Raw genomic sequence first — 57671 nt, 5'->3', positions numbered from 1 at the left:
GACCGCCGGCGCCGGTGGGGTAGGCTACGCCTCTTCTTACATCGCCTGCTTCAAATTTGCCGTAGAAATCCGACAGGGTGGTCCACCCGTTCCATCCCGGAGGGGATTGGTTGTAATGCATTACGGTGTGCCAGATGGCGTTTAAACCACCGGCATCCACGCCACCCTGGTTTTCTGCGGTGAAGATATTTTCTTTGGATAAGCTGCCGTTATTGGGCGAAAAATTATCAAAGTAATTAGCGCTGAAGGTGTAACGGCCGCTGGTAATGATCTCATCGGCCAGGGTTACCACCTTTGCCAGATCGGCATTATCAAAAGTTGGGGCGGCCCTGTTGGCGAATACGCCTTTGTTCAGGTAGCATTTCATCAGCAATACCCTGGCGGCATCTTTATTGGCCCGGGTAATGTTTGCTTTTGCAGTGGCTACATCTGGCAGGTTGGGCATCACTTCATTCACTTCGCTGATAATATAATCCAGCGCTTCAGGACCTGTTCTTACCCTTGCAGCCTGCGTTACTTTTTCCCCGGGATCGCGGTAAGGCACCTGGTCAAAAAGATCCAGCACGCTGAACATGGCAAAGGCCCGCAGGAACCTGGCTTCAGCCGCCTGCTGGGCGGTAGGGTTAAACTGCAGGATGTTGGTAGCCGTGTACACCACGCCGCCCAGGTTATTGAAAGCATCGCGTATGTGAATGTTATCGCCATCCCATTGGTGTGAATGTATCACGCGCCATACGCCGTTATCGTCCCAGTCGCCGCCGCGGGTAGGCGCTATCAGCTCATCGGTGCTCATTTCAGAAAGGGCAAATACCTGGTCGTTGCTTTGGTAAGGTGAGCGCATGGAATTATATACGCCTTTCAAAAGGGCTTCTGCTGAGCCGCCGCTGCTGCCTACCTGCGCATCTGTTGCCTCGCCCTTTAGCTTTTCATCCAGCTTGGTGCATCCCGTGAATAACAGGACACCGGAAGCCAGCAATAATGTTTTCATATAGTTCATATCAACAAGTTTTTTTGATTAAAGGGAAAAGTTAACACCTAGCGTAAACGTACGGGCAGAAGGATAGGGCTGGTACTCGATGCCTGCAGAGGGCACGCCGCCGGAAGTTGACATACCGGTTTTGGAGTCCGCGCCCGGGGCGCCGCTGCTCTTATCTACATTCACTTCAGGATCAAATCCTTTGAACTTGGTGATTACAAACAGGTTTTGTCCTGTTACGTAAATATTCAGCCCTTTTACCACACGGCCAATATCGCCCAGTGTGTATGACAGGGTTACGTTGGCCAGCTTCATATAATTCCCGTTTTCAATAAAGCGGGAGGAAGAGGTAACGCGGTTTGACAGCGATTCCTGCTGCGGTGCATTAAAGAACTCTTCCGCAATGTTACGCGCGCCGCGCAGGTTACTTATATTCACTACGTTGTTAAAGGTGTTGTTATAGATCTTATGCCCGAAAGCGCCGTTAAGGTTAGCAGTGAGCGTTAACTTCTTATATGCAAGCGTAGTGCTGATGCCCAGCAGCTTGGTGGGGTTGGGATTGCCCTGGTAGCTCAGGCTGTCGCCGTTGGGGTAGATGGATTGTCCGTCTTTATCCATACCGCCGTACGTCCGGGTGTAAAATGCGTTAATGGGAAGATCGTTGTAGATGATCTCCACCAGCGTACCGGAAACGCCCTGGCCGTTCAGCTGGCCGGTGTAAATAGGCGCCGCCATGCCGCTGACATTATTCTTCAGGAAGGTGGCGTTCACACCCAGGTCCCAGGTGAAAGCCTTGCCCTGAACAATGGTGGCGTTCACCATGGCTTCCACACCTTTGTTCATGATCTTGCCATCCAGGTTTTTCCAGGTTACTACCGACTGGGAAGCAGCCGGCTGTATGGCGGTAGTGGGGTACAGCAGGTCGGAGGTGGTTTTATGGAAATAGTCCACTGAGCCCGTGATCCGGTCGTGCACCAGGGCAAAGTCGAGCCCTATGTTATATTGTTTGTCTGACTGCCATTTAAGATCCGGGTTTGCGTTGGATTGCTGCGATACCGCGCCGTTGTTCTGGAAGGCCCACCTGGACTGTGAAGCGCCGGAGGGGAATTCCTGGTTGCCGGTTTTACCCCAGCCGCCGCGGAGCTTCAGGTTGGTAACAACGCCTTTGGTAAAAAAGCTTTCGTTGCTGATGTTCCAGGCAGCTGCAAAGGAGGGGAATACGCCATAGCGGTTATTTGAGCCGAATTTGGTAGAACCGTCGGCCCTTACAGTACCGGTTATCATGTAGCGGTCTTTAAGGTTCAGCGTTACCCTGCCGAAATATGACTGCAATTCTGAAACCGGGTCGGCAAAGGAAGTAATGTTACGGCCTGCGGCATTGGAGAACTGGATATAATCCGTGAGGTCAAGCCCGTAGTTGCCGAAGCCGCCTGCCTGTGCAGGCCCCAGGCCGTTCATATAAGCGCCTTTGTTGGTAAACTTCAGGTATTCATAACCTGCCAGCGCATTCAGGTGGAAATCCTGGTTGATGTCTTTATTATAGGTGAGCGTGTTGGTGAACTGCTGCATAGCCAGCTCGCCGTTGGCAATGTTGGCCCAGCCCAGCCCCGAAGGAGGGTTGGCATTAATGCCAAAGGTGTTCAGGTTAATGTTGCCGTCTACGGCCGTTCTCCTGATACCGCTGCTGTAGTTGACGCTGTACTGCATGCGGTATTCCAGGTCGTCGGTTATTTTAAAATAAGGGGAGATGCTTCCGAGAATGGTGGTTACCCTGGACCTGTCGTGGTACACCTGCGACATGGCTACGGGGTTCACGGCAGCGCTTCCCTGTTTGATGTTCAGGGTGCCGTCATCATTATACAACGGTTCTGTGGGGTTCCATTGCAGCGCCTGCCCCAAAAGGCTGTTGCCAAAGCCGGCGTCGTTGGTGATGGGCGGAATGTTTTCCTGGTATTGGTTGGCAATTACGTTCAGGTCAACGCCCAGCCGTTTGCTGTTCAGGAATTTAAAGCCTGCGTTAAAGCTGGCGGTGTATTTCTTGAAGTCGGACTTTTTCACGATGCCCTGCTGATCCAGCATGCCTGCTGAAAAACGGTATTTGGCATTTTCACTGCCGCCGCTAACGCCTACATTATAGTTCTGCGTTACGGCGGTGCGGAGTATGGCGTCGAGCGCATTCACATTGCCGCCTTTATCGTTAGCGTTGCCCAGGCCGTATTTCTGCAGTGCCTGGCGGTACTGGTTGCCGTCGAGCACATTAATGCGCCGCATGATGTTGCTGATACCAACGGAAGCGCCTATATCCAGCTTGGGTTCGCCGGCCTGTCCTCTTTTGGTGGTAATGAGCACCACGCCGTAGGCCGCCCTGGAGCCGTAAATAGCGGTAGCGGATGCGTCTTTCAACACATCTACAGAAGCGATGTCAAAGGGGTTGATAAAGTTAAGCGCATTACCTCCGGGAACGTTCCCAAGCTCAGGCACGTATAAGCCGGGCCTGGCGGAACGTCCATCCAGGGGTACCCCATCCACTACATACAGCGGCTGGCCGGTGCCGGTTAACGCGGCATTTCCCCTGATGCGTACAGTAGTGGCAGCGCCGGGCTGACCGCTGTTGGAGAGGATTTGCACGCCGGCCACCTTGCCTTGTATAAGCTGGTCAGGAGCGGTGAAAGTACCTTTATTAAAGTCCTTGGCCTGGATGGAGGCAACGGAGCCGGTGAGATCTTTTTTACGAACGGTTCCATAACCCACTACCACCACATCGGTAAGCTGGGTGCTGCTGGTTTGTAAAGTAATGTTTACGTTTGTTTTGCCGCTGATGCTCACTTCCTGGTTGGCAAAACCTACGTAGGAGATCACTAATGTAGTGGCATCCTGGGGAACATTTACTCTGAATGTACCATCAGGGCCGGTGGCTGTACCGCTGGAGGTGCCCTTAATTTGAATAGTGGCGCCTGGTATTGGATCACCTTTTTCATCTGTTACCTTGCCGGTGACAGCTCTTGTTTGTGCATTGGCCATACCTGTTATTAGCAATAATAACAAGCACAACGTACGCGCCCTGCGAAATAGAACTTTGTTCATAAGACGGATTTTATTTGTTTGTGGAATATTGACGTACAAAGCAACAACCCCGGAAAGCTGCATGAGATGAGGAGCTGTTTCCAAACGTGAAATACTATACTTACCGGATGTTATTTTTTCAGTTTAAAAATGAATAAAGCGGCACCAATAAACATACGTGTATCTTCATAACGGAACTATTTAGATTTCAGTAAACAGATTTTGGCCAAACAATTTTTTACTAAAGGGTCAAATTAAAACAGGTTTAAGCACGGTTGCAATTTATATCGTTAATATATAGAAAATATTGACACAATTGTTTATTCGTTTAAAAATTAATTCCTGACAATCAATATACAAATAATATATTGATGACTTTTATATATAATGAAGCCCTTTGGTGGTGGGGTGGGTGAGGGGTATGGGATGGAATTAATTGAATAATGTTGCGGGCAGGATAGGGCATTTACCATCGCAGCGTGCTTTGGTATTTAGGGAATATTCTACTATCAGACAATCCCTAAATGCCCCAGCACATGGTTGGTGATCCGGTCGCACTTGGTAAGGTGAAAATTATAAACATGATCTTTCATATAGCTGTTCAGGTTTTCCCTGAGCATTGCCTTTGCCCTGTTCAGGCGTACTTTAACATTGGTTTCTTCAATATCTAAGGAGAGGGAGGTGTCCCTTACAGACAGGTCTTCTATCTCACGCAGCACGAAAACCAGGCGGTATTTCTCCGGCAGCTGGGCAATGGCCAGCTGCAGCATATTATTCAGTTCTCTGCCAGCCAGTTCGTTCTCCGGCGTCTTCATATTTATAAAGTTATCAGGTTGCTCAATATTGGTAAAAACATGCCTGTTTTTCCGTTTCTGTTCGTAACACTGGTTCAGCATGATCCTTGTAAGCCAGGTGGCGAACGAAGAACGTTGCTCAAAGCCGGATAAATGTTCGTAAGCCTTGATATAGGCTGTTTGCATGGCGTCTTCCGCCTCCGCCTCATTATCCAGGATAGACATACCAATGCGGTATAACCGCTGGTTATACTTGCGGATAATCAGCTCAAACAGCCGCTTTTCACCCTTTAGTATTCTTGCAATAAGCTCCTCATCAGGTGACGGCTTTAATGTGGTATTGGGTTGGCCGGTCATATTATTATAGATGCAGTAATTGTTAAAAGGTTACAGATTCCGGAAAACTCACAGTTACAAAGCTTCCGGAGCAGCTTTGTAACCTTTTAATGTATAATTCATCTAAGGGATATATCAAATTTAACTGATTATGGCAACTATTCAGCAATTGCAGAACACTTTAAAGCTCACCTTTGGCATTGTACCTATTGTGGCCGGGCTGGACAAATTTACCAATCTGCTTACCAATTGGGTCGACTATCTGAATAAAGGCATGGTACCGATTGATGCCCTGCTGTTTATGAAAATAGTAGGTGTTATTGAGATCATAGCAGGCATTATTGTGCTGGTGCGGCCGCTCATCGGCGCTTACATTGTAATGGCCTGGCTGATCTGTATTGCCCTGCAGCTACTGGCCGGCGGACATTATCTTGATGTAGCTGTCCGCGACCTGGTAATGGCAATAGGCGCTTATACACTGGCACAGTTAACTAAAATGAGCTTGAAAACAACAGATCATTATGCGGGCAAATCCTGAAGAAGAAATTTTATTAAACGGCGAAAAAACAAATCTCACTACCAGTGAGCAGATTGAAACAATCCGGTATCATTTCAGAAAGATCATGACCGCCCTGGGCCTTGATCTTGAAGACGACAGCCTCAAAGATACGCCGATGAGGGTAGCCAAGATGTTCGTGAATGAGGCTTTTATGGGTTTAAACCCGCTCAATGAGCCGGCAGTTACCTTGTTTGAAAACAAGTTTAAGTATGGCGAAATTGTGCTGGAAAGGGATATTCCCCTGTATTCGTATTGTGAACATCATTTTGTTCCTATTATTGGTAAGGCGCACGTGGCTTATATTTCAAAAGGGGAAGTGATCGGGCTGTCAAAGCTGAACCGGATTGTTCACTATTTTTCCAAACGTCCGCAGGTGCAGGAACGGCTCACTATCCAGATTGCGGAACATTTGAAGAAAGTGATGAATATTGAAGATGTAGCGGTTATTATTAAGGCCGAGCATTTGTGCGTAGCCTCCAGGGGCGTTCACGATACAGGTTGCGCTACGGTTACCACCAGCCTGCATGGCCAGTTCCTTACAGAAAAAAGCAGCAGCCGGCTGTATGCGATGCTGGCGGTTTAACGGGTATTCTACTTTAAATATGCAACACTTATAAAGTCGCGTAATTTCAGTTACGCGGCTTTGTGTTTTTATGTATCTTCGTTATATTATATAAATTATTAATTCAATTCCCTTTACCAATGAAAAAAATCATTTTGTTAGCCTCCCTGTGCCTGGCGGGCGTACAAGCATCTCAAGCCCAGCATTTTAGTCATGGCGTGGGTGTCGGTATTTTCGTAGAGGACGCGGAAATGGCCGATGCCAAAGGTAGCTTTACTTTTACCTACTCACCCCGCTTTAGTTTTGCAGAAACAGACAAAACTTCGTTTTCTATAGGCATCCCGTTAAACGTGGGTTTTTCCGGTTCGTACAATGCTAACTATGACAGTTACTATGGTTACAGCGAAGAGAATACACTGGGCTACATGATAAATGTTCCGCTGATGTTGAATTTTAACATTGGAGCCGGTTCTGCACGCGGCTGCCAGAACAGGATGGGCTACTTTATCGGCGCCGGTTACGCCTATCACGTAGGATCAGTAAATGAAGTGCTGCTGGACGAAAACGGGTATGAGTACCAGGATTCCAATACTGAATACTCAACCGGCTTTGCCGCCAATATCGGTCTTCGTATTGGAGTAGGCTATAAGAAGAAACATAATATAGAAATCAGAACCTCCTACATGAAGGGCGTTACCTCTTATAAACCGAATGTTTTCGGCGTTAACTGCTTGTTTAATTTCTGATTACACATAGCTGCATTAAAAAGGACCGCCTTAGTCATGAGAAGGCGGTCCTTTTTTTATATAAAAGAGGCACGCAGTATTACCGGGCCTTCCTTTTTTACAGGCTGTTACTATTTGGTTTTCTTGGCAATCAGCTTTCCAAGCTCTTTACCTGCTTTCGCATAAGCTTCACCAATACGGGTGGCAGTGTCAAACTGGCCTTTACCGCCTTTTACATCTTCCATGGTGATCTTGCACAGCACTTTCTTCATATCAGCTGAATCATAGATCGTGATCTCAAGGTTCAGCACAGCTGCGCCGGAAGAAATACCAACGTTGTAGCCGGGTTCAATAAATTGGGTGTTTACCACCATCGTATATTTTTCCTTGGTATCTTCTGATAAAGGCCAGCCGGTGTACTTACACAGCAGCTTTATAAATCTTGGCTTGTAGCTTTTCTCTTTGTCGGCCTGCCAGTTCTGTTCCCAGGTTTCGCCGGATCCGGCCTCCTTGGCTTCCTTTTCGGCTTTCTTCCTTTTGATGTAGTTGGCTTCTTTGCCTTCCTTACCAACAGTAAGGTCGTCATAAACAAAGGTTACATTTACGCCGGTGGCGCCTTTCAGAAAATTAAGATTTCCTTTAACAATTTCCTGGGCTTGTAATTTGCCGGTTAAGGCAAGAACTCCTGTGAAGGCAAAAAGTGCGATTAACTTTTTCATAGTGTAAGGGGATAAAATTTATGCTGCAAATATATATAATATATAATATAATATGTTGTTGCGGGAGAAATACTCCCGGATTTCGTTATTTTCAAATTAAAATAAGGCAGCGTTATGGAAAATCAGACTACTGTTTTAGCACCCATGTTATATCTTAAAAACCTGGCCGCTGCTATCGGCTTTTATAAAAACGCATTTGATGCCGTTGAGCAGTGGCATATCAGTAACCCGGATGGCAGCATACATGTTGCTGAAATAACCATTGGCGCCGCCGTACTCCGCATGCATGAAGAAACGGGCAAAGACAATCACCTTAGCCCGGAAACAGCCGGCGGCACCACTGTTGTTATGGGGCTATTGGTGCCCGATCCGGATGCAGTTGCGGCAAAAGCAGCAGCTGCGGGAGCCACTATCGTAAGCCCGGTAAAAGACTATGAATACGGTTACCGGCAGGGCACCATCAAAGACCCCTTCGGGCACCACTGGCAAATTGAAAGAACACCTGCCGAACCGCCGTTAGGCGCGCAATAACGCCACACCCGCCTCAAACCACGCTATTGTTATGGCAGGCGCATCCGGCGCCCGTTATCCCTCATTAAATCTACTAACACATTGCAATCAGCAGTATATTTATTTTAAATAGCGTGAATTTATTCTTTTATCATATATTTATGTGAATGTTGAGAGTAGCAGACCGGTAAACTTGTAATTCCCCATTCTCAAAATAACTTCTATATCTATTTAATTAATGTTAAACCAAAATTTCATGTTCTATGAAAAACAAATCCAGTGCTACAGGCGCTTTGTTTATCCTATTTGTTATAGTTGTACTTGCATACAACTGCGCCAGCAACAACAAAACCAAAAACAACGGCCAGGAGGACGTTGTTCAGAACGAAGCATTTTTAAATCACCGCGATTCAGTACCTTCTAAGCAACAGTATTCCGATTCGTTATTCGTACTTAGCCATGATTATCCAACAGCAGTTACGCCGCTAACCAATACCCCCTGGCAACAGGCATTAAACGGGCAGCCGATCTCCGGGTCAAATGTATTCGCGTACATGGATTCATTGAAAAGCTACATCGCCCCGGATGTGTTGCCCTTTTTCACAAATAATAAAGAATGGAGCGCGGCAAAATATGGCTGGTTCCATGAGCCCTGGCTTGGACTGCAAAGAGAGGCTATCCTGGGAACCTACCTGGGCAACGGCAACCCGGCCAATATGTTTAAGACCTTAAAGGAAGATGAGGCCGGGTATGTGCTTGTTTTGTATGATTCAACAGCAGCATATACGGTTGGGCAGATCTGGGGTAAAACAGGCCAGAAAGTTAACCTGATGGACAATGCCGCACAATTCACAGAAGGCAGTGTTATTGTAAAGCTGGCCTTTTCAAACATCAACTATCCTGAATGGCCCGTGATGGATGGCGCGCAAACCTTCAGCGTTTATGATACTATTCCCACAACGGCCGATCCCCGGCACGGCTACCAGATGCGCAAAGTCAGCTTTTTCCAGATGGATGTAATTGTGAAGGACAGCAAAACGGCGCCTAAAACCGGGTGGGTTTATTCCACTTTTGTATATGATAAAGATGCAAAAGGATCAGCATGGGATAAAATGGTGCCCCTGGGCGCCATGTGGGGCAATGATCCTGATGTAAACAGTCCGCTTACCCCGCCTTATCCCAAATTATATGAAACCGTTATTAACCCTGCCGCACCGGAATACAGTAAAGAAACACTGGGCTGGGGAGGCCGGTTGAGCGGCCCGAATGACGGTGCGGTGGCACAGCAGGCTGTTGATATTAACACGGGTAAAGTGTATAAAAACCTGGCGCTATCTTCCTGTATGAGCTGCCACAGTCCCGCGCAGGACACGCTTAAATCTTTCCTGTTGCCCGGCCCGTTCCCATCAGACACTTTATTTGTTTACACTCCCGGAAGCCCGCAATGGAATTTATGGTTCAGGGATGATTACGGTAATGTGCCTTTTGATTCCGGACAGGTAGCAATGGATTATGATATGGTAATGGCATTTAAATCAGTGCTCGCTTATGAGGCAGCACAGCCATCAGAAAAAAACAAGCTGCTCAGAAGCAAGCTGGAGGCAGTAAGGAAATTCAGGCTGCACAGAACCAGGAGTCAATTCTGGCATTAAAGAACGCCGCGAAAGTAGTGTACCGGGGCTGACCAATGCAGTATTTAAAGCTTTACATTTTACATGCTTTGGGTCAGCCCCTTATTTTATCTTGTTCATAAAATACCTATATTGCGTTAGTACTATCTATCCCCGTTCCACAACGTCCTTTTATTCCAACCCTGTTGAACCCATTGTAACCTCTTTAAAGCAATCGTCATGCTGGTAAGCAACAAGCACTTTACGCCGGTTATTGGCCTGGATATTCACATTGTACTCATATTAGGCGTTCCTGTTCCTTTGCCGCATCCTTACATCGGGTTTGTGGTAGATCCGATGGATTATATACCTTTTGTGGGCGCCACCACAAAAATCAATCATGTGCCCCGCGGTAAAAGCGATACCAGCGGCATCATTATTATACTTTTTCACATTCCCATGGGCGGCCCTTTTCTGCTGGCGCCAATGATCGGTCATGACTCGGTGAACTTCTTCGGCAGCAAGAAAGTGAAGGTAGAAGGTAACCTCATGAGCCCATCGGGGTATATGATGATGACCTGTAACGATATTGGCATGCCGCTGTCTATTAAACCGGGTAAAAAGTTCAAGCCTATTCCCAGCATGTACCTGCCCACTTCCTACTCCATACCGCTTTCCTTTGGCAAGCCGGTAATGGTGGGAGGGCCGTATGTGCCGGATTGGGCCGGCGCTTTGCTCAATATAGTAATGTCTTTTGGTTTTGGCGCGCTTATGAAAGGCCTGGGCGCTGCCGGTAAAAAGCTGGCCACCAAATTTAACCATGCCTTAAAGGGAAAAATAGGCAGCAATAAGCTAAGTAAGTTTTTATGTAATAAAGGGCTTGAGCCGGTTGACCTGGTGCAGGGGATTGTAATGTATGATGGTACTGATTTTGAATTGCCCGGCCCCATTCCCCTGAAATGGACGCGCTCCTGGAACAGCGATAGCAGCTTTAACGGTATTTTAGGCCATGGCACCCACTTTGGCTATGATATGCGCATACAGGAATTTACAGCGGAAAATGCAACGGTGGTGCTGCTGGGCGATGGCCGCAGCGCAGTATTTGAGCCGTTGCCTTATGCAGGCAACACCGATTATAACCGGCATGAGAAATTAACCCTTACCCGTACCGGCCTGGAAGAATACCTGCTGCTGGATCACGCGCAGCAGCTTACATATCACTTCCGTAAGCTGCACCCGTTGGATGAGCAGTACCGTTTGTACGCCATCCGCAATGAAGCGGGCTTTATGATCAGCTTCCACTATAACAGCAAAGGCTGCCTGGTGCAGGTGATAGACAGCGCCGGCCGGCACCTGCAGGTAACCAATGATAGCCAGGGCCGCATGATAAGCGTAACCGCGCAGCACCGCGGCGCGCAGCAGCTGATGGTAAGTTACGCGTACAACAAAGCCGGCGACCTGGAAAGCATTACCGACGCATTGGGTCAAAGTACGTATGTCCAATACCGTAATCACCTGATGATCGCCAAAACCGACCGCAACGGCCAAAGCTTTTACTGGGAGTATGATAATAAAGCCCGCTGTATTCATAGCCGTGGCGACGGGGGCGTTGCAGAGGGCTGGCTGGAATACCATCCGGAGCAGGGATATAACCTGTTCACCAACTCGCTGGGCCACACCACTACCTATTACTACACGCCGGATTTTGTAGTTACACAGGTAAAAGATCCGTTAGGTAACTCAAAATTTTTTGAGTACACAGCCGATTTTGAAATTTACCGAGAGATTGACGAAGAAGCCAACGTAACAGGCTATACCTACGACGAACGCGGAAACCGCACCGGCATTGTAAGGCCCGACGGCAGCATTACTGCATTTAATTATGACACGGCCGGCCGGCTGGTGCTGACTACCAGCCCGCTCGGTGCAAGCCGCACACGCATTTATTATAAAACCGGCAGGCATGCCGGCCTGCTGCATACGGTTACGGAAGCAGACGGCAGCATGCAGGTATTCCGGTATAACGAAAACAATCTCATAAGCAAAATAGAAAATGAAAGCGGGCAGCACCTGTTGCTGGAATATGATACCGATCATAACCTCACCGCGCTTACCCTGCCCAATGGCAACCGTACCTTATGGGAATACAATGCATGGGGTAAATGCATCCGTACCGAAAATCCTTTGCATGAGCAGCAATACCTGCACTATGATGCGCTGGGGCGGCTTACCGAAGTGAAAGAAACAGACGGTAACCACATCTCTTTCCGGTACAATGCCTACGGGAAAATACTGGAAGCCGCCGACCGCACCCAGCATGTAAAGTTCACTTATACCCCATTGGGTAACATAAAGGTGCGGGAAGAAAACGGCTGCAAAGTGCATTTTATATACAACAAGGAGGAACTGCTTACCGGCGTGGTAAATGAGCATGGAGAAACCTACCGCTTTATAAGAAATGACCGCGGCGATATTATCCGGGAAACAGGTTTTGACGGCGCCACCCGCCATTATGAGCGTGATGCGGCCGGCCGCGTTACCAAAGTGCTGCGCCCCAACAACCAGTGGACCACCTATGAATACGACTACAACGGCAACCTTACCCGCGCAGAATACAGCGACGGCTCATGGGAAATATTCAGCTACAACCGCAGCGGGCAGGTAATAGAAGCAATTAACCAGCATAGCACCATTAAGCTGCAGCGCGATGTAATGGGCCTCGTAACAGCGGAAGAGCAGAACGGCTATAAGGTATTGACCCAATATGACCGCCATGGCCGCCGCAGGCAGGTACAAAGCAGCCTGGGCGCTCTGCTGCAGTTTGAGCGGAATAACAATGGCAGTATTACCGGTATGCAGGCCCATGCGCCCGGGCTGGCAAACCCGTGGACATTGCAAATACAGCATAACTCCCTGGACCAGGAAACGGCCTACACCTTTCCCGGCCAGGTACAAAGCCTTTGGAATTATGGTAAAGCCGGCCTGCCTGAAAGCCATATCGTTAAAGTGGCCGACCAGGATATGCAGCGGCAGTACTACCGCTGGGGGCCCGACGAGCACCTGAAACAGCTTATTAACGGGCTTTCCCAGGGCAGTACACAATACCGGCATGATGACAGGGGCCACCTGGTATGGGCGCAATATGAAAACGGCGCGCAGGACTACCGCACGCCGGATAAAGCCGGGAACATTTATAACAGCCCGGATCGTAAAGACCGTGCCTATGGGCCCGGCGGCCGCCTGCTGGAAAAGGAAGGCAGCCGCTATCATTACGATGAAGATGGCAACCTGGTAAGAAAAACAGTGCGGAGCAGTTCCGGTGTAACCGGGGCATGGGAATATGAATGGTACTGCAATGGCATGTTAAAGCAGGTTACCCGTCCGGATGGCAAGCAGGTGACCTTCCGCTACGATCCCTTTGGCCGCCGTATAGAAAAGGAATACAACGGCCGGGTTACCCGCTTTGTATGGGACGGTAATGTGCTGCTGCATGAGTGGCAATATAAATCCGGTGAACGGCCCAGCATTACCATTAACGAATTTGGCGACCTGCAGCAAAGCCATCCCGAGCCTGTGCCGCAGCAAACACTTATTACCTGGGTGTTTGAAGAAAGGAACCAGGCGCCGGTTGCAAAAATACAGCATGGCCGGGCGTATGCTGTTGTAAGAGATCACCTGGGCAGTCCGGCTGCCGCCTTCAACGAAGCCGGGGAGCAGGTATGGGAATGCCGGCTTACCATTTACGGGAAGGTACAAACGAAAACAGGTACGCCGGAATTTATTCCCCTCAGGTTTCCCGGCCAGTATGAGGATGAGGAAACCGGGTTGCACTATAACCGGTTCCGGTACTATGATCCCGGCACCGGCAATTATATATCCCAGGACCCCATAAAGCTGTACAGCAATACGCTGAATGTTTATGGCTATGTACACGATCCGCTAAGCTGGGTTGACCTGCTGGGCCTATTAGGCAGGTTGGGCAGCCTGGCAAAAGAGATAGCCGACTCCGGCGATCACTTCTTTGCACAAAAGCTGCGTACGGTAGCAGTAGGAGAAGACAGTTCAGGCAAGCTTTTCGCCGCCTCCAGCAATGGCCTGGACGCGGGCCAGCGCGCCAAAGCCCTTGAGCTGGGCATTACGCCGCTAAACAGCTCTACGGTAATGGTAGATGGTAAAAACCTGCATGCAGAGGAAGTATTGCTGAAGGAGGTAGATGACCTGAAGGCAGTGGGTACCTGGAAGCGCGCGCCCTGCGGCCCCGATGAGCACAACTGCCTGCAGCAGCTGATTGACAAAGGTGTTAAAATTGAATGCGATTAACTAAATTTCGGTATGGTTTACAATGAGCTTAAAAGCAGCCTTATTAATGCAACATCCGGCTTAACGGCGCAACAGCAAACCCTTTTCTGCATTTACTGTACAGAAAAGATCATTGACCTGTACCGGCCGGTAGTGGATAAATTTGGTTTTGGAGATTACCAACAGGTAAGAAAAATGGCTGATTTTGTTTGGAGCAGCTTACTATCATACACGCCTGAAAATGTTCAGAGAGCCCGCCTGCTCAGGGAGCAGGTGGAGCAGCTGGTGCCCGACGGCGATGAATACCCCGGCCTGGAAAGTGCGCTGGCCATGAATGTTTGCATATGCCTGGATGTATCTTTAGATACCTTTTCCGGCGCTCAGAACAAAGCGCATATAGCAGGACTGTACGTTTATGACACCATTACACAGGTGCTGTTCAGCAAGCTGAAAGATGAAAAGCTGCTGACAGAAGAAGTGCTTACCAGGGTAGATAACATGGTAGCGGTAAAGAATGAAATTGCCGACCAGCAAAGCACATTGCAGTTGATTACCTCTTCCGGCCTGGATCAGCAGCTGGTAAATGTTTTGAGAAACCAGGCAGTAGTGAGAAAGGGCACCATTGAAAATATGGAGGTGAATTAGGCCGGAGGTGGCGGCGCTGCCAGGGACTATTAAAATATCCTGAAATTAATTTATGTTTACGTGGGTTATTTGATGCAGGATATTGGAGTCTAACGCTTTTTCATATCAGGAACATGAGCTGATCCGTCGCTTTACAACCGGTGATGAGGAGGCTTTTACGCAGATCTACGACCAGTTTTATTTTCTCATTTACCAGTACGCCCGCCGCTGGCTGCCCGGGAAACAGGATGCGGAAGACATTACCGCCGATACTTTTGTGAAGCTGTTCCAGCACCGGGAACAGTTCGGGAATATGGAGCATATTATTGGCTTTCTGAAAGTTACCTGCCGCAACGCCTGTATCAATTACCTGAAGCACCTGCAGGTAAGAACCGATAAACAGGCCGTTTTGCTGCACCGGCTTTCCATGCAGGAAACACCTGATTTTGACTGGGCGGAAACCCAGGAAGTGTTTTTTAAACTGGTATATGCCGAAGTAGAAAAGCTGCCGTCTAAAATGAAGGAAATTTTCCTGCTTTCTTACCGCGACGGGCTGAAGCCCGCCGAAATAGCGCAACGCCTGCACCTCAAAGTGCGCACGGTCAGCAACCAGAAAGCAAATGCCATCCGTATATTAAAGGCAGCACTGGCGCAGTCACCCCTCTTGCTTGCCTGGCTGCTTTTACTGGACTGATATTTTTTTCACGCGCAGTACCTGTATTTTACCATTCTGCATTTTTTTCAAAAATCCTGTGATTTTCCTGGTCAGTTTTAATGGTCCGGTTGTATAGTTATTGAAACAGGGCATTATGGCTGATCAACATCTTACCGCGCAGCTGCTGTATAAGCATTTGCAGGGAACGCTTACCGGGCAGGAACAAAAGCAGCTGGAACAGTGGCTGCAGGCTTCAGCAGAGAACCGGCTTTTGCTGGAAGAGCTGGAGCATGGCGAAACGCTTGCCAGCCGGTTAGCGGAGTTTCACCCGGATAATAAAACGGCCCTGCGGAACCGTATACTGCAGCAGGTAGGCCAGGCCACTGACATGGAGCCCGAAGCCAGGCAGCCTGCCCGCATCCGCCCCCTGTATAAATGGGGATGGGCGGCGGCAGCCGTGTTGCTGCTGGCAGCAGGCGCTTACCTGTGGGTACAACCCGGAAAAAAGGCGGCTAAAGTAGCCGCTGTTCAGCATGAGATATTGCCCGGCAGGGACCGCGCGGTGCTTACCCTGGCAAATGGCGCTGCTATTACGCTCGACAGCGCCGGCAACCAGGTGATCAGGCAGGCAGGCGCCGCCATTCAGCAGCAGGGCGGCCAGCTCACGTATGCTACGCAGGGCGGTAACTTTCCCGCGGCATATAATGTTTTGTCAACGCCCCGTGGCGGCCAGTTCAGGGTTACTTTGCCGGATGGCACCAGGGTATGGCTGAACGCCGCATCTTCCCTGCGTTATCCCACTGCTTTTACCGGTACGGAAAGAAAAGTGGAGCTTACCGGGGAAGCATACTTTGAAGTAGCAAAAAATACCCGCATGCCCTTCAGGGTAAGCGTGGGCAACAGGGCGGCAATAGAGGTGCTGGGCACGCAGTTTAACGTGAATGCCTATGAAGATGAAAGCAGGATCAATACAACGCTGCTGCAGGGAAAAGTGAAGGTGGCGGCCGGCGGCGCGCAGCAGGCGGTGTTAATGCCGGGCCAGCAGGCGCAGATAACCGGCCGGCACGCGGGTATTATAATTGTCAGCAACGCTGATGTAGATAAGGCTTTAGCCTGGAAAAACGGCCTTTTCAATTTTGAGGGGGCTACGCTCGAAGAAGTAATGAAACAGCTGGAACGTTGGTATGATATAGAGGTTATCTATGAAAAAGGCATCCCTGACATTGCGTTCGGCGGCAAAATGACACGGGATATTCCGTTGAACGGCGTATTGATTGCGCTGGAAAAATCAAAAGTGCATTTTAGAGTGGAAGGACGCAGGTTAATAGTGCTTCCATAAAACCAACCAATAAAAAAACCGTCACGGCTCGCACCCGTGACGGTATAATGATCCGGTTAGTTCTAAACGGTCTTGCAAACCACATTTATTAACAACCAAATCTATTGCAAGTTATGCAAAAAAAAGGCTATTGGCTGCCCGTCTGTCAGGGGGGACGACGGGGATTTACCAGAATCTTGTTGCTTATGAAACTAACCGTCATTTTATTGACTGCAGGTTTTCTTCATGTGTATGGCGCCGGCATGGCGCAAAATGTTACGCTCTCAGGGAAAGATATTTCACTGAAGCAGGTTTTCACCGCTATTGAAAAGCAAACCGGTTATGTAGTGTTCTACAACCGGGAAATGCTTTCCAACACAAAGCCTGTATCGCTTACTGCGCGCAATATGCCGCTTATTGACCTGTTGCATGTTGTGCTGAAAGACCAGCCGGTTGATTTTATCATCCAGGGCAAAACCATTATTCTTTCTGAAAAGCCGTTTGCGCCGCCTGCCGGTCTGCCGGTTAAAACGCCATTGGCAAACGCAGTTAACAAACCCGCATTGCCGCCTGTTACCGGCCGTATTGTAGATGCAGAAGGGCGGCCGCTGCCTGGTGTAAGCATTGTTGTGAAAGGCACCAATAAAGGCGGCACCTCTGCTGCAGACGGCAGTTTTGCCATAGCGGTGAATGAAGGGGATGTGCTGGTGATCAGCTCCATAGGCTTTGCGCCGCTCACCATCCGCTATGCCGGCGGCGCATTTCATGCAATGCGTGCAAATACAGGAAGCAAGGTGTTAAGCACCGTGCCTGCTTCGCTGGTTATTCAGCTAACAGCCAGTTTATCTCCCTTAAATGAAGTGCAGGTGATCGGCTACGGCACCACCACGCAGCGGGAAAATACAGGCGCGGTAAGCTCCATTACTGCCAGGGAAATTAGTAAGCAAACCATTGATAATCCATTAACCGCCTTGCAGGGGCGTATAGCAGGTATGCAAATCACACAGGACAACGGCCTGCCCGGCGGCGCTGTGCGGGTAAACATCCGCGGAGCCGGCAACGGGGTTTCCAGCGCGGGGTTTATACCGCTGTATATAGTAGACGGCGTTCCGTTCACACTTTTTAACGGCGGTGTGCCAGCTACAGATAACCTGAACGCATACGGCCTGAGTGCAGCCAACGGCAGCTTAAGCCCTTTCAGCATCATAGCGCCGGAAGATATTGAACGTATTGATGTGCTGAAAGATGCCGATGCAACCGCCATCTACGGCTCCAGGGGCTCAAACGGCGTGGTGCTCATCACCACTAAAAAAGGCCGGCTGTCCAGGACAGCCATTAACGTGAACGCCTATACCGGTACAGCAAGAGTAGGCCACTACATGCCCATGATGAATACCGCAGCATACCTGCAAATGCGTAAAGACGCATTTAACCATGCAGGTGTTACACCCACCAGCGCCAACGCTCCTGACCTTACCGTATGGGACCAGCAGGCCTATACCGACTGGCAGCGGTGGGCCATAGGCGGAACCGCACACACCACTAACGTAAATGCATCTGTTTCCGGCGGTAACGCGCAAAACACATTCCTGCTAACCACTACTTACCGGAAGCAGGGAACCGTGTACCAGGGCGATTTTGGAGCAAATACCTTTTCCGGCAGGCTGAATGCGGGCCACCGGAGCGCCAATAATAAGCTGAGCATAGATGTTACTGCTAATTATTCCTATATGGGCACAACAATGCCCAATACAGATCTAAGCACCATTTACAATCTTGCGCCTAACTATCCAATCTTTAACAGCGATGGCAGCTGGAACTGGGCAGCTACCAATCCTTTGTCTTACCTGAAAAAAACAACCAAATCACAAACCACTAACCTGATCTCCAACCTGAACATAGCGTACAAGGTATTGCCCGAGCTTACGCTGAAGGCAAACCTGGGCTATACGCTCACCAGGCTGAAACAACAGCAGGTAAACCCCGCCAGCGCACAAAACCCGGCCGGCTCGGTTAACAGCTCGCTAAGATATGCGGACAATGACAATAACAACTATATCATAGAACCGCAGGCCGAGTATGTGAAGAACATCAGCAAAGGCAGCCTGCGGGTGCTGGCCGGCGCTACTTTCCAGCAAACAAAAGCAAACGGCATTTCCTTAACCGGTACCGGCTATACCAACGAAGCGCTGATTTATTCGCTGCTGGCAGCATCTACTGTTACTACCTCTTACAATAATAACTCCACCTACCGGTATAACGCCCTGTTTGGCCGGGCAAATTATAATTGGGACGGTAAGTATATTGTAGATGGTACTTTCCGCAGGGATGGCTCCTCACGCTTTGGCGCAAACAATAAGTTCGGGAATTTCTGGGCAATAGGTGCTTCCTGGATCTTCACCGGGGAGGAGTTTATGCAGCAGGCGCCTTTCCTGAGCTTTGGCAAGCTGCGTGCAAGCTATGGCGTTACCGGCAACGACCAGATACCTGACTACCAGTATTTTTCCCTGTACGGCGTTGCAGGCTCCAGCTCCAGCTATAGCGGTACTACCGTATTATATCCATCCAATATTGCTAACCCCACCCTGCATTGGGAAAGCACCTCCAAGCTGGATGTAGCCCTGGAGCTGGGTTTCCTGGAGGACCGCATCTTACTGAAAACGGATTACTACCGCAACCGCACCTCCGACCCGTTGAACTATGTTACGGTACCATCGCAAAGCGGCACCACCAGCTATCTCGGGAACTTTGACGCGGTTGTGCAGAACAGGGGATGGGAGTTTGAGCTGAATACCACCAACATTAACGGGAAACACTTTCGCTGGACAACCAACCTGAACCTCACGATGAACCGGAACAAGCTGCTGTCTTTTAAAGACCTGGCTACTTCCAGCTACAGCAACAGCTATATCCTTGGCCAGCCTACGGATATTGTTAAGCTGTATCACTATACAGGACCCGACGCCCAAACAGGGCTGCCCACTTTTGCAGATCAGAACAAGGATGGTAACATTCTTTACAGCGACGACCGGTATGTGGCTAACTACGGCCATCCTTACTATGGAGGCATCAACAACAGCTTTACCTACAAAGGCTTTCAGCTGGATGTTGCTTTCCAGTTCAACCACCGTTATGACTATAAGAACGCCACGTTAGCGTTTAACTATGACCCGTACGGCTACACTTACGCCAACCACAGTGAGGCGGTTGCCGACCGCTGGACCGCGCCTGGCAGCAGCGGCTATTACCCCGCTGCTTCGGTAACCGGCAACGCCATGTATTCCACGCTGGCCAGCTCGGACTATAACTGGGGCAATATCTCCTACATTAAGCTGAAAACAGTAAGCCTTAACTATTCATTGCCTAAGCAGTGGTGCCGGCCTATCAGGCTGTCGGCAGTAAGGGTATATGTGCAGGGCCAGAACCTGTACACCTGGGCAAAGCAAAAGTACACGTACGATCCGGAAACATCTGTTCCCGGCACGGGCAGCGGCCTGGGTACCGGGCGTTTCCTGGCCATGCCGCAGCTGCGCACCATTGTATTCGGTTTGAATTGTTCACTTTAATCTTAAACACGCTGTCTTTTATGCATATTCACCATACATTAAAAATATTACTTTGGGCGTTGCTGGTTTTGCCGGCAGCCTCCTGTAAAAAGTATCTTGAGATTGATCCGGCCTCTAACCTGGTTACCACCGGTGATGCCTATACGTCCGATGCTTCTGCCACCAGCGCAGTGCTGTCAATGTACTCGTACTATCCCACCACGTACTGCCTGCAGTACTTTACCTACCTGGGCGGGCTGGCAAGCGATGAGCTGCAATACACCGGCTCCGTAGCCGGGCTGCAGGAGTTTGCACAGTCAGCGGTAAGCGCCACCAATTCTTATAACGAAAGTTATTTATGGACCTATCCTTACCAGGTGATCCGGGAAGCTAACCTGGCCATCAACGGCATTACCAGCTCCGCTGCATTGTCTGCCGCCACAAGGAGCCAGCTGTTGGGAGAGGCCAAGTTTTTCAGGGCTTTCATTTACTTTAACCTGGTGAATTACATGGGCGGTGTGCCGCTTTCATTAGACCCTGTTGAGCTTAACAATGCATATTTAAGCCGTGCTGCGGCAGATACCGTGTATAACCAGGTAATAGCCGACCTGAAAGACGCGCAAAGCCTGCTGCCCGAAAGTTACGCAGGCACCGCTTCGTTAAAGGCAAGGGTAAATAAATGGGCGGCCACTGCCTTGCTGGCAAGGGTTTACCTGTATGTGAAAAATTACCCGGGTGCCGAAGCGGAAGCCGCTAAAGTAATTAATGCAGGGGTATATGCCCTTCCTGAGCTGAGCAGCACTTTTCAGAATACGAGCAGCGAAACCATTCTGCAGGTTGCCAGCATTAACGGTTATTCGCCTGTTTTTGGCGCCTATCGCACCGCATCTTCCAACGATAATGTGGCGCCCCCGGTGTATACTTTGTCTGCAGGCATGGCAGGCGCGTTTGAAGCAGGTGACAACCGCAGGAGCGCCTGGGTAGACTCCACCACTTACAACAATGTTAAATACTACAGGATCAATAAATACAAACTGTCAACAGCCACTACCGGCAACGAGTATACGGTGCTGCTAAGGCTCGCGGAGCAATACCTCATCCGTGCGGAGGCCAGGGCGCAGCAGGCAAACATTGGCGGCGCACAATCCGACCTGGATGAAGTGCGCCGGCGGGCAGGTTTGGGTAACACTACTGCCGCTACCAGGGAAAGCCTGCTGCTGGCAGTGGCGCAGGAGCGCAGGGCCGAGCTGTTTGGTGAGTTCAGCCACCGCTGGTTTGACCTCAAACGCACCGGACTGGCAGATGCGGTGCTGGGCGCGTTAAAACCTACCTGGAAATCAACCGCAGTACTAATGCCGGTGCCTTACAACCAGCGGCTGCAAAATACCAACCTTACACAAAACCCCGGTTACTAATGTTCAACACAAAAAATTAAAGAAATGACCATGAAAACTTTCATAAGAGCAGCCGCAATGTTATCAGTATGCATTGCCTTGTATATAAATGCCCGCGCGCAATCAAAAACGGTAACAGACAGTATAAAAACAGCGCTGGATAAGCTGCTGGCGTCAAAAAATGCAGCCGACAGCCTTTTGGTGAACAGCAGGCTGGCAACGCTTGCCGGCAGCAGCCAGGAGCGTGAAGTGATCCTGGCATCGCGTTATTACTACCGTTTGGGTAAGGATAAAACAGCAGATTCCATCAGCGGGCTGCAGCTGAAAAAATTTCCCCTTGGTATAGCGGCACGGGGCCTTGAGGAGCAGGCCGTATTCAAGGAAAAAACCGCTGCCGGTAAAGAAAAAGCATACCTGGCCTGGGTGAAGAAATTTCCGCCTGAAAAATTTCAGGCCGGCGAGATAGACGATAATCTTCTTTATGATTATGCCCGCTCCGCCATTGCTGGCGCCTATGCCGGAGAAAAAAACGTAGCAAAGGCCCTGGCCTATATTGATATGCTGCAGGTGGATTTCTGGAAAGGCAATGCATACTCAGGGCTATCCAATGCTTTTTATAAGAACGGCGACCTGGAACATGCAGAGCTGTTTGCCCGGAAAGCAATGGAAAACGCGGAGTCGTACACAAATGGTAAAAAAGGCGACAGTAATGCGGCGAAGTTTGCAGCCTCCGGCTACTCGGGTTTAACCAGCACTTACGCAAACATTTTATTTGAACGTAAGAAATATGCGGAAGCATTAAAGTTCTTTGAGGCTGCCTATAAAAATGCCGCCGCATTAAACCCCCAGCTGAATTTCAGGTACGCGCAAATACTCGCAGGGCTTGGCCGTGAACAGGACGCCTATGATAAGCTGGACGAAGTTGTTAAAGCAGGCAAGGCTTCTCCCGGGATGATTGATACGTTTAAAACACTTTACATTAAAGTGAAAGGGAGCGAAGCGGGTTTCAGCGACTATACAGCAGCTGTAAGAAAAAGCTACTTGGATGCACTGCAAAAGAAGCTGGCTAAAGACATCATTAAAGAACCGGCCCCGGGATTTGTTCTGAAAGACCTGGACGGCAAACAGGTGTCGCTGGCAGACCTGAAAGGCAAAGTAGTAGTGCTTGATTTCTGGGCCACCTGGTGCGGCCCTTGTAAGGCATCATTTCCGGCTATGCAGATGGCGGAGAACAAGTACAAAAATGATCCCGGCGTTAAGTTCCTGTTTATTCATACCTGGGAAAGGTCGGCCGCTGCTCCCAAAGAAGCAAAAGCCTACGTGGAAAGCAACGGTTATGATTTCCAGGTGCTGATGGACCTGAAAGACCCGGAAACCAAAGCCAATAAAGTAGTAAGCAGCTATAAGGTAAATGGCATACCGGCAAAATTTATTATTGACCCGCAGGGCAACATCCGGTTTAAGCTTACCGGCTTTGACGGCAGCAAAGAAGCAGCCGTGGATGAGCTGTCTATGATGATTGACATGGTGAAAAAGGATTCGTGATTATTAGCTTGCAGGAAACAAAAAGCCGCGTGGATCGTGAGATTTACGCGGCTTTGCTTTACTATCGCACCCCGTCAATTCTTCCTGAAATCAGAAGGGCGGGATAATGTAAAATCATAAAAAGCATCGCTAAAAGGCCCTACTGCGGAATAGCCTACCGCGTATGCAACATCCGAGATCGGCATATGGGTTTTCAATATCAGCTCCATGGCGGTGATCATGCGCAATGTTTTTACATATTGCAGGAAGCTGATATGAAGCGTTGACTGAAACAGGCGGGAAAACGATCTTTCGCTAAGCGCAAAGCGTTTGGCAACTTCTGAGATCACCAGCCGGTTGCCTACATTTTCCTCCAGGTATTTCGTGATCTGCAGCATCAGCGGGTGGTTGGTTTTGGGAAGCATAATAGGCAGCGATACCTTATTAAGCGTTGGCAGCAGCTTTTTTAATGCCACCAGGAACTCAAAGTTATTATCATCCCGGCACACATGCATACTGTCCCAGCATTCGGTATAGTTGATCATTTGTATAAGCAGCTCACTGGCGGGATAAATGCCGAATTTGCCGTAAAAGTCGTTACAATGATCATCGGTAGCATAAAAATACAGGGAACGGAGGGTGCCGTACGATCCCACCTCCAGCTCATGCATCATGCCCTGCGGAATCCAGAAGTAATGCCTGGCCGGTACTACATATGTTTTGTTCAGGGTTGTAATATAGGCCAGTCCGCCTTCCACATAGCTCAGCTGGCCCTTTGCGTGCTTGTGCAACGGTATCAGCTTTTCCGACTTTTCATGCATTACAAAAACGGCGTCGTCTTGTTTATCTATCTCAGGTAAGGAGGCAATAAGGCCCATGTTCAGTTGCGTGTTCCTAAAAAAATGCAAAATTATAACATTGGCCGGAATAAAGAAAAGAATGGCAATTTAGGAGAAATGCCAATTTTAGCGGCTGCATAACTTTGCGGCCGCAATATGTACTACCATACGACTTTTATCCTGGCGGGCTCGCTGCTGATAAGCAAGGCCGCCACAGCACAAACAAAAGACACATTCAGGATAACACTACAGGAGGCATGGCAGAAGGCGGAAGCGCACAGCCGCCTTATTCAGATTACAGGAAAGGCCGCGGAAATAGCAGGGGAGGAAGTAAGGGATGCACAGCTGGAACGGCTGCCGGAGGTAGGAATGACAGGCAGCGCCGAGAAAGCCACCAACATGTCCATCTATGAAAACGGTATATTTTCCGGCGCTACACAGCAACATGAGATCATTCACAATTTATATAAGGTAGGGGCCGACTTTTACCTGAACCTTTACAATGGCAGCAAACAGAACCTGAAGATCCGCGAAAACAGGCTGCTGCAGCAGATTGCGGAGATAAAAAAGGAGGAGGCTACCTCCGGTATAAGATATAAAACAGCAGCGCTTTATCTCGACCTGCAAAAGTCGCTGGTTTTCCGCGATCTCATTATTAAAGATATTGCCGACCAGGAAAAACAGCTGAAGGAGATCCGCTCCTTCCATAAGAACGGCACGGTGCTCAGAAGCGATGTGCTGCGGGTAGAGCTGGAGCTTTCAAGGCGTAAGATGGCGCTGGTTACCATTGACAACGATATACTGATTGCCAGCCAGAAGCTCAACATCATCATGGGAGAGCCGGACGACCAGGTGATACTGCCCACGGCTTTTGAACCTGCCGCCCAGCCGCATGAAGACTATAATAATTACCTGGCGGTAGCGCTGGAACATTCCTTTTCCTATCATATTTCCGAACGGCAAACAGAACTGAGTAAAACAAACCTGCAACAGGTGAAAGCCAGCATTATGCCCAAAGTAGGCCTGTACGGCGATTACTGGTATTCCAACCCGCAGATATTTTTGTTTCCCTATAACCCAGCCTGGTATTCACTGGGCGTTACCGGCATTAAGGTTACGCTTCCTGTTTCCGAGCTATACCATAATACACACAAGGTAAGCGCGGCCAGGATAGAGCTGGAAAAAGAAGAGGAAGCGCACCGCGATACAGAAGATAAGGTACGGCAGCAGGTAAAAGAAGCATACCTGCGTTATAAGGAATCACTGGTGCAGATAGGCGTGGCCGAAGATAATGTTGCCCAGGCCGAAGAAAATGCCCGCATTATTAAAAACACCTACTTCAACCAGGCTTCCCTGATCACCGACCTGCTGGATGCGGATGTGCAGCTGCTGCAAACACGCTTTGAGCTGGCAGCCGCCCGTATCATAGCCCAGGATAAGTTTTACCTGTTACAAAATATAACCGGAGTTCTTTAAGATGAAAAAGAAGTACACTGTCACTGACCGCATTATTACTAAAATTACAGGATGGATTGCCGGTTTCACGATGCTGGGGCTGGCCGTTTGGGGAGGCTTTACACTTTGGGGGTATTATAAATACGAACAAACCAACGACGCCCAGGTGGAAGAATATGTGAACCCTGTAATATCAAGGGCCGGCGGCTTTATTGTTGCAGTAAAATTCGACGAGAACCAGCATGTTAAAAAGGGCGATACCTTACTGCTTATTGATGACCGGGAATATACCCTGCAGGTAGCACAAACCGAAGCCGCTATAAAAAAAGCAACCGCCCAGCTGCAGGTGCTGGAAAGCAATATCCATACCCTGGAACGGAATGCAGATGCCGCCAGCGCGCAGATAAAGGCTGCGGAAGCAAGGGTATGGAAGCAAAAGCTGGATTATGAGCGTTATAATGCGCTGTATAAAGAGGAGTCAGCCACAAAGCAAAAGCTGGAGGATATGCAGGCAGCGCTGGATGTTAACAACAGCGACTACCAGGCGGCGCGTGAAAATTTTAACGCGGCAATAGCAAAGATCGAAGATGTAAAGGCCGAGAGGGCGGTTGTACTGGCCGATATTGCCCGCCTGAAGGCGCTGCTGGACCGGAACAAGCTGGATGTAAGCTATACGGTAATCACCGCTTCCTACGACGGGAGAATGGGAAGAAGAACGGTAGAAGTGGGGCAGATGATAGACGCAGGGGAAGTGCTGGCCTATATCGTGAACAATGAAACCGACAAATGGGTGGTTGCCAACTACAAGGAAACGCAGATAGCCAATATGCACATTGGCGATACGGTAAAGATACTGGCCGATGCTTTCCCCGACAGGGAATTTAAAGGCACGATTATTTCGCTTTCCCCGGCCACGGGCTCCAGCTTTTCTTTGCTGCCGCCTGACAACTCCACGGGCAACTACGTAAAAATTGTGCAGCGCGTACCCGTACGCATACGGGTTGACGGCAACCGTAAAGAAATAGATATGCTGAAGGTTGGTATGAACGTTAACGTATATACGCCTAAAAACCAAAAGCATAATGGCTAGTGGAATACCGATCTTTAAGAAATGGGTGCCGGATTGGGCAATAAAGATCATCCTGTTTTCGCTTATACTGCCTACGCTGGTGCTTTTTTTTCTGCCCTTTGCCAATATCAACGCTGCTGCGGGTTTTTACGGAAGCGAGCCTGCAGATATACAATTTGCCGTTGCGCTTTTCTATGCCGGCTACGTAGCTTTTTACAGCCTGGAACGGCGGTTTTTTACATTCCTGGCCGCAAAGGAATACTTTATAATTTTTACCATACTGGAAATACTCACCACGCTCATATGTTATCATACAAATGAGCTTTACGTGCTGTTCCCCATAAGGTTTTTCCAGGGTATGCTTTTTTCCAGCACCGTAAATCTTTCCTTAGCCCTGATGTTTACCCGGCTGCGGACCGAAAGGGCGCGGGAAGTGAGCTTTTCCGTATTCTTCGGGATGCTCATCTGTATTGTTCCGTTCAATAACCTGGTAACAGCCGATCTCATAGATGCGTACAATTTCAACATCGTGTACAAGGGCGCGTTGTTTTCCTACCTGCCCTGTTTGTGCGCCATCATGATTTGTATGAATAACGTACGGCTGAATGTACGTTTCCCGCTTTACCGGCTCGATTGGCAAAGCTTTGCCTACTGGGGAATTATCCTGAGCCTGCTGGGTTATGTAGTGGTTTTCGGGCAGGAATATTACTGGCTGGAAGACCCGCGTATAGGCTACTCCGTGCTGGCAATGGCTGCAGCTACCATACTGTACCTGGTGCGGCAAAGGAGCCTGAAACACCCGTACCTGCACCTGGAAATATTCCGTTTCCGGAATTTTAAGATGGGCATTTTCCTGATATTCGTGCTCTACATCTGCCGCTTTGCCATCAATATTACCAATGGCTTTTTCGGAACCGTGCTGGGGCTGGACCCCATGCATATCAGCTACATTAATACCATGAACCTTACCGGGCTTATTATTGGTGTTATTGTTTCCTGTGCCATGATTCTTCAGAAAAAGAATATCCGTTTTATATGGTTTCCCGGCTTTTTATTGTTGCTGGTTTTTCATGTGAGCATGTTCTTTATTCTCAGCACAGAGGCTAACGAGAATAATTTCTACATCCCGCTCTTTATCCAGGGCCTGGGCGTAGGCATGATCATGGTGCCTACCATTGTTTACGCGGTTTCTTCCGTGCCCGCCACTGTTGGCGCTGCCGCGTCTTCCATTTGTCTTGCTGTTGGCTATATAGGCTTTTGCGTAAGCATCGCATTGATCAATTTCTGTGATCTTTATTGCAAAAGCAGGCATTATAACGCCTTCCAGGATCATATTACGAAGATAGACCAGCCTGCATTGCATGGCTTATCGCTCCATACCGGTAACATGATGGCTAAAGGAATGGCGCATAAACAGGCGGTAAAGGCAGCGCATAAGCTGGTGGTAGCATCTATTAACAAGCAGGGGCAGATCCGGTTTGCAATGGACTATTATGAAATGATGGCGGTAATGCTGATCGGGACCATCCTGGTTATTGCCATTTTCCCGTCACTCAACAAAACAGTGGTTTACCTGCGGTCGCGCAGGCTTACGCCGGCATAACAGGCGGCCTTATAATTTCAACAATCCCGCATTATCATGAAGGTGAAACATATATTATTCACAGCCGGCCTGGTGGCGTTATTTACCGGCTGTAACAAGGATGATCAGGCGTTTAGGCTGAAAACAGTTACGCTTAATGCCCACCGGGAAGGAAAATACCCCGGGGAACTGCTCAGCATCCGCATTGTTGATGCGGCTGATACGGCGCATGTATTAGGTACTACAAAGGGCTATCCTGCGAACCTGCCGCTTCCGGTAACGCTGTCGGTTTCCCCCAATTTTAAATGGGAGCTTTATAAACAATCTTTTTATGTGCAGCTGTTGGGCGATTCAACAGGCCTGATCGGGTCGTGCAAGGTGAACATGGATAACTATAAAATTATCTTTCCCCTGGAGATGGAAGTAGAAAGCGAAGCGGTAAATGTAACGTTGAGCGGTAAATGGGATTAACAACAGGCGGCTGGCTCAAAAGTCTGAGCCAGCCATCTGTTTTATTTACCCGCTTTCACTGTGCCAAAAAAACGTTGCTTGTCGCTTTTTGCAGGCACCAGCGGCTGTATGGCTGCTGCTGCTTCAATAGAGCGGTCGGCTTCAATCAGGCTGGCGCCGTCGTTGATAATAGCTTTATAGGCAGCGGCGCGTTCCGCAGGCGCGGGCAGCTTGTCGTACGTAGGCGCTGTTGAGATCATGCACATGACCCCCCGTTTGTTCAGCTGTTCATACAGCGGTTTCAGGGAGGCTTTATTGTCGGGCCCTACATAGGCCATAATGTGCGTCCAGGGTATGCCGGCTGCTTCATATTCATGCATGGCTTCGGGCGTTTTTACAAAAGCTTCAAACACGATCTCCGGGTTACGGTCATGGTAAAACTTTGCTTCCTGCGCGGTATGCACGGTCACCATTACATGGCCTTCGGCATGCATGTTTTTAATGATCCTGGCTGTCATTTCAAAAGGCACATCCTTTTTATCCAATATCAGTACTGTTTTGCCCTTGCTCCAGCGGATGGCTTCTTCCAGGGTGGGGATGCGGTAGGGAGTAACTTTCCCGTTCACATCTTTCAGGTGCAGCTTTTTCAGCTCTGCAAGGGTATAGTTGCCCACCTTGCCGGTGCCGGTAGTGGTGCGGTCCAGGGTAGCGTCGTGCATCAGCACAATCATGCTGTCTTTGGTAAGGCGCGGATCTATTTCAAAAGTGGCCGGCGTGTGGCGGAGGGTGTTTTCAAAAGCTTCAATGCTGTTTTCCGGAAAGCCTTCGTTTACGCCGCCGCGATGGCCGCTGATAAAGGGAATATCGTGCCCCGTGTAGTGAAAGAAGGCCCGCAGCTCCTTTGCATCCCTGATCTTCAGCACATGCAGTGTGCCGGACTGCGCCAGGGCAGGCAGGGTAAGGGCCGCAGCCGCCGCGAAGGCCATTAGTTTTTTGTACATATCAGAATTTTGAATTTAAATGTTGTAAGGTAAAATCGTTGTGGTCCGATAAGGTGAATACCGTTACCGTGGCATTGTCCTGCACCAGCATGCGGTAATTCTTCAGGGGCATGCCCAGGCGGTAGGCCAGGTACAGGCGGTTTACGCCGTTATGCGCGGCTACCAGCACGTTGCCGGAGGCATGGCGCTGCAGCAGCTCGCGGAAAAAGTCGTCTACCCGCGTTACAATCTCCAGGCCGGTTTCGCCGGTGCCGCCTGCGCGGTGGGCAGCCGGATCGTCCATCCAGTTATGCCACAGCTGCGGGGCTGCTGCAATAAACTCCTCCTTTGTTTTCCGCTCCCATGCGCCAAAGTCGGCTTCTATGAGGCGGTTGTCTTTAATAACAGGCTTTCCGGCGGCAATGCCGGCTGTAACAAATGCCCGTTCTAACGGGGAGGAGTATACGCCCACAAAGGAAGTGCCCTTTAGCTGGTCGCGTACTATTCCTGCCTGCTGTATGCCCTTTTCCGTAAGGGGAATATCCGTTCGGCCGCAATACCGGTTGTTGTCGGCGTTCCAGGCCGTTTGGCCGTGCCGTAGTAAAAACACATTAAGCATATGCCTGATCTGGTAGGTAACCTTTTTGTTTGAGCGTTTGAATAAATGCCTGGTAATTTTGTTCGTAAGCCGCCGCCAGGGCCGGCGCGGGCTGTACCTGCTTTTCAGGCTGCGTCATGGCGGCGGCAGCTTCCATGATGTTGGAAAAACAGGTTTTGGAGGCCGCCAGTATAGCAGCGCCCATTGCGCCTGTCACCTCTTTCATTTTATACAGTGGCAGGTTTAGCACGTTGCTGCGGATGGTGAGCCAGGTAGCGCTGTTGCTGCCGCCGCCGGCGGTATAAACGGCCTTTACTGGCTCGCCGCTAAGCCCGCGTATTACATCGTAAGCATACCGTTCAATATAGGCTACGCCTTCCATGCCGGCGGCAAAGCGCTGGGCGGGCGTAAGGCCGGGTGCTTCAAAACCCCTGGCCTGCGGCGCTATGAACGGAAAGCGTTCGCCCTCCTGCAGCAGCGGCCAGGAGAGGTATGGTGTGGGAATAAGGGCTGCTGCCTGCGTTTCCAGGGCCACCAGGTTTTCCCGGAAGTAACGGGTTACCCAGTCGGCGCCGGTATTGCTGGCCCCCCCGGGCATCCAGTAACCTTCGGGGTGGCGGTGGCTGTACAGCCTTCCCTCCGGGTCATGCACAGGTGCGGTGGTTACGCCTTTGATCACCAGGGTGGTGCCAATGGTGGTGTTCCAGTCGCCCGGCTTTACGGCGCCCGATGCTATCTGCGATGCGCATCCGTCCGTCATGCCGGCTACTACCGGCACCTGTGCGGGCAGGCCCCAGGCCGCTGCAAGCGCCGGGTGAAGGTTGCCCAGCGGTGTGCCGGAGGGCACTACATCCTGCAGCCAGCTGCGTTGCAGCGGCAGCTGTTGCCAGATGTAGGCAGGCCAGCACTGTTGTCCCACATCATAGCCCGACTTGAGCGCGTTGGTAAGGTCGGTGGTGTTATACCGGCCGCAAAGCCGGCCGGTGATAAAGTCGGCGGCATGAATGAACTTATAAAGCTGTGCCGCCTTGTGCGGGTATTGCTGTACAAACCACAACATTTTGGCCAGCCCGCTGGATGCGTTAAAGGCCGTATAACCGTTAGGGTTATAGGCCAGCGCTGCTTCCCGGCAGGCTTTTCCTGCTGCCGCCTGCCGCCCGTCGCTGTACATGAGCGCATTATGTAAAGGCTGGTAATTACTGTCTATGGGCACAATGGTGCCGGAGGTGGAGGTAACGGCTATGGCCTTTACCTGCCGCAGGTCTGCTTTCCCCGTTACATCCGCCAGCAGCTGCTGCAGCAAGCGGCAGCAGGTTTCCCACCAGGCAACGGGCGATTGCTCCTCCCTTGATTGTGCGCTGAGCGGAAAGCTTTCTTCCCGGCTGCCCAGCACATTTCCCCGGACATCTGCCAGTATGGCCCGTTCGCCCTGTGTGCCTATGTCAATTCCTATAAAGCATGCATCACTGTTTCGCATATACCGGTTTAAGGGTGAGTGTGTCCGTTCATGTTCCTGAAGTAGCCGCGGGTTTTTTCCCATTCCGCATACAGGGCGGTATACTCCGCTTCCTGCTGCGGGTGCACCACTTCAATGGAATCATCCATTTGCGCGTTTACCTGCAGGGCCTCATTGCAAATAAGGGCGCCGCCAATGGCCGATGACTGCTGGTATTCATGCCGCATCTGCACTTTTTTGCCGGTAAGGTTGGCAATAAGCTGCCGCAGCACCCGGCTTTGCAGCCCGCCGCCGCAGCCCCAGATATAATCCGGCTCATGGCCGGCCACTGCCGCCAGTATCTGGTAGTTCCTTACAATGGAACAGGCAATGTCTAACACGGTAGCCCATACGAAAGAGCCGCGGGTAAGCAAATGCGAAACAGGAGTAGGGAAGAGGAAGCCGCCCCGGGTCAGGGGCGTTTCCTCATCTGCCAGCAGAGAGCCAAGTGAGGCCATACAAAAGTGATGGGTATTTTCTGCCAGCTCTTTTTCTATTATGCTATAATCTTCATTCGGGTAAAAAATCTCTTTCAGCCGTTGGTAATTAAGCCCTGTTACGCCGGCATTGGCTTCAAAAATAAAGCGGCCGCTCTCGATGTCGCGGCTGGTCCAGGTTCTCTCCTCATCATCAAGCGTGTAGGCGCCGGTGAGCTTTACAATAGGGGTGGTGGTGCCGGAAACAATCACCATATCGTCTACCGTGGGGCGCGTGCTTTTAATGGCCAGCTGCGTATCGCCGCCGCCTGTTACGATTTTCACAGTTGTGGAAATGCCCAGCTGCTGCGCAACATCCGGCAAAATGTTTCCCAGCACGGTGGCCGACGACACCAGCTCCGGCAGCATAGCGGGCGCCAGGCCAAACACCTGGCACAATGCGGGCGACCATTGCTTTTGCGCTACATCATACAACAGGGTTTCAGATGCCTGTGAGTGCTCATACCGGGCAATGCCGCTTAGCTTATACTCTATCCAGTTGCTGATGCTCAGGAAAGTGGCGCATTCTTTCCATAGCGCCGGCTTCCGCTCACGGATGCCTACCAGCTTAAGGGCCGAGAACAGCGATGTGGGGTAGCGGCCGGTAAGCTGGTACACGCAGCTTTTGTCCGGGATAATATGTTCCCACTCTCTTCCCCGGTGGTCAATGTTCGGCAGGCCTGCCAGCGAGCGGCCGTCGGCGGAAAGCAGCACAATGCCCTCGCGTTGGCTGGTGGCTGTGATGGCCTTTACAGTTTGCGCCGGTATTTGCGCCAGCACCTGTGCGGCCAGGCGCAGCACCTGCTGCCACAGCTGGTCAGGATCAAACTGCAGCGCATCCGGGTAAAGCGGGTCTTTGCTGTAGGAAATATCTTCCCGGGCAACAGCCAGCACATGGCCGTGCTGTGAAGCAGCGGCTACGCGTACATTACCCGTGCCTATGTCTACAATAATATATGAGCCTTGTGTTGTCATTGCAAATGCACTTTAAGTATTTCTTTATTCGCCAGCTCGGCAATGCCTTTATTGCCGCGGGCATACCATTGCAGCAGCGCCCTGTTCATAATCTCCACATGGTGGTCTTCCACTTCAAAAGTAGCGCCTGCGATATGCGGTGTGGCTATAACATGGGGCAAATCAATGAGCCGGTAGTCTATAGCATCCGGCGGCTCATTGTTGAATACATCCAGTACGGCGCCGCGGATAGCTTGTTTTTCCAGCACATCCAGCAGGTCTTCCCGCTTCACCACTACAGCGCGGGCGGTATTAACAAAGATGGCGTCTTTTTTCATCATCGTCAACAGGCGGCCGTCTATCATGCCTTTTGTTTCTGCAGTTACCGGCAGGTGAATGGAAACAATGTCAGCCTCCGTAAATACCTGCTCCACGCTGCATTTGCGGTAGCTGCTGTTGTATTCCGCCACATAAGGATCATAGAATATGATATTGCAGGGATAAGGCTGCAGCAGGCGGGCTATCAGCTGCCCGATGGCGCCAAAGCCTACCAGCCCGATTGTTTTACCGGCCAGCTCATTGCCTTTGAAGTGGAGGTAGGAGTCGTGCGCGCCCTCCTGCCACTGCCGGCCTTTGAGCCATGCCATGCCGGGCAGGGTATTGCGCAGCAGCATAATAACATTGGAGATGAACATTTCCGCTACTGCCTGCGCATTGCGGGCAGGCGTAAAGAAAACAGGAATGCCCAGCTCCGTGGCAACGGACACGGCTACGTTGGAAGGCGTGCCGCGGCATACGCCAATGAACTGCAGGGCAGGTACGGCGCGGATTACCTGCTCCGTAACATGGTCGTGCTCCGTGATCAGCGCTTCCGCTCCCGTGGACTGAAGCAGGTGAAGTATCTCTGCTTCGTTATACGCCCGGCCATTAGGTTTCCACGACCGGTAAATGACCTCTCCAAATTGTTTTTCCAGTGCTTTCAGCCCATCATCATGATAAGGCGCTGTAATCAGTAGTTTCATTCGTAAGCGTTTAATTTCATTGCCTCATGAAATCTCGCTTTAAGGCTCAATTTCATTCGTGCATGTTTGTTTTTGCTATTCTTCAATATCAATTGGCTGTATGATCGTATGGGTAACTGTTTTGGCATTGTTCGGCAGTGTAATGAACCGGGTTAGCAATGCGCTGATGGCGTACAGCACGGCCAATATCCATATTACGCCGGCGTCGCCCATGCTGCCTATGCACAGGCCCACAATAGCCGGGCCTACGAACACCGGTAAACCCGCGCCCAGGTTCAGTATGGCCATGGCAGCGCCTTTGTCTTTCTTCACCAGCGACGGCACCAGGGCCGACAAAGGCACGTAGCCTGCCAGGCACGCGCCCCACAGTACACCGGCGGCCATCACCATCCAGTAGCTGCCGTTCGATAGCTGCGGCGCATAATAAAACAACAGGGTAGAAAGGGCGCAGCCGATACCGCCAAACCACATAATGGTATTGCGCCATCCCAACCGGTCGCCTACGAACCCGAAAATGAGATTGAACACAATGTTGGCGGTAAAGATGGTGCCCCATATCTGCAGCCATTGCGTTGTGTCAAAACCATGGCGGGCCATGTACATGGGCAGGAATACCGGGAACGCAAATTGCGCGGTGGTATTGATAACGCGTACAATGCCGCCCAGCAGCACCTTCGGCTCTTCCCCAACAATGGTAAGCCCTTTAATAAGCTCCTGCGTTTTTGAGCTGGCGGCGCCCTGCTTCCTGGTTTGCCCCTTGTTCAGGACCAGCGCAAAGAAGGCGCCCAGCGAAGCCCAGAACAGGGAGGTCCACAGCGTGTTCAGGTGGCCAAAGCGCTGTATGGCCCAGCTGGAGTAATAGGCGCCCAGCACATTCAGGCCGCCGGTAAATACAAACCAGAACCATCCCACGGCACGGCCCAGCTGCTGCTGCGGACTGCCGTATGCAATCCACACCAGGAAAGAGTAAGCAAAAAGCGGGTACCCGAAACCCCGCAGCGCATACGTAAGCAACATTACCGGGTAGTGCAGCTCCGGCATGCCGTAGCCTACAAAGCCGATAGTGCCCGCTATGTAAAGCAGCAGGCCAGCCAGCATGGTGCGCTTTATGCCGTACCCTTCTGCCAGCACGCCCGAGAACCAGGCGGATATGGCAATGGTAACGCCGTAGGCGGTAAAAAGACTGGCGGATTGCTGCACCGTCATACCGCGTGACACCAGGTAGGGGCTTAGCCAGCCCTGTTCAATGCCGTCGCCCATCATGAATATCATGATGCCGGCGTAGCCCCATAGCAGCTGCGGGGGAATGCCTGCTTTACTTAGCAGGGACGTTTGCGTGGAATGGTTGTTGGTTGACATGAATGTATCAGTTGTTGATCTAAAGGTTATACAAAGCGTTCGCTAATTCGTCCATCCCGGGTTCTGCTGCAGGTTGCTGTTCAGCACAATCTCATTGTAGGGAATGGGATAAAAATATTTATAGTCCTCATACTTGCGCGGCAGGTTGTTGAACAGTACCAGGTTACCGCTGCTGCCGCCGCTCAGCTTAAACTGCGTGCCGTCAACCAGGAAATAATACACGCCCGGCACTTTGGTCGAAGGTATGCTTTCTACAAAGGAAACATCCATCTTGCCATCTTCATTCAGGTCAATAAGCGTATTAAGTGAAGGCACATACATGCCGTCGTACTGGTTTTCCAGCAGCTTGCCGGCTTTCCAGCGTTTAAGATCATCATAGCGGAACCCTTCCAGCGCCAGCTCTATGCCGCGTTCGCGGCGGATTTCCAGCAGCGCGGGATCGGAAATGCCCGGGTAGTAGTTTTGCTGCAGGTAAGGATCGGCAGTGGTGGGAAACGCTACGCCGGTAATGCCGGCCCGCTTGCGCAGCAGCGCAATGGTGGCGTCCCAGTCGGCAGCGGTGAAGCTGCCGCGCTCCGCTTTGGCTTCTGCATAGTTCAGCAATACTTCTGCATAGCGTATCAGGGGAAGCGAGTTGTAGTTTTCCGCTACCCCGTCAGTGGCTTTGGAATCTACCGCCAGCTTAATGGGCATATAACCTGTATAGGTATACGTAAAGTCGGGCGGCGCAATAACGCCGTCGCGTGTATAGTTGCCCATGCGTATAGATTGTTTCAGGCGCAGGTCGCGGTCTTTTACCTCCTCATTGAACGGAATGCTGTTATAGTTGCTTTGCGCTGTAAAAGGTGTGCCGTCGGTTTTCAGGTAGGTGTTAATGAACTTTTTGATAAAGCTGAAACGGCCGCCGTAGGTAGCGCTGGTCCAGTACCAGTTGGCGTCGTTGAAAACGCGCAGGCTTTTGCTGTTCACAGCTGCCAGTATCACTTCGGTGGTGTTGGGCGTTTCATTGATGAACAGGTCGCGGTAGTTTTTGTCGGCAGCGCCACTGGTGAGCAGCTTGTACTGGTTGCCTTTCATTACAGCGTCTGCGGCGGCAATGGCGTCATCCAGCCACTGGTTGGCGGTACCGGCCAGGCCCAGCTCTGTATGGTATTTGCGGAAGGTGCCTTCAAACAGGCATACGCGCGATTTAAAGGCAAGGGCTACCCAGCGGGTTACCTGTGAGCCGCTGTTGTCTTTAGCGCTGCGCAGGTTGTCGCAGGCAAAGTTCAGATCGGCCAGCACGCTGTCCATTACCAGGGTGCGCGGGTCGCGCCCTTTGTACAGGTCAGGGTCGGAAGGAGAGAGGGTTTTGCCATACCAGGGCACATCGCCAAACTGCTTCACCTTTTCAAAATAGATCCATGCGCGGAAAAAGCGGGCCAGCCCCAGGTAGTGGTTCATGGCTTCGGCCGGTATCTGCGCCTGGGTGGCATGTTCCAGGAAATAGTTCACCTTGCGCAGGCCGGTCCAGGTCCAGCCGGTAGCCTGGGTTGGGCCAAAGGAGCCATAAATGTAGTTAGAGGGCGTTCTGCCTACCAGGTAATCGCTCAGGTCATCTCCTCTTACAATATCGTTGCCGTTAGGCAGCTCAAGATAAAATGAGTTGGCATAGAGCTGCAGGTCTTTTTCTGTATTGAATGCGTTTTCCGGCGATAGCTTGTCAAACGGCTTCAGGTCCAGGTTACGGTCACAGGCAGTGAACAGCGTTGTTGCTGTAAATAACAGTAGTATATAGTAAACGCGTTGCATTATTCATTGTTTTATTTGAAAGTAACATTAACACCTACGGTGTAAGTCTTCAGCATGGGATAGCTCATGCCGTTGCCCGCGCCGGAAGCCAGCTCCGGATCGGCGCCTTCAATCACCTCAGGGTCCATTGTTTTCACATGCTTGTACATGGGCGTCCAGGTCCAGAGATTTTGCCCGGTCAGGTAAATATGGGCATTGGCAATACCGGCTTTGGAAATAAGCGCAGCAGGCAGGTTATAGCCAATGCTGATGTTTTTGAGCCGTATATAGGCAACGTTTTGCAGGTACTTTGTTTGCGGTACGGTAAGCTCCGCGCGGGAGTTCAGCGCCGTGTAGCCGCGCAGGCGCGGGAAATAGGCGTCCGGGTTATCTTCCGACCACATGTTGTTTATAACGTCCACGGGCTGCCAGCTGTAAGGGCGGTTATAGGAGCCCCAGAACAGGGAGTTGTCTGTGCCCGGCCAGAAATCGCGCTTGCCTACGCCCTGCAGGAAAAACGACAGTGAAATGCCTCTCCACGCCATATTGCTGGTAAAGCCGTACATATAGCGCGGCGATGTGTTGCCGATAACCCTGCGGTCGCCGGGGTCGGAGAGCGAGCCGGCGCCTTCATTTATCTTTTTATCGTTGTTAAGGTCTTTGAACTTTATATCGCCGGGCAGCGGCTTGTTGGCGGCAGATACGCGTATAAAGCTCTGGTCAATACCGCGGCTGTCTATCTCCTGCTGATCCTTGTAATAGCCGTCTGTTACAAAGCCCCAGATGTCGCCCACCTTCATGCCTTTATAATAGGTGTTGATAAGGCCCAGGGGATTGTTAAAGCGGGTAATCTCGCTCTGGTTGTCGGACAGCACCAGCTTTACATCGTAGCTGAAGGGATGGGCGCCCTTGGGGCTGTTACGCCAGCCGATGGAAAATTCCCAGCCTTTGGTTTCCAGGTCGGCATAGTTGCCTTTAGGCTCTGAAGCGCCGAATACAGATGGCAGCGGAAGCCCGTCGGTGAACATGTTGCTGGTGCGGCGGATGTACCAGTCAAAGTTGGCGGTTAACCGGTCGTTCAGGAAAGCCAGGTCGGTACCCAGGTTAAACGTGGTGGCTTTTTCCCAGGTAAGGCCGTTAGGTATTACATTGGGCTGCTGCGTATAGTCGGGCCGCACGCCGTTGATGATGCGCGACAGCTGGTTTACCGTCATGGTTTCCAGGAACTGGTACGGATCTACGTTACCGTTGCCCAGGGAGCCGTAAGAGGCCCGCAGCTTAAAGTCAGATACCGCTTTGTAAGGCACTTTCCAGAACTTTTCCCTGGAAATGCGCCAGCCTGCGGAAGCAGACGGGAAGAAACCCCATTGCTGGTTCCGGGGGAACTTGGAGGTGCCGTCGTAACGCCCGTTCACTTCCAGCAGGTAACGCTCATCATAGTTGTAGTTAAGGCGGAAAAAGCCGCCGATAGTTCTCCACTCATTACCGCCGCCTCTCAGCATATAATTGAGGCCGTTAGTGAGGGAGAAATCCGGCAGCTCTTTGTTGATGATGCCGTCGCGTTGGATAAAACGGCTTTTCAGCAGGGAGTTTTCATAGTTATAGCCGGCCATAGCCTTGAAGTAATGTTTACCGAAGTTTTGTTCGTATTCCGCGTAAATGTTGGAAGCCAGGTAGGTGGTCCGGTCCTCATTCTCATTCATCTTGCTTTCACCGCGTTCCAGCAATGCGCCCGGCTTAACGCTGTAGGGCACGGGGGTGTATATACGCGTTTCCACATCATTCAGCTTCCAGAAGGTGAAATCGCCGTTCACCCGCACCTTATTCTTAAACAGCGTGGCGGTAAAGCGGGAGGTGTTGCGCACCTGCATGCGGTTCAGCTCCGACTGGTTGTTGCCGGAAATGAAGCTGCCGAATACGATGGAGGCGTTTTGCGTAAGCGACCCGTCGGGGTTGCGCAGCATGGCAATGGGAAATGCTTCGTCCGATACCCTTCTCCATACCGGCGTGTTGTTGGGATGGTTCAGGATAGGGTAGAAGTAGTCTGTTTGGGTAAAGCTCAGGTCATTTTCAATCTTCAGCCACGGGAACGCCTGTACGGAACCGCGCGCCCGCAGGTTATAGGTTTTAAAGTGATCGGGATTGTAACGGAAAATACCCTTCTGGTACATGTACCGGCCGGAGAGGTAGTAGCCCACGTTTTTGCTGCTGCCTGATACGCTCAGGTTATGTTCGGTCGATGGGTTGGCGTCTGCATACAGCTCTTTCAGCCAGTCGGTATTGCCGTAGTAAACATATTCGCCGGTGGCCGGGTTAATGTCTGTTTTCGGCAGCGACGGATCTTCGTTGCGGCGTTTCAGCTCGTCCAGGTAATCCAGGGAAAAGGGAAACACGGAGTTTACTTTCTGCGCATGCGCGGCATAGTCGTTCCAGGAGGCAAATGCTTCGTCAAAAGTTTTGGCCCACTGGTAACCGTTAGTGACCATCCTGGGTTTGATGGTGCGGTCGTTCAGGGAAACGTTGCCGCTGTAGTTCACCACTGTTTTGTCTTTAGCCGGGCTTTTGGTGGTGATGAGGATGACGCCGAAGGTACCCCTGGCGCCGTAAATAGCGGCAGCTGCGGCATCTTTCAGCACGGTTACGCTGGCAATGTCGTTCGGGTTCACCATGTTGGGATCGCCCGGCACGCCGTCTATTAATATAAGGGCGCTGCCGCCTGCGCCAATGGAGGTGGCGCCGCGCACGTTATATGCTGCGCTGCGGGTGGGCTTACCATCCGTCATACGAATGTTAAGGTTGGGTATTACACCCTGCAGGCCGCGGGTAACATTGGGCAGCGGGCGGTTTTCAAACACTTCGCTGCCTACCTGGTCTACGGCGCCGGTGAGGTTTACCTTTTTTTGTGTGCCGTAGCCCACTACTACCAGCCCTTCCAGGTCTTTAGCAGCGGATTGCAGCTGTACGTTAATTGTATTGCGGCCGTTAACAGGTATTTCCTGCGCGGAAAAGCCTACAAAAGAAAATACAAGCGTGGCCTGCGGGGTGGATATTGTGAGCTGGTAGCGGCCGGTTTCGTTGGTAGCGCCGCCGTCAGAAGTGCCTTTTACCCTGATGTTAACGCCTGGCAGCGGTTCGCCTTTATCATTGGTGACAAGCCCTTTCACTGTTTGCCGCGTTTGTGCGGCCAGCAGGGACGGAAGTATAAGGAACAGTAGTCCCAGCATGCGCCGGAGGCGCATGGCAGTACAGCTATGAGTGTTCATAATGCTGATAATTTGTGGTTGTTGTTGTTTTAGTTTTTTGATTTATAGGTTGATCACGTCCTGCCGCGCCCGTGTACACCAGGTGTGCCGGCGGATGTATCAGTTCGTGGAACTCGTTTTTTTATTACGTGGACTACTTTAAAGCGTCGCCGCGAAAGTAGAATTTAAACTTAATTTAAGTAAACTAAATTAAAGTTAAGAGATTTTTAATTAGAAAATAAAGTTTTTTAAAGGTTTTTTTATTCCTTCTGAAAGAATTGTTTCCCGGCCGTTTTAAGGTTTATTTACTTGTCCAGGTGCGCCAGGTAGGTGGGTTGAGCAGAAATAACCCGCTGATTTACCACGAATGCGCTATATTTGATGAAAGGTTTTTTAATATAAATAAAGAACACTGATTTACCATGAATATTACTGACAGGCACCAGTTCATTTTGCAGCAACTACAGGAAAACGGCAAAGTGGATATACAGGAGCTGACCGACGCCCTGCAGGTGTCAGGCGTTACTATCCGTAAAGACCTGAAGCTGCTGGAGGAAAAAAAGCTGCTGTTCCGCACCAAGGGCGGCGGCTCTACACAAAACCCCTATACTATTGAAAAGCCGATCAATGAAAAAGAGTTTATTAAAGCAGAGGAGAAGAAAAAAATTGCCAAAGCAGCCTTTAACCTCATTGGCATGAACGACTCCATTATTATGGGCTCCGGCACCACGGTGTTTGAGCTGGCCCATATACTGCACCCCTCCAAGCACCTCACCGTAATAACGCCTGCCCTGAAAGTAGCGCTGGAGCTGTGTAACCGCCCGAATGTAAATGTGCTGCAGATCGGGGGCCTTATACACCCCAGCTCCGCATCTGCCGGCGGCTCATTTGCAGAACGCCTGCTGGATGATATTTCCTGCGGCGTATTGTTTATAGGCGTGGATGGCATTGACCCTGAATTCGGGCTGTCTATCACCAATCTCGCAGAGGCCAGCCTGGACACGAAAATGGTACAGCTGGCGCAAACCGTGGTGGTAATGGCCGACAGCTCCAAATTTGACCGCCGGGGCATTGGCCGCATCTGCAGCCTGGAGCAGGTGGATTATATTATTACCGATAACCTGGTGCCGCCCGATACTGTTAAAATGGTGCAGGACCGCGGCGTAAAAGTGATTATTGCATAATAACAACAGGTGTGCAAGGCATTCCTCACGTTGAGTATTGTTTTATTGGATGAATGTGGCGCCGGGCAGGAACGCCTGCAACGGCAAAGAGCGCATCGAAAATGGCGCTTGGTTTGCATTACCGGCTTAAAAGCCGTAGCATGCAAAAAGCGAATCATACAGGGATCATACCCGCCCAACACACAGGAGAAAAGATAGATACCGAATCTGCTGTTGAATGCAATAGCATAGCAGCAGCCAAATCATTATACACCCTGGCCAAAGGCCGTTTATTGGATATAAACAACTGGCAGCACCTCACAGGAAGGCTGCTGGCCGGTTTTCAGCTGGTGAATGAGCAAGGGCAGGAATTGAACCGCCTGGTGCAGCAGGGCGATTATTGCAGGATTGATATACCGGGGCCGGGTTCAAAAAGCGGGGAAGGGTACGACTGGGTGCAGATAGAAGCAGTGGATGAAGTAGCAGACCCCTCCATTGAAAGCATTGGCATCAGGGCGCGCCCTGTTGCTAACCCGCAAAACGCCGGCAGCGGTATCAGCCACTTTTATTCAGCGCAAAGCACCAGCAACTTTACTGTAACCCGCGAAGGCAAAAAAGTAACGGCCGGCGTTTACGACCGTAATGTTAAGCCTAACCAGCATACAGATAATATGGTTGATAAAATGCGCCACGCCATGGCCGGGGCGGGCGCTATTGCCGCTTTTTCAAAAATACAGTGGAAGCAGCTGGTGGATGGATTGCTGAAAAAGGATTAAAAAAGGACAGTCCTTTCGGCACTGTCCTTTTTATGATTAGTAGGATAACTGCCGGGTATGCGCCCCTTCAGGTAAGTTTACTACAACCTTTGTCAGCTGCTTTTTATCGTTGTAGGTATAGTCATAGGTGAAGGTATAGTTATACTGGCCGGTTACAACTTTGCTCTTCAGCAGGTTTTTGTTGAAGAGGGTTTCAAAATTCGCAATGTCATCTGCCCCCAGGATATTCATGCCGGCGTTAAATAAAGAAAGCGGTTTAAAAACATTCGGCTCAGTGCTGTAAGTGAATGTAATTTCATTCAGCAGTACATCCTGGTTACAGTACTCCTTCATACCGGTAATATTGCCGTTGGTTATTTCATAGGTAGCATAGTTCCACAGCGTCAGCGGCCCTCCGTCAAAAGGGTCATTGTCGTAAAAGCTTTTCTTTGAAAGAACACCGTTGGTATATTCAAACACGTACCGGGTCTGGTAATTGCCGCCCTTAAAGTTAAACTCGGTCAGCTGCTGATCTGCATTGTAGCTCAAAGTAGTTACGTTGCCGTCGCCGTACCCGTCTTTTTCTGTAATGGTGCTAAGCTGGCCGGCAGCATTATAGGTAGCTTCCAGCGTATCTTCCCAGGAGCTGTTTATGATGCTTTTAATACGATGGCTGTTATCGTAGCTTACAAGGAAAACCGTATCATCGCCCGGTATAAGCCCCTGCGTCATTTTAACGAAAAGGGAATCGCCCGGTGTTTCCCCCGCAGGGCTGTTGTCATCTTTGCTGCAGGAGAAAATGGTTAACGAACCAATTAATAGCAATGGAATTGCAAATTTCATTTTCATAGATATAGACATTTATATATGGCAAATATATAATATTTTAATAGGATGTGAAAGTGTGCCCTGTTGTTTGGCGCAACAGTGCCACTGGCCCCAGGTTTGATATAACAAACCTTATAACCTCTTACAATCAACAAAATAAGGGTAAGCATATTTATGGGAAACGATATTGAAGCAGCGGGGCATATGGGTTTATATCCCTACCAGGAACGCGATCTTAAAACACTTTTTGAAAAACTGTCAGCAGCGGCCGCCGGCTGCCGTATACTTTACCAGCTGCCCACGGGCGGGGGAAAAACGCGGATCTTCTCAGCAATTGTGAAATGGTTTGTAACCACCCATAAAAGCAAGGTGGTGGTGCTTACCCACCGCACAGAGCTATGCAGCCAAACCGCTGCCACGCTAAAGCAGCTGGGCATTAAAAATAAGGTGATCAACAGCGCTGTTAAACGGCTATCCGCCGCGCGTGATTACCAGTGCTATGTGGCTATGGTGGAAACACTGCGCAACCGCATCCGGGAAGGCATCCTGGACCCTTCCACCATAGGCCTGGTAATTATTGATGAAGCGCATCACAACTCGTTTCAGAAGCTGCTGAATAAATTCACCCGCGCAATTGTTATTGGCGTTACTGCCACGCCGTTCAGCTCAAATATCACCCTGCCCATGAACAAAAGCTATCATGAGCTGGTAGTGGGAGAAAGCATTGCCAGCCTCATACAACAGGGGTACCTGGCAAAACCCGTTAACTGGCGTTACGATGTAGAGCTAAATTCCCTGAAAACAGGCGTACACGGCGACTTTACCATCAGCACCTCCGATGAGCTGTATTCATCGCCGGCTATGCTTGAGCTGCTGCTGCATGCCTATGAAACGCATTCAAAGCACAAAAAAACGCTGATCTTCAATAACGGTATATTTACTTCCAGGAACGTTTGTAAAATGTTTGAAGACGCCGGCTACCCGGTACGCCACCTGGATAACCGCGCTTCGGCAGGAGAGCGGGCAGCCATTCTGAAATGGTTCAGAAGAACAAAAGGCGCTGTCTTAACATCTGTTTCCATTCTTACTACCGGCTTTGACGAGCCCTCTATTCAAACGGTTATTTTAAACCGGGCCACCACCTCCATCACCCTCTACCACCAGATGATCGGAAGAGGTTCCAGGAGCACGTCCCGGAAAAAAACCTTTACGATCATTGACCTGGGGAACAATACAGACCGCTTTGGCGATTGGCAGGCGCCGCTGGACTGGCAGCTGATATTTGACAGGCCCGAAGCTTTTTATGAAAGCCTGCATGCGCCGTCTGCCCAGGAATCGCATACGGTTTCTCCTGATCTCAGGGCAAAATTTCCCAACACCCTGCAGTTTTCCTTTGATGTTCAGGAAGCGCACCAGCGCGCCGTTGCAGCCGGGCAAAAACCAATAGTGGTGATTAGGGACGCCATCCGGCAGCATGCCATGATGTGTATTGAAAACAGCGAAACCATTGCCGATGCCCTGCAGCTGGCCGCAGAGCTGGATGAGGAAATTGCCTGGCGTGTAAAGCAATATGGTAAATGCCTGGGCAGGGTAACAAAAAATTATACCGACTGGCTGAAGGAAGACTATAAATCCAGGCTCACCATCCTTATTCAGAAGCTGATGCAGCGCAATGCCGCCCGGTGTAAAGTAAAACCCAAGGCCGCATAGCTTCCGGGAACGGAAATATTTTTCAGCATGAACATACAGCATATCTGTTGGCGAAATATCTTTGCTGCATAACCGTATTCAATGCTGAACATCTTCCTGGGAAATACTTTTTTTACCGCTGCGTTTTCACTGGCTTTAATAACAGCACAGGCCCAGCAGGTACACGAGCCTCAATTAAATAAACCTGAATGGAGCGCACCTTATCAGCCGTTCCGGATTGCGGGCAACCTGTATTATGTAGGCACTTATGACCTGGCCAGCTATCTTATTACCACCGGCAAAGGCAACATCCTCATTAATACCGGCCTTGCCGCTTCGGCGCCTGTGATCAAAGCCAATATTGAGGCGCTGGGGTTCAGGTTCTCCGACACTAAAATATTGCTCACCACCCAGGCCCACTTTGATCATATGGGGGCTATGGCTGCCATTAAAAAGATGACCGGCGCAAAAATGATGGTAGATGCCGGGGATTCAGCCGTGGTAGCAGACGGCGGCAGCTCCGACTATGCACTGGGCGGCCATGGCATGGTGTACCAGCCGGTGAAGATAGACCGCATCCTGCACGACAGGGATGTGATAGCACTGGGCGATATGCGCATTACCATGCTGCATCATCCCGGGCATACAAAAGGATCCTGCAGCTTTCTTTTTGACGTGAAAGACGATCAGCGTTCCTATAAGGTGCTGATTGCAAATATGCCCACTATTGTTACGGAGAAAAGCTTTGCCGATATACCGGCCTATCCCGAAGTAGCCCGCGATTATGCCTATACGTTAGCCGCCATGAAAAATCTCCGGTTCGACCTGTGGGTGGCTTCCCATGCCAGCCAGTTTAACCTTCATAAAAAACATAAGCCCGGCGATGCATATAACCCTGCCGTATTTATGGACCGCGAGGAATATGATGAGCAGCTGGCCGGCCTGGAAAAGGAGTTTGCCAAAAAAATGAAGGAAGGGGGGAAGTGATCGGAATAGTTGTTTTTTAGGAAAAGATAACTATGTTTGTAACATCAATTCTTAGGAGCTCAAATGGTAGTTTAACCCGAGATCCCAAGACCTATGTAATAGTAACCAGTTGTTTTACCGGATGTTTGATCGATGGATATAGCTGTACTACCTGTTTGTACCCGTTAAGCACAAGAGCTATAGTATCGTAAATTCATCAGTTTTTTCATCTGCTTATCTGCTGCCGCAGGGTGGCTGAAATTGTTATTCGTTATGATAAAAAGAACGTTCTTCAGCATGGGTATAACCCTGCTGTCCCTTACCGCTTATTGCCAGGAGCCCGGGCCCGGCGTTTTTTCGGGGTATATAAATCTTGGCTGGTTAGAGGTGCAGTCTACTGTTAACCGGCCCCAGGGTTTGCTTTTTGGAACCACTACACCTACTACCGGTAATCAGGGCACCGCTTTCATTGGTCTGCACCGGAAGTCCTACATCAGCACTACCGGTACAGGGAACGATTTGAACGACCAGGTAGGTATCTGGATCAAGGGGTATTATCAGAACATAGGTAGTGCAATGCCCATTTTTATCGGCGGGGAAGGTTTTAACAGCGAAGATAGTAAGTTAACGGTAAGCCGGAATGGCAATATTGGCATTGGCACCATTAATCCCGGTACTGAGTTCAATACTAATCAGACTACTTATGGCAGCAGCTATAACGCATCTGATAAAGTGCTGACGATCCGGTCTGCCAATCAGCCGGTATTAGAACTGAGCCGCCCGGCAAGCAGCACCATCGGTAACAGGATAGGCGCTATCTACTTTACAAATGCCAGCAACCAGTCAGATGCACACCGGCAGGTAGCCGGTATCTGGGTTGAAAACGCGGGAAGAACCGATTATCCGACATTAATGGGCGGCCGTCTGGTGTTTATGACTAAAGGTTACGCTGGTGGGGTACAAAACAAAATAACAATGGATTCTTTTGGCAACCTTGGCATTGGTACACTAGATACCAAAGGTTATAAGCTGGCTGTGGCAGGTAATATGATTGCAGAGCAGGTAAAAGTGAAGCTGCAAAGCGGATGGCCTGATTACGTATTTACGGATGATTATGCACTGCCGCCCCTGGCCGAAGTAGCTGCCTATATAAAGGCAAACAAGCACCTACCGGAAATACCGGCCGCAGAGGAAATTGCCAGGGAAGGGCTGGATGTAGGTCAAATGAACAAGCGGCTGCTTAAAAAGGTAGAAGAGCTGACCTTGTACATAATAGCGCAGCAGCAGGAAATTAAAGCGCAGCGCGAGAGCAATAAAGCCCAGATGGAAATGCTGCTGAAACTGCAGCAGGAGGTTGCAGCACTTAAAGCGCAGGTGCAGAATGGCAAATGAAACTGACAGATCAATACCGTTCTGTAAGCAGTTCCATCCTCAGCACTATGGTTTTTTCAAATGCGCCTGCAGCACCCGCAGCACTACTCTTTTTAACGATTCAAGCGTACCCGGTTTTTCCACGCATTCCCTTGCCCCCAGTTCTATGAACCGGTTAATGTCATAATCTTTGATTAAGGTTGAAAAGATGATGATAGGGGCCGACAGGAATTTCAAATGCCTTGTTGCGCTTAAAAATTCAAGACCGTTCATCCGGGGCATGTGTAAGTCAAGAAAGATAATATCAGGTACAGAGAATGCCGGGTCAGTAACCAGCTCCAGCGCCTGCATGCCGTCATTTGCATATACCAGCTTTATTGAACTATCAATCATATTTAAAACTATCTGAAAAAGCTCCCGGTTATCTTCGTCGTCGTCTATTAAAAATAGGGTAATGTTATTCACAGCTGAATAGTTTAGCATCCATCCGAATACTATATTCGAAACAGGCAAAAGTTAGTTAGGTGAATTAGCTTGGGAAAGACTGGCGCAGAAAAAAAGCAGCAGATTTAATAGGATAGTTATCAGACCGTTGTGCCGCTAAAACGACTATGTAACTGCTAATTTATGCAGAAATAATTGTAATCCGAAATACACGGTATTTTTAATATTGCAGGGCCCGGCATGCAGGCAAAAACGGCACCTGCTTATCCCAACAGCGGGGGAATGTCTGCACCGGTAATAAACCCCTGTAAAAGCCAGTGCCCGGGTGCAGGTTACTTACAATCGCCCTGCGTCTAGTCGTGGTGGCATACGTCTGTAACTACCCTCTTGGTGCAGGTTACTTACAATCGCCCTGCGTCCGGGAGTGAACGTGTTTTGTTCGTTTCCGGACAATTTACAGGCGCGGTTGTTCCGGAACAGTTGTCTGCCACGGCTTTCACAATTGGCATAGCGATTGGAACGGCTCATGGCCATATATCTCCGCAGCATGTTCAGGAACTATTTTAAAACAGCTATCAGAAATCTTCTCCGGTTAAAATTATTTACGGGTCTGAATATTTTCGGGCTGGCTACCGGCATGACATGCAGCCTGCTTATTATTTTATGGGTACAGGACGAGATCAGCTTTGACAGGTTCAATAAAAACGCCGGTAAAATATACCGTATTACCGCCAACGTATCTGGCGTGGAAGCCGCCGTGGTGCCGCCTCCGCTGGCCGCTGCCGTTAAAGCGGAAATACCCGCTGTGAAGAACGCCACCCGCATCGCAGCTTTACACAAGGTAATTACAGCAGGAACAAAAAAGTTCGACGAAAAAAACATTTATTACGCCGATACCAACTTCCTGAAAATATTTAACTACCCTTTGCTTAAAGGAAATGTAGCCACTGTGCTTTCCGCACCGGATGCAGTGGTGCTCACCGTCGCTACCGCGGTGAAATACTTTGGCAGCACAGAAAATGCCATGGGTAAAACCGTTTACATTGATGATGATATAAAAGGCCGGAGCATGACGGTAACAGGGATATTGAAGAATGTTCCGCCTAACTCTCACCTGCAGTTTGATATGCTGCTGCCCATTGCCATGTACGACCGGTTGAATAACCCTGACGAAGCATGGAGTAATTTTGATGCCTACGTGTACTTCCAGGTAGCGGATAATTTCAAAGCCACCCCTGCGGCATTAAAGAAGCTGGAGCAGCAGATAGATGCCCTCCGCGCCAGGAACGACCGTTCCGGCACAAAAGCCGCCTTAGCCATCCAGCCATTAACAGCTATTCACCTGCACTCGCATTTTATGCTGGATGTAGACGGGCAGGGGAATGGCGAATATGTAACGATATTTTTGCTGGTGGCTGTTTTTATTCTGCTGATCGCCTGCATCAATTTTATGAACTTGTCAACCGCCCTTTCCTCCAGGCGGGCTAAGGAAGTAGGTTTGCGCAAGGCCATAGGCGCGCAGCGGGTGCAGCTTATTATACAGTTCATGAGCGAGTCGCTGTTGCTTTCTTTTGTTTCCCTGCTGGTGGCCACCGGCCTGGCAATCGTATTGCTGCCATTGTTCAATGAGCTTGCCTCAAAAGCTATTTCCATTAACCTGCTGAATATAAAAATCATTGTTACCCTTTTAATAACAGCGCTGCTGGTAGGGCTGGTGTCAGGCAGCTACCCGGCCTTGTTCCTGTCGTCTTTTAACCCGGTAAAAGTGCTGAAAGGCATCAGGATTTTCCAGGGACGTAATGCTTATTTGAGAAACGGGCTGGTAGTGCTGCAGTTTGCCATTGCCGTTATTTTAATAATAAGCACCCTGGTAGTATATACGCAGCTGCAGTTTATAAAGAGCAGGGATATGGGTTTCAATAAAGAGAACCTGCTGTATGTGCATATGCCCGAAGTAGGCGACCTGCATGACCATAAAGAAGCGCTGAAAGCAGCGCTGAACCAATACCCCGGCATAACCAGCTTTACCATCACCGATAACCTGCCCACTTATCTTACAACAGGCGCGCGCATTACCTGGCCGGCTATGGACCCGCAGGAGCAGGTAATTGGGTTCCGGCTGCGTACCAACGAAGACTTTATTAAAACATTCGGGATGCGCCTGGTAGCCGGAAGGTTTTTTGAAAAAGGCCGTGTGTCGGACGATAGCGCGTATGTTGTAAACGAAACCGCTTTAAAGGTAATGCACCTTACGCCGGCAGCGGCGCTGGGCAAAAAGATCGGGATGAACGGCCTGGAGGCGCCCATAATAGGGGTGGTGAAGGACTTTAATTTTAAGCCGATACAGCACCCGGTGGAGCCATTGGTCATAAGAAAAAATTTTGCAGGCGGTTACGTGGTATTGCGCACGGCGCCGGGAAATTTGCAGCATACCATTGCCGCGTTGAAAAAGGTATTTGAAAAAGTTTATGGTGATTATCCCTTCTCGTACGGGTTTATGAACGAAGATATTTCAAAGCTGTACAGGGCCGAGCAGCAGATGGGCAGGCTATTCAACGTGTTTGCCATCCTGGCTGTCATTATCTCCTGCCTGGGCCTTTTCGGGCTGGCTACCTTTGCCACGCAAAAGCGCATCAGGGAAATCGGGGTGCGTAAGGTACTGGGTGCCACGGAAGCCAATATTGTTGCCATGCTGTCGAAAGACTTTATGAAGCTCGTAGCGGCAGCGCTGGTAATTGCTTTTCCGGTGGCGGCCTGGCTAATGGCAAGGTGGCTGGAGGGTTTTGCCTACCGCATTCATATGCACGGCTGGATGTTTCTTGTAGCCGGACTGGCTGCCCTTATCATAGCATTTCTTACAATAAGCTACCAGTCGGTAAAAGCAGCTGTTACCAACCCTGCAAAAAGCCTGAGAACAGAATAACTTTTATACCCTTTCGCGCTGTTCCTTATCCGTGTCCAAGGTTTCCTTCCATTTTTTCTGGCGTTCTTCCGTTGCTTTGTCGGGGCGCGGAGGCTCTTCCTGCCCGGTATCGCCGTCTTCATCCAGTGAAGGGAAATTAATGTGCTTGTCACGGTTAGCTTCAGCCGGTACGTCCAGGTGGCGGTCTTTCTCCTGTGGCAGCGGCTTGTCTTTTCTTTCTTCCATAACGGTATTTTTTTGATACAGTTATACTCCCCCAAAAAGCATGCATTTTATAAACAGGAGGGGGCAGCTGTTACTGCTGAGTACAACCTGTTACAGTATTGCAGGGCAAAACATTTGTTCAAACATCCATGCCCCCGAAGGCTATCAGCCGGGAACCGCCATCCATCTCTTTTGCATTTTATGCTATATATAAACAGCTAAGCAGCTATTGATTGATGGCCATAGATGCCGCCCGTTATTGCCTTTATGCTTTGATGGCACAACCTTTGCATTCAACGGGTTGGTAATGTATCGGGTTTAATTAATATAAACAGCTACTATATGAAACTACGTTTTTTGTTATTTGTATCACTGGCAATGGTTATACTGGGAGCAGGCTGTGTAAGCAATAAAAAGTTTGCCCAGCTGCAAAGCAGCTACAATGATCTGCAAAACCGGAACCGTGACCTGGATGGTAAATACCAGGAGTGCCAGCGAAATCTTTCAGGTTCCAGCACCAGGGTGCAAAGCCTGGAAGAGCAGATTGCGGCGCAGCGCACAGGACTTGCGTCCCTGCAGGCTGCGTTGGATAAATGTCTTAACTCCTCCAGCCAGGGCAATGTGAATATATCAAAACTGGTAGATGAGATCAATGCTTCCAACAGGTACATCCAGCACCTTGTAAATGCCAAAAACAAAAGCGATTCGCTTAACATGGTGCTAACAAACAATCTTACACGTTCTTTAAGCAGGGAGGAAATGCAGGATGTGGATGTGCAGGTTTTAAAAGGCGTTGTTTATATTTCGCTTTCTGATAACATGCTGTATAAATCCGGCAGCTACGAAATTTCCCCTGCAGCCAATGAAACACTGAGCAAGATCGCCAAGATCATTAAGGACTATAAAGATTATGCGGTGCTGATTGAGGGTAATACGGATAACGTTCCTATTTCCAGGCCCAATATCCGCAACAACTGGGACCTGAGCGCACTGCGGGCATCTTCCGTGGTACAATCGTTACAGAACGATCATGGTGTGGATCCGCGCAGGCTTACAGCCGGCGGCCGGGGCGAATATAACCCCATTACTTCTAATGATACAGAAGCCGGCAGAACCAGGAACAGGCGTACGCAAATCATTATTACGCCCAAGCTTGACCAGTTTATGGAGCTGATAGATAAAGCGCCGGAAGCCGACAGTACCGGAAACAACCCGCAAGGAGGTAACAGCTAAGCGCTAAAGCCTGCCGCCAACATACAAGATCCGTGAAGCCGCGCAAATCTTCCAGGTTTGCGCGGCTTTTGTTTACAGGAAGGGCTGTGCGGCCAGGTGTTATTTCCTATTTGTGCTTACTCAATTTTCTTTTACTGGTAAAATACCTGCGCACCGGTATATCATACCATATCATAACCAGGTAAGCTATGCCGGTTAACACCACAATGGCAATGCTCACCATCCAGGTTAGCTGCACCGTGCCTGGTTTATATTGGTTATAATAATTGGCAAACGTCCAGATAACCGCATAATGCGTCATATACAGCGGGTAGGAAATTTTCCCCGAGAACACGCATATACCTCTTGCGCCTGCAGTTAGCCGGGAACCTGCGCCTAATGCAATCAGCAGCGGAAAGTAAAGGATCACCACGGCCAGCTCCGCGAGCCAGTTTTGTTTAAACCAGGGCATCAGCAGTGCGGCCAGCAGCAAAATAGTAAGGCCGGCAAATCCCAGCCTGTTTTTTATGACAATATTGTAGCGGTAAACAAGCATGCCGGCCGTAAATGAATACGCAATACGGGCCCCGCCATGCCAGAAGGTGCTTTTACCCCAGCCTCCCATAAGATTTCCGGCGGTATAGCCTACATAACAAAGGCATGCCGCTGCCGCTACAGCTATTGCCAGCAGCGTGCGTTTACTGAGCTTACATAGCACCCAGGCATATACGATATTGGCTATATACTCCCAAAACAGCGACCAGGCAGGCGCATTAAGGCCGAACAGGTTAAAGCTTCTTTCGGGCATTACGGGATAAGGCACCAGCAATATGGAGGCCAGGAACAGCAATGCTATTTTGCCGGCATCATAACCTGCAGGCGGCGCCGAAAATGGGTCGAAGAGGAAGGCAAGCAAGCCCAGTACAGAACCCAGTACAACTAAGGGGTGTAACCGGATGAGCCTTGATTTGAAAAACTCGGTTACGCCCATCCGCCCAATGCGGTCGTCATAAGCGTACGCAATCACAAATCCGCTCAGGCAAAAGAAAAAGTCTACTGCCAGAAATCCATGCCCCGCAAAGTTTTTACTATAATCACTGTACACCCATTCCAGGAAATGGAATATTACTACTACTATGGCGGCAATGCCTCTCAGGCCATCCAGTATTTCAAAATGCTGTTTGGTCTTTAGCAGGTCCTGGCTTCTCTTTGGCGCGGTGCTTGTTATTGTATCCATGCTGTGATTTAGGTATCGGGGAAAAATAGTTATCCGGGCTTATATATGCAAGTAAAATAGTGTGGTTGCAATATATTATATTGATGAACGAGCTTTATTTAAACGCCGCCGGCAATATTCACGGTTAGCTTTCCGGCTACCGGCCCCGGCAGGGCGATTCATTCGTATATATACTAATTATTTACAAGTTGAGATTTATTGCATATGTGATATGCAGAAAGAAAAAAATTAAATGGGTAATTTTATCACTAATAACCGATAACTGAAAAATGGGACTGCAAACAGGAGCCACAAACCGCCTGGTAAAGCCTGCAGGGGAAATACCGTCACATTACCTTGAAGAAAATTATATACTGGATCTTTTACCGGCCGCGGTGTTCATTTGCGATATGTCCGGCGTAATAAGAAAGTATAACGAGCAGGCGGCAAAGCTATGGGGAAGACGCCCCGTGCCCGGCAACCCGGATGAGCGTTTCAGCGGCGCCTTCAGGCTGTACCGCCCCGACGGCGCCTGCATGCCCCACGATGAAAGCCCGGTAGCCGCCAGCCTTAAAGATGGTTTGCCCAGGAAAGATGTGGAGGTGATAATTGAACGACCCGACCTTTCCCGTTGTATGGTAAGCATGAATATTGTTCCTATGGCGGACGGTGAAGGGAAGCAGGTAGGCGTAATGAATTGCTTCCATGATATCAGCGATCAAAAGCAAACAGAAAAAGACCTGCAGCGGAAAACAGTGGAGCTGCAGGATTATGTGAATAATGCCAGCATAGGCCTGCATTGGGTAAATGCAGCAGGCATCATTGTTTGGGCCAACAAGGCGGAGCTGGATATGCTGGGTTACACAGCAGAAGAATATATAGGTCGCCATATTGCGGAATTTCATGTACATAAGGAAAAGATTGACGACATACTTACCCGGCTGAACTGCAATGAAACGCTGCAGCAATACGAGTCCGAATTACGCTGTAAGGATGGCAGCATTAAAACTGTACGTATCAGCTCCAATGTGTTCCGGGAAGACGGGCAGTTTATACATACCCGTTGCTTTACGATAGATGTTACCAATATAAAAAGCGCTGAGAACGCGCTGCGCGAAGGGGAGGCAAAATACCGGCAGCTGGCTTTATCCCTTAAAAGAACCGTAGAGGAAAAAATACAGGACCTGCAGAATAAAACCGAAGAGCTGAGGAAAAGTGAGGAACGCTATCATAAAATGATAGAGGAGGTAGAAGAGTATGCGATCATCTTGTTGGATAAAAATGGCATTGTGCAGCACTGGAACAGGGGCGCGGAAAAAATAAAGGGCTATAAAGAGGAAGAAATTGTAGGTAAAAGCTTTGAAGAGTTTTACCTGCAGGAAGACCGGGATATGGGAGTGCCGGCCGCCTTCCTGGAAAAAGCCCGCAGGGAGGGCAAATCCTCCCTGGAAGGCTGGCGGAGGAAAAAAGACGGCACCTCTTTCTGGGGCAACACGGTATTAACTGCGTTGCACGATGCGGAAAATAATATTATCGGCTTCTCCAAGGTAACCCGCGATCTTACTGATAAAAAAATGGCGGAAGACCAGATGCGTGAGTACATGAACCAGCTTGAATTCCAGAACAAAGAGCTGGAGCAGTTTGTTTACGCCGCGTCGCATGACATGAAAGAGCCGTTACGGAAGATATGGCTGTATAACGATTTTATTGCCGGTAACGCCGCCAACCAGCTTGATAATAAGTCAAAGGATTACCTGAAGCGCTCCATACACGCGGTGCAGCGCATGAATAGCCTTATTGAAGACCTGTTAACCTACTCCAGGACCACTTCCTACGTGGAAAGCTATGAAGAGGTGGATTTGAACAACGTTATGGAAGAAATTATACAGCTGCACCGCGAAGAGTTTGAACAGGCAGGGGCCAGCATTGATATGACCCCGCTGCCGCGTATACGGGCTATTCCCTTCCAGATCCAACAGCTGCTGTTTAACCTGGTTAACAATGCGGTGAAGTACCGGCATCCCAACAGGGACGCCGTTATAAAAATAACCAGCGAAGTGGTGAACGCACACGAAATACCCGAGTTAAAGGCAGAAGGCGCACGGCAGTATTACAGGCTTGCTGTATCAGATAACGGCATTGGTTTTGACCCCCGCTATGCCGGAAAGATATTTGAGATTTTTCAGCGGCTCAATAACCTGCCCGCGGCCAAAGGGTCGGGGATAGGGCTGGCCATCTGCAAAAAGATTGTCCAAAATCACAAAGGAAGCATACAGGCGATAGGAATACCCAATGAAGGAGCCTCTTTTGTGATATACCTGCCAAAGAAATAATTAACGGGGTTTGCAGAAACCCAGCAGCTTTTTTGCCAGCTTATGCAGCCCGGCCATGCTGTGTGGTTTTACAATGTATTCAGTAGCGCCCTGTGTCATGCACTCATTAATATGCAGCGGCGCATTGGAAGTGCTCAGCACTACTTTGGGAATGGGATTATAGCGGTCCTGGGTACGGATAAATTCCAACAGCTGCGACCCGTTCAGCTCCGGCATGTTATAATCCAGGATGATAAGGCCCGGCAGCTCGTTATCCGGCCTTGACTCCAGGTATTTCATGGCAGTGAGCCCGTTTGTAAACTTATGCAGCTCCACCTTTGGCGCTATACTGAATATAGCTTCCTCTATCAGCTCAAGATCTTCCGGATCATCATCAGCCAGCAAAATTCTTGGGCATCCATATTCCATGTGTTCGAGTTATACAAGTTGTAAGCGTAGTTAAAGCCGCAAAGTTACGTTTATAAGTGATTCACTGTAAAACAACCCTTAAATAACCGGCTAATTATGCCTGATACCGGGCAGGGCAATAACATGCAAAATGCCGCTTTATAACCCGCTTACAGCTCCATCAACCCTACATCATCCAGGATAATAACGCCGGATTTTGACTGGTCAAAAATAAAACCGATGCTCCGCAGGCGGTGCATGTCAAATTCCGGGTGTTTGCTTTGCAGCGTGTCCAGGTTAAAATGGAAGAAGTCGGGGATAGACTCTGCATCGTCATTCTGGTTCAGGAAAGCAAACTTTGTAAGCTTTTTTTGTATCTGCGGCTGCAGCGGCATGCATTCGCTTAGCAGGAAACGGATATGAGCGCCCTTGCCGTCTGTTAATTCCACGGTAAAGTCAATGGGCTTTTTTTCTTCCGGGTTTTTCTCCTCTTTTTTCTCTTCTTTTTCGGCCTGCTTTTCTTCCTTTTTTTCTTCTTTAGTGGGTTTGCCTTTCTCCACATGCAGGGAGCTTTCATTGCTTTCCGCCATGCTGAATACCAGTGATTTGCCTTCCGGCTGCAGCGCGGCGCTGTCCGGCAGGTTAAAGGTGTACGTTCCCACCAGCGGGTCTACCTTTTCCCGGTTCCATCCGATATAGGCGGCGCGGGAAATATGATCGCCCCACATCAGCTTATGCAGCGCTTCGCGCCATACGCTCAGGTGCTCCGATGAAATGGTTACCCCGGGCATGGTGGCTGTTTGCAGGTCCAGGTCTTCCTCATACCGGGCTATGAAGGCGGCCCTGCTGCTTTCATACTGGTTAAAATAAAGCTGTTTGGGCAGCCACTGGCGTCCGTAGCGGTAATCTTCAAACAATGGCCTGTACACGGTGTCGCCTTTTAAGTTTACATCCAGGAAAGCGCTGATGTACACTTTTGCTATCTGCTCCTGGTCGCGCGCGGGCATAAGGTTGGTTATATTAAACTGGTTAATATACGGGCTGCTGCCGTCGTACCTGCCCCAGGAAGTATTGAACTGGCCATGGTTGGCGTGGTGCACATATAAGCCGGCCTTAAACCCGTTGTACGACGGCGAATATTTAATACGCATATAAGGGCTAAGCCCCCCGTATGATTGCATGTCCATATCATGCGTGCCCTGTATTACAAAGTAGTTGATGTTTTTCAGCGGGGCCAGTATTTCTGCCGGCTTATATTGCCCGTCTACCGGGGCAATGGCTATGTAAGCTTTGATATGGAAATTGAAGTTGAACACTTCGTTTGCATTATCCGGGAAGTTGGGCAACGTGTTGAACAGGGCTGCGTGCGACACGGCTTCTCCGCCTCTTGAGTGGCCTATGAGGGCAATGCGGTCCATATCAATACGATGATAAAAAGGGTTGTGCGGGTCCTGGTTCCATTTTCTCCATAGCTCCAGGTGCTTCAGCATCAGCCAGCCGCGGGTGCCGTTCTCATTTTTGAGGCCTGCTTTGGGCAGGTCGGTAAAAGCGGTGTTCAGGAAATTCTCGTCAATGGAAGCTACAATATAGCCCCTGCTGGCCAGCAGCTTACCCAGGTAATCATACCCGCCTTCCGACCAGTCCTGCGCAAGGTGGTTGCCGTGCACCACAATCAC

42 protein-coding genes and 1 pseudogene (1 of these 43 running past the window's edge) are annotated in these 57671 nt (G+C 49.9%); 24 read left to right on the top strand and 19 right to left on the bottom strand.

Annotated features, from left to right (window positions below; all coding sequences use genetic code 11):
- From VFS25_RS00650 to VFS25_RS00640, 3 genes are all read right to left on the bottom strand, one after another.
- On the bottom strand, window positions 1-997 hold the 5' portion of the coding sequence (locus tag VFS25_RS00650) for a RagB/SusD family nutrient uptake outer membrane protein (RefSeq protein WP_326460175.1). Its footprint begins 554 nt before the window's first position; the window shows 997 of its 1551 coding nt (coding positions 1-997); the start codon lies at window positions 995-997; its stop codon lies off the left edge, out of view.
- An 18-nt stretch (window positions 998-1015) separates the two neighbouring features.
- On the bottom strand, window positions 1016-4060 hold the full coding sequence (locus VFS25_RS00645) for a SusC/RagA family TonB-linked outer membrane protein (protein ID WP_326460174.1): 3045 nt from the start codon (window positions 4058-4060) through the stop codon (window positions 1016-1018).
- 488 nt (window positions 4061-4548) lie between these two features.
- Complete coding sequence (locus VFS25_RS00640) at window positions 4549-5190, bottom strand: sigma-70 family RNA polymerase sigma factor (protein ID WP_326460173.1); 642 nt, start codon at window positions 5188-5190, stop codon at window positions 4549-4551.
- A 130-nt stretch (window positions 5191-5320) separates the two neighbouring features.
- Between VFS25_RS00640 and VFS25_RS00635 the strand changes: the two genes are divergently transcribed.
- From VFS25_RS00635 to VFS25_RS00625, 3 genes are all read left to right on the top strand, one after another.
- A complete protein-coding gene (locus VFS25_RS00635; RefSeq protein WP_326460172.1) occupies window positions 5321-5707 on the top strand; it encodes a hypothetical protein in 387 nt (128 codons plus the stop codon).
- The gene (gene folE, locus VFS25_RS00630) at window positions 5691-6311 is read left to right on the top strand and encodes a GTP cyclohydrolase I FolE (protein ID WP_326460171.1); all 621 of its coding nucleotides are present in this window, start codon (window positions 5691-5693) and stop codon (window positions 6309-6311) included. The genes VFS25_RS00635 and folE overlap by 17 nt, the downstream gene beginning before the upstream one ends.
- A 119-nt stretch (window positions 6312-6430) precedes the next feature.
- Window positions 6431-7036 carry an outer membrane beta-barrel protein gene (locus VFS25_RS00625; protein WP_326460170.1) on the top strand — a complete coding sequence of 202 codons (606 nt, stop codon included), beginning with the start codon at window positions 6431-6433 and terminating at the stop codon, window positions 7034-7036.
- 110 nt (window positions 7037-7146) lie between these two features.
- Here the strand turns inward: VFS25_RS00625 and VFS25_RS00620 are convergent, their stop codons facing one another.
- Entirely contained in the window at window positions 7147-7734 is a 588-nt protein-coding gene (locus VFS25_RS00620; protein ID WP_326460169.1) for a hypothetical protein, read from the bottom strand.
- Between the two features lie 114 nt (window positions 7735-7848).
- Here VFS25_RS00620 and VFS25_RS00615 point away from each other — a divergent pair, with 114 nt between their 5' ends.
- The 9 genes from VFS25_RS00615 to VFS25_RS00575 all read left to right on the top strand — a co-directional run bounded on the left by VFS25_RS00615 (window position 7849) and on the right by VFS25_RS00575 (window position 23234).
- A complete protein-coding gene (locus VFS25_RS00615; RefSeq protein WP_326460168.1) occupies window positions 7849-8265 on the top strand; it encodes a VOC family protein in 417 nt (138 codons plus the stop codon).
- A gap of 533 nt (window positions 8266-8798) precedes the next feature.
- Window positions 8799-9896: a hypothetical protein gene (locus VFS25_RS00610; protein ID WP_326460167.1), complete on the top strand. Its 1098-nt coding sequence runs from the start codon at window positions 8799-8801 to the stop codon at window positions 9894-9896.
- Between the two features lie 198 nt (window positions 9897-10094).
- Window positions 10095-14174 (top strand): RHS repeat-associated core domain-containing protein, encoded by a 4080-nt coding sequence (locus VFS25_RS00605; protein WP_326460166.1) that lies wholly within the window; start codon window positions 10095-10097, stop codon window positions 14172-14174.
- A gap of 12 nt (window positions 14175-14186) precedes the next feature.
- Window positions 14187-14798, top strand: coding sequence for a DUF416 family protein (locus VFS25_RS00600; protein ID WP_326460165.1), 612 nt, complete (start codon window positions 14187-14189; stop codon window positions 14796-14798).
- A gap of 82 nt (window positions 14799-14880) precedes the next feature.
- Window positions 14881-15471 carry an RNA polymerase sigma factor gene (locus VFS25_RS00595; protein ID WP_326460164.1) on the top strand — a complete coding sequence of 197 codons (591 nt, stop codon included), beginning with the start codon at window positions 14881-14883 and terminating at the stop codon, window positions 15469-15471.
- 115 nt (window positions 15472-15586) lie between these two features.
- Window positions 15587-16771: a FecR family protein gene (locus VFS25_RS00590; RefSeq protein WP_326460163.1), complete on the top strand. Its 1185-nt coding sequence runs from the start codon at window positions 15587-15589 to the stop codon at window positions 16769-16771.
- Between the two features lie 185 nt (window positions 16772-16956).
- Window positions 16957-20316: a SusC/RagA family TonB-linked outer membrane protein gene (locus VFS25_RS00585; RefSeq protein WP_326460162.1), complete on the top strand. Its 3360-nt coding sequence runs from the start codon at window positions 16957-16959 to the stop codon at window positions 20314-20316.
- Window positions 20317-20336: 20 nt separating this feature from the next.
- Window positions 20337-21710 carry a RagB/SusD family nutrient uptake outer membrane protein gene (locus tag VFS25_RS00580; RefSeq protein ID WP_326460161.1) on the top strand — a complete coding sequence of 458 codons (1374 nt, stop codon included), beginning with the start codon at window positions 20337-20339 and terminating at the stop codon, window positions 21708-21710.
- A 30-nt stretch (window positions 21711-21740) separates the two neighbouring features.
- Window positions 21741-23234 (top strand): TlpA disulfide reductase family protein, encoded by a 1494-nt coding sequence (locus VFS25_RS00575; protein ID WP_326460160.1) that lies wholly within the window; start codon window positions 21741-21743, stop codon window positions 23232-23234.
- Between the two features lie 74 nt (window positions 23235-23308).
- Here the strand turns inward: VFS25_RS00575 and VFS25_RS00570 are convergent, their stop codons facing one another.
- On the bottom strand, window positions 23309-24091 hold the full coding sequence (locus VFS25_RS00570) for an AraC family transcriptional regulator (RefSeq protein ID WP_326460159.1): 783 nt from the start codon (window positions 24089-24091) through the stop codon (window positions 23309-23311).
- 117 nt (window positions 24092-24208) lie between these two features.
- Here VFS25_RS00570 and VFS25_RS00565 point away from each other — a divergent pair, with 117 nt between their 5' ends.
- From VFS25_RS00565 to VFS25_RS00550, 4 genes are read left to right on the top strand one after another with little or no spacing between them, the layout of a single operon-like run.
- Window positions 24209-25528, top strand: coding sequence for a TolC family protein (locus VFS25_RS00565; RefSeq protein WP_326460158.1), 1320 nt, complete (start codon window positions 24209-24211; stop codon window positions 25526-25528).
- 1 nt (window position 25529) lies between these two features.
- Entirely contained in the window at window positions 25530-26597 is a 1068-nt protein-coding gene (locus VFS25_RS00560) for an HlyD family secretion protein (protein WP_326460157.1), read from the top strand.
- Window positions 26590-28179, top strand: coding sequence for a beta-carotene 15,15'-monooxygenase (locus tag VFS25_RS00555; protein WP_326460156.1), 1590 nt, complete (start codon window positions 26590-26592; stop codon window positions 28177-28179). The genes VFS25_RS00560 and VFS25_RS00555 overlap by 8 nt, the downstream gene beginning before the upstream one ends.
- 36 nt (window positions 28180-28215) lie before the next feature.
- A complete protein-coding gene (locus tag VFS25_RS00550; RefSeq protein ID WP_326460155.1) occupies window positions 28216-28629 on the top strand; it encodes a hypothetical protein in 414 nt (137 codons plus the stop codon).
- Between the two features lie 41 nt (window positions 28630-28670).
- On the opposite strand, the gene VFS25_RS00545 is transcribed toward VFS25_RS00550, so the two are convergent.
- From VFS25_RS00545 to VFS25_RS00510, 8 genes are all read right to left on the bottom strand, one after another.
- Window positions 28671-29609, bottom strand: coding sequence for a glycerophosphodiester phosphodiesterase family protein (locus VFS25_RS00545; RefSeq protein WP_326460154.1), 939 nt, complete (start codon window positions 29607-29609; stop codon window positions 28671-28673).
- Window position 29610: 1 nt separating this feature from the next.
- On the bottom strand, window positions 29611-30207 hold the full coding sequence (locus VFS25_RS00540) for a histidine phosphatase family protein (protein ID WP_326460153.1): 597 nt from the start codon (window positions 30205-30207) through the stop codon (window positions 29611-29613).
- Window positions 30200-31663 carry an FGGY-family carbohydrate kinase gene (locus VFS25_RS00535; protein ID WP_326460152.1) on the bottom strand — a complete coding sequence of 488 codons (1464 nt, stop codon included), beginning with the start codon at window positions 31661-31663 and terminating at the stop codon, window positions 30200-30202. The genes VFS25_RS00540 and VFS25_RS00535 overlap by 8 nt, the downstream gene beginning before the upstream one ends.
- An 8-nt stretch (window positions 31664-31671) precedes the next feature.
- Window positions 31672-33132 (bottom strand): FGGY-family carbohydrate kinase, encoded by a 1461-nt coding sequence (locus tag VFS25_RS00530; RefSeq protein WP_326460151.1) that lies wholly within the window; start codon window positions 33130-33132, stop codon window positions 31672-31674.
- On the bottom strand, window positions 33129-34133 hold the full coding sequence (locus VFS25_RS00525) for a 2-hydroxyacid dehydrogenase (RefSeq protein WP_326460150.1): 1005 nt from the start codon (window positions 34131-34133) through the stop codon (window positions 33129-33131). Before VFS25_RS00525 ends, VFS25_RS00530 begins: the two co-directional genes overlap by 4 nt.
- Before the next feature lie 75 nt (window positions 34134-34208).
- Window positions 34209-35492 (bottom strand): MFS transporter, encoded by a 1284-nt coding sequence (locus VFS25_RS00520; RefSeq protein ID WP_326460149.1) that lies wholly within the window; start codon window positions 35490-35492, stop codon window positions 34209-34211.
- Between the two features lie 42 nt (window positions 35493-35534).
- Window positions 35535-37283, bottom strand: a complete 1749-nt coding sequence (locus VFS25_RS00515; protein WP_326460148.1) for a RagB/SusD family nutrient uptake outer membrane protein — start codon at window positions 37281-37283, stop codon at window positions 35535-35537.
- Between the two features lie 11 nt (window positions 37284-37294).
- The gene (locus VFS25_RS00510; RefSeq protein WP_326460147.1) at window positions 37295-40525 is read right to left on the bottom strand and encodes a TonB-dependent receptor; all 3231 of its coding nucleotides are present in this window, start codon (window positions 40523-40525) and stop codon (window positions 37295-37297) included.
- Window positions 40526-40926: 401 nt separating this feature from the next.
- Here VFS25_RS00510 and VFS25_RS00505 point away from each other — a divergent pair, with 401 nt between their 5' ends.
- Together VFS25_RS00505 and VFS25_RS00500 are read left to right on the top strand one after the other, a co-directional pair.
- Complete coding sequence (locus VFS25_RS00505) at window positions 40927-41688, top strand: DeoR/GlpR family DNA-binding transcription regulator (protein ID WP_326460146.1); 762 nt, start codon at window positions 40927-40929, stop codon at window positions 41686-41688.
- Window positions 41689-41828: 140 nt separating this feature from the next.
- On the top strand, window positions 41829-42443 hold the full coding sequence (locus VFS25_RS00500; protein ID WP_326460145.1) for a hypothetical protein: 615 nt from the start codon (window positions 41829-41831) through the stop codon (window positions 42441-42443).
- Window positions 42444-42479: 36 nt separating this feature from the next.
- On the opposite strand, the gene VFS25_RS00495 is transcribed toward VFS25_RS00500, so the two are convergent.
- Window positions 42480-43265 carry a hypothetical protein gene (locus tag VFS25_RS00495; RefSeq protein ID WP_326460144.1) on the bottom strand — a complete coding sequence of 262 codons (786 nt, stop codon included), beginning with the start codon at window positions 43263-43265 and terminating at the stop codon, window positions 42480-42482.
- A gap of 159 nt (window positions 43266-43424) precedes the next feature.
- Here VFS25_RS00495 and VFS25_RS00490 point away from each other — a divergent pair, with 159 nt between their 5' ends.
- From VFS25_RS00490 to VFS25_RS00480, 3 genes are all read left to right on the top strand, one after another.
- Entirely contained in the window at window positions 43425-44960 is a 1536-nt protein-coding gene (locus VFS25_RS00490) for a DEAD/DEAH box helicase (protein WP_326460143.1), read from the top strand.
- 81 nt (window positions 44961-45041) lie between these two features.
- On the top strand, window positions 45042-45926 hold the full coding sequence (gene bla, locus VFS25_RS00485; protein WP_326460142.1) for a subclass B3 metallo-beta-lactamase: 885 nt from the start codon (window positions 45042-45044) through the stop codon (window positions 45924-45926).
- 252 nt (window positions 45927-46178) lie between these two features.
- Window positions 46179-47297, top strand: coding sequence for a hypothetical protein (locus tag VFS25_RS00480; RefSeq protein WP_326460141.1), 1119 nt, complete (start codon window positions 46179-46181; stop codon window positions 47295-47297).
- A gap of 45 nt (window positions 47298-47342) precedes the next feature.
- On the opposite strand, the gene VFS25_RS00475 is transcribed toward VFS25_RS00480, so the two are convergent.
- Window positions 47343-47741, bottom strand: a complete 399-nt coding sequence (locus VFS25_RS00475) for a response regulator (protein ID WP_326460140.1) — start codon at window positions 47739-47741, stop codon at window positions 47343-47345.
- 505 nt (window positions 47742-48246) lie between these two features.
- Between VFS25_RS00475 and VFS25_RS00470 the strand changes: the two genes are divergently transcribed.
- Complete coding sequence (locus VFS25_RS00470; protein WP_326460139.1) at window positions 48247-50643, top strand: ABC transporter permease; 2397 nt, start codon at window positions 48247-48249, stop codon at window positions 50641-50643.
- Window positions 50644-50646: 3 nt separating this feature from the next.
- Here VFS25_RS00470 and VFS25_RS00465 read toward each other — a convergent pair whose 3' ends face one another.
- The gene (locus VFS25_RS00465) at window positions 50647-50868 is read right to left on the bottom strand and encodes a hypothetical protein (RefSeq protein WP_326460138.1); all 222 of its coding nucleotides are present in this window, start codon (window positions 50866-50868) and stop codon (window positions 50647-50649) included.
- A gap of 321 nt (window positions 50869-51189) precedes the next feature.
- On the opposite strand from VFS25_RS00465, the gene VFS25_RS00460 reads away from it, so the two are divergent.
- Window positions 51190-52080 carry an OmpA family protein gene (locus tag VFS25_RS00460; RefSeq protein ID WP_326460137.1) on the top strand — a complete coding sequence of 297 codons (891 nt, stop codon included), beginning with the start codon at window positions 51190-51192 and terminating at the stop codon, window positions 52078-52080.
- Between the two features lie 106 nt (window positions 52081-52186).
- Here VFS25_RS00460 and VFS25_RS00455 read toward each other — a convergent pair whose 3' ends face one another.
- Window positions 52187-53296: an acyltransferase gene (locus VFS25_RS00455; RefSeq protein ID WP_326460136.1), complete on the bottom strand. Its 1110-nt coding sequence runs from the start codon at window positions 53294-53296 to the stop codon at window positions 52187-52189.
- Window positions 53297-53565: 269 nt separating this feature from the next.
- Between VFS25_RS00455 and VFS25_RS00450 the strand changes: the two genes are divergently transcribed.
- On the top strand, window positions 53566-55608 hold the full coding sequence (locus VFS25_RS00450) for a PAS domain S-box protein (RefSeq protein ID WP_326460135.1): 2043 nt from the start codon (window positions 53566-53568) through the stop codon (window positions 55606-55608).
- Here the strand turns inward: VFS25_RS00450 and VFS25_RS00445 are convergent, their stop codons facing one another.
- Window positions 55609-56016, bottom strand: a complete 408-nt coding sequence (locus VFS25_RS00445; protein WP_326460134.1) for a response regulator — start codon at window positions 56014-56016, stop codon at window positions 55609-55611.
- 149 nt (window positions 56017-56165) lie between these two features.
- Window positions 56166-57671, bottom strand: a pseudogene (locus VFS25_RS00440) (hypothetical protein); the annotation flags it as partial.

The sequence above is a fragment of the Chitinophaga sp. genome (assembly GCF_035761305.1).
Taxonomy (GTDB): Bacteria; Bacteroidota; Bacteroidia; order Chitinophagales; family Chitinophagaceae; genus Chitinophaga.
The sequence above is the reverse complement of the archived record's forward strand: the minus strand, read 5'-3'. Positions and strand labels throughout refer to the sequence as shown.

What these genes read in the sequence shown, in the direction of transcription:
- VFS25_RS00645 (WP_326460174.1), bottom strand. Translation starts at nt 4,060, where the DNA reads ATGAACAAAGTTCTATTTCGCAGGGCGCGTACGTTGTGCTTGTTATTA.
- VFS25_RS00640 (WP_326460173.1), bottom strand. Translation starts at nt 5,190, where the DNA reads ATGACCGGCCAACCCAATACCACATTAAAGCCGTCACCTGATGAGGAG.
- VFS25_RS00635 (WP_326460172.1), top strand. Translation starts at nt 5,321, where the DNA reads ATGGCAACTATTCAGCAATTGCAGAACACTTTAAAGCTCACCTTTGGC.
- folE (WP_326460171.1), top strand. Translation starts at nt 5,691, where the DNA reads ATGCGGGCAAATCCTGAAGAAGAAATTTTATTAAACGGCGAAAAAACA.
- VFS25_RS00625 (WP_326460170.1), top strand. Translation starts at nt 6,431, where the DNA reads ATGAAAAAAATCATTTTGTTAGCCTCCCTGTGCCTGGCGGGCGTACAA.
- VFS25_RS00620 (WP_326460169.1), bottom strand. Translation starts at nt 7,734, where the DNA reads ATGAAAAAGTTAATCGCACTTTTTGCCTTCACAGGAGTTCTTGCCTTA.
- VFS25_RS00615 (WP_326460168.1), top strand. Translation starts at nt 7,849, where the DNA reads ATGGAAAATCAGACTACTGTTTTAGCACCCATGTTATATCTTAAAAAC.
- VFS25_RS00610 (WP_326460167.1), top strand. Translation starts at nt 8,799, where the DNA reads ATGGATTCATTGAAAAGCTACATCGCCCCGGATGTGTTGCCCTTTTTC.
- VFS25_RS00605 (WP_326460166.1), top strand. Translation starts at nt 10,095, where the DNA reads ATGCTGGTAAGCAACAAGCACTTTACGCCGGTTATTGGCCTGGATATT.
- VFS25_RS00600 (WP_326460165.1), top strand. Translation starts at nt 14,187, where the DNA reads ATGGTTTACAATGAGCTTAAAAGCAGCCTTATTAATGCAACATCCGGC.
- VFS25_RS00590 (WP_326460163.1), top strand. Translation starts at nt 15,587, where the DNA reads ATGGCTGATCAACATCTTACCGCGCAGCTGCTGTATAAGCATTTGCAG.
- VFS25_RS00585 (WP_326460162.1), top strand. Translation starts at nt 16,957, where the DNA reads ATGAAACTAACCGTCATTTTATTGACTGCAGGTTTTCTTCATGTGTAT.
- VFS25_RS00580 (WP_326460161.1), top strand. Translation starts at nt 20,337, where the DNA reads ATGCATATTCACCATACATTAAAAATATTACTTTGGGCGTTGCTGGTT.
- VFS25_RS00575 (WP_326460160.1), top strand. Translation starts at nt 21,741, where the DNA reads ATGAAAACTTTCATAAGAGCAGCCGCAATGTTATCAGTATGCATTGCC.
- VFS25_RS00570 (WP_326460159.1), bottom strand. Translation starts at nt 24,091, where the DNA reads ATGGGCCTTATTGCCTCCTTACCTGAGATAGATAAACAAGACGACGCC.
- VFS25_RS00565 (WP_326460158.1), top strand. Translation starts at nt 24,209, where the DNA reads ATGTACTACCATACGACTTTTATCCTGGCGGGCTCGCTGCTGATAAGC.
- VFS25_RS00560 (WP_326460157.1), top strand. Translation starts at nt 25,530, where the DNA reads ATGAAAAAGAAGTACACTGTCACTGACCGCATTATTACTAAAATTACA.
- VFS25_RS00555 (WP_326460156.1), top strand. Translation starts at nt 26,590, where the DNA reads ATGGCTAGTGGAATACCGATCTTTAAGAAATGGGTGCCGGATTGGGCA.
- VFS25_RS00550 (WP_326460155.1), top strand. Translation starts at nt 28,216, where the DNA reads ATGAAGGTGAAACATATATTATTCACAGCCGGCCTGGTGGCGTTATTT.
- VFS25_RS00545 (WP_326460154.1), bottom strand. Translation starts at nt 29,609, where the DNA reads ATGTACAAAAAACTAATGGCCTTCGCGGCGGCTGCGGCCCTTACCCTG.
- VFS25_RS00540 (WP_326460153.1), bottom strand. Translation starts at nt 30,207, where the DNA reads ATGCTTAATGTGTTTTTACTACGGCACGGCCAAACGGCCTGGAACGCC.
- VFS25_RS00535 (WP_326460152.1), bottom strand. Translation starts at nt 31,663, where the DNA reads ATGCGAAACAGTGATGCATGCTTTATAGGAATTGACATAGGCACACAG.
- VFS25_RS00530 (WP_326460151.1), bottom strand. Translation starts at nt 33,132, where the DNA reads ATGACAACACAAGGCTCATATATTATTGTAGACATAGGCACGGGTAAT.
- VFS25_RS00525 (WP_326460150.1), bottom strand. Translation starts at nt 34,133, where the DNA reads ATGAAACTACTGATTACAGCGCCTTATCATGATGATGGGCTGAAAGCA.
- VFS25_RS00520 (WP_326460149.1), bottom strand. Translation starts at nt 35,492, where the DNA reads ATGTCAACCAACAACCATTCCACGCAAACGTCCCTGCTAAGTAAAGCA.
- VFS25_RS00515 (WP_326460148.1), bottom strand. Translation starts at nt 37,283, where the DNA reads ATGCAACGCGTTTACTATATACTACTGTTATTTACAGCAACAACGCTG.
- VFS25_RS00510 (WP_326460147.1), bottom strand. Translation starts at nt 40,525, where the DNA reads ATGAACACTCATAGCTGTACTGCCATGCGCCTCCGGCGCATGCTGGGA.
- VFS25_RS00505 (WP_326460146.1), top strand. Translation starts at nt 40,927, where the DNA reads ATGAATATTACTGACAGGCACCAGTTCATTTTGCAGCAACTACAGGAA.
- VFS25_RS00500 (WP_326460145.1), top strand. Translation starts at nt 41,829, where the DNA reads ATGCAAAAAGCGAATCATACAGGGATCATACCCGCCCAACACACAGGA.
- VFS25_RS00495 (WP_326460144.1), bottom strand. Translation starts at nt 43,265, where the DNA reads ATGAAATTTGCAATTCCATTGCTATTAATTGGTTCGTTAACCATTTTC.
- VFS25_RS00490 (WP_326460143.1), top strand. Translation starts at nt 43,425, where the DNA reads ATGGGAAACGATATTGAAGCAGCGGGGCATATGGGTTTATATCCCTAC.
- bla (WP_326460142.1), top strand. Translation starts at nt 45,042, where the DNA reads ATGCTGAACATCTTCCTGGGAAATACTTTTTTTACCGCTGCGTTTTCA.
- VFS25_RS00480 (WP_326460141.1), top strand. Translation starts at nt 46,179, where the DNA reads ATGATAAAAAGAACGTTCTTCAGCATGGGTATAACCCTGCTGTCCCTT.
- VFS25_RS00470 (WP_326460139.1), top strand. Translation starts at nt 48,247, where the DNA reads ATGGCCATATATCTCCGCAGCATGTTCAGGAACTATTTTAAAACAGCT.
- VFS25_RS00465 (WP_326460138.1), bottom strand. Translation starts at nt 50,868, where the DNA reads ATGGAAGAAAGAAAAGACAAGCCGCTGCCACAGGAGAAAGACCGCCAC.
- VFS25_RS00460 (WP_326460137.1), top strand. Translation starts at nt 51,190, where the DNA reads ATGAAACTACGTTTTTTGTTATTTGTATCACTGGCAATGGTTATACTG.
- VFS25_RS00455 (WP_326460136.1), bottom strand. Translation starts at nt 53,296, where the DNA reads ATGGATACAATAACAAGCACCGCGCCAAAGAGAAGCCAGGACCTGCTA.
- VFS25_RS00450 (WP_326460135.1), top strand. Translation starts at nt 53,566, where the DNA reads ATGGGACTGCAAACAGGAGCCACAAACCGCCTGGTAAAGCCTGCAGGG.
- VFS25_RS00445 (WP_326460134.1), bottom strand. Translation starts at nt 56,016, where the DNA reads ATGGAATATGGATGCCCAAGAATTTTGCTGGCTGATGATGATCCGGAA.